Origin of the sequence: Limnohabitans sp. Jir72 (genome assembly GCF_003063575.1) — a bacterium.
Classification (GTDB): domain Bacteria; phylum Pseudomonadota; class Gammaproteobacteria; order Burkholderiales; family Burkholderiaceae_C; genus Limnohabitans_A.
This window is the reverse complement of the sequence record NZ_NESC01000003.1, coordinates 1-55913: the sequence shown is the minus strand read 5'-3', so window position 1 is coordinate 55913 and position 55913 is coordinate 1. Positions and strand designations below refer to the sequence as shown.

Here is a 55913-nt window from a genome sequence, read left to right as displayed (position 1 = left end):
TCATCAGGATCGCGATGCACGATCAGGCCTCTGCCCACCACATCGGGGGCACCATTGCCAATGGTGAGTGTGCTGGTCTCGAAGGTAAAGCGTGCTACGCCCTGAGCATCGGCGACAAGACTGGGCAGGTCGCCGATGTGGTGAGCTCCTTGGCCGTGGGCACCGTGTGCTTGCCCCGTAGGATTGAAGTGCCCACCAGTGCTCATGCCATCGCCACTGGAACAGTCACCCTTTTCGTGTATGTGAAAGCCATGCGTCTTGCCAGGCACCAGGCCGCGCACTTCGCCACTGATGCGCACACGATCTGCCAGTGACACAAACTTCACCTGACCACTGGTGTTGTTGCCTTGCGTAGGCTGCAGCATGGCTCTGGCACTTGGTCCAGCACCCAAATCCAGATGCGTGCACGCGGACAGCAGTGCAAGGCCAGCGGTGCTGCATGCGATGGTTTTGACAAAACGCTTCATGGTGTTCTCCTCCCGTCGTGGGTCAGTGGGTGACAGATTCGAGGAGCATACTTTATAAAATTTATTTGTATTATTTTTTGTGCTTAACGTGTCTTTTCCAGGTCGCGTAAACGGAAGCGCTGGATTTTGCCCGTGGCGGTCTTGGGCAACTCGGCCACAAACTCGATGAAGCGTGGGTACTTGTAGGGCGCCAGGCGCTCTTTCACAAAGGCTTTGACTTCCTCTTGCGTCAGGTTCTGACCGGCTTTGAGCACGATGAAGGCCTTGGTCTTGGTCAGGCCGTCGGTGTCTTCCTTGCCGATCACAGCCGCTTCCAAAATGGCCGGGTGCTGCACCAGTGTGGCTTCGACTTCAAACGGCGAGACATAAATGCCGCTGACCTTGAGCATGTCGTCATTGCGGCCCGCGTAGGTGTAGTAACCGTCGGGGTCGCGGGTGTACTTGTCGCCGCTCTTGGTCCACACGCCTTGGAAGGTGTCGCGGGTCTTTTCGCGGTTGTTCCAATACATCAAGGCGCTGCTGGGGCCCTGGATGTACAGGTCGCCGATCTCGTTGTGCCCGGTGACCACGCTGCCGTCTTCGTTGCGCAACTGGACTTCGTAGCCGGGCACGGCTTTGCCGGTCGTGCCGTAACGCACGTCGCCGGGGCGGTTGGACAAAAAGACGTGCAGCATTTCTGTGGAGCCGATGCCGTCGATGATTTCGCAACCGAAGTGGGCTGTCCAGCGCTCGCCAATGTCACGCGGCAGCGCTTCACCCGCCGACGAGCACAGGCGCAGCGCGACCTGTTTTTTGGCGGGCAGATCAGGGCTGGCCAGCATGCCGCCGTAGCCGGTGGGGGCACCATAAAAGACGGTGGGCTGGTGGTCGACCAGGCGCTTGAAGGTCGCTTGTGGGGTGGGGCGCTCGGCCATCAGCACCACGCTGGCGCCCACGCTCAAGGGGAAAGTCAGTGCGTTGCCCAGGCCATAAGCAAAGAACAGCTTGGCGGCCGAGAACACCACATCGCTTTCGCGCAACGCCAGCACGTTTTTGCCATACAGCTCGGCGGTCCAGTACAGGTTGCCTTGGCTGTGCACGGTGCCCTTGGGTTTGCCGGTGGAGCCCGACGAGTACAGCCAGAAAGCCGGTTCATCGGCCAGTGTTTGCGCGGGCAGCACTGGGGTGTTTTGTGCCACGACATCGGCCATGTGGAGTTGGCCTTGCGCCAAAGCACCGGTGGGGCGTGACACCACCACATGCTTCACTTCGGTCTTGCCCAAGTCCAAGGCGGCTTGCAAGGTGGGCAACAAGGCCCCCGACACCAAAGCGGCTTGGGCGCGGCTGTTGCTCAGCATGAAGGCGTAGTCTTCGGCCGTGAGCAGCGTGTTGACGGCCACGGGCACCACGCCCGCATAGAGCGAGCCCAAAAAGGCTACCACCCAGTCGCTGCTGTCTTGCATCAGCAAGAGCACGCGTTCTTCGCGCTTGAGGCCCAGCGCTTGCAGGCCGCCTGCAAAGCGGCGGATCTGCTCGGTCAGCGCGCCATAGGTCAGCGAACCCACATCGTCGATCAGGGCGGTTTTGGCACTGCGCCCTGCGTTGGTGGCGATCAGGTGCTGCGCAAAGTTGAAGTCGGTGCTTGGGGCATTCACGGGCTGCGTCATGTTTGTCTCCTTGGGGGCTCAGTGTTTTTCAAATGGTTTGATTTTGCAAATCTTCTGTAGGAGCCGCGCCCTCGCGGCGATGCGCCTGCAGAGGCGTTTTCGCCGCGATGGCGCGGCTCCTACAAGTGCGTTCAGAGGGCCAGTTTGCCGCCTTGGGCTGCCAGCACGTCCAGGGCCAGCGAGCTGCCTTGCACCGCTGTGCGGCGGTGGTAGAAGTTCAGCGCCCGCAAGCCACCCAACTCTTCGCCGCCACCGGCGCGGCCGGGGCCGCCGTGCAGGCTCATGGGCATCACGTTGCCGTGGCCGCTGTGCAGGGCCGCCACATCGGGCGAAATGGCATGTACACGACCGTGGCTGCTGGCCAGCTCGATGGAAGCCTGAGCGGTGAAGGCGGGGTCTTCGCTGTAGACCGAGCAGACCAGCGAGCCTTCGCCGCGGCGGATCATGGCGTAGGCCTCGTCGATGCTGTCGTACGGCATCAGGGTGGACACGGGGCCAAACACCTCGACCGCGTGCAGTACCTTGGCTGTCATGGGCGACTCGGTGCCCAGCAGCACCGGGGCCACGCAAGCGCTGTTGGCGTCGGCATCGATCAGTGCGGCACTGTTGCCGTCGAACAAAACGGTGGCTTCGGTTTTCAGCAGTGTCAGGCCCGCCAGCACGCTGGCTTTTTGTTCCTGACTGACCAATGCACCCATGCGCACGGTCTCGTTGCGCGGGTTGCCCACGGTGGTTTTGGCCAGGCGCGCACCAATGGCGTCTGCGGCGGCTTTGTACAAGGCGCGGGGCACAAAGATCCGGCGGATCGCGGTGCATTTCTGGCCCGATTTGACGGTCATCTCGCGGACGACTTCGGCCACCAGCAGCTTGAAGGCTTCGCTGTCTGCGGTGGCTGCAGGCGAGAGCAGGGCGCTGTTCAGGCTGTCGGCCTCGATGTTGCAGCGCACCGACAGCTCGGTTACGGCACGGTGGCTGCGGATGATCTTGCCCGTCTCGGCCGAGCCGGTGAAGCTGACCACGTCAAAAGCTTGCAGCTGGTCCATCAGTCCTGCGGAGGAGCCGCAGATGACCGACAGGGCGCCCACAGGCAGCACGCCCGCATCGACCACGTCTTTGACCATGCGCTGGGTCAGCCAAGCGGTGGCCGTGGCGGGTTTGATGATGACGGGCACGCCCGCGAGCAGGGCCGGGGCGGCTTTTTCCCACAGGCCCCAGCTGGGGAAGTTGAAGGCGTTGATGAACAGCGCCACGCCGCGTGTGGGCACCTGGATGTGTTGGGTCTGAAAAGCCGGGTCTTTGGCCATGCGGATGCGCTCGCCGTCGAGCAGCAGTGTGGCGTCGCCCAGGGCAGCGCCCTGCTTGGCGTAGTAGCCCAGGGTGAAGATCGCGCCGTCGATGTCTACGCCCGAGTCCTTGGCCACGGTGCCGCTGTTGGCCGTGGCGATCTCGTAGTAGGCGTCTCGGTTGGCTTGCAGCACTTCCACGATCTTGTTCAGCAATGCAGCGCGCTGGCCGTAGCTCAGGGCACGCAGGGCAGCGCCGCCTTGCTCGCGGGCAAAGGCAAAGCCTTCGGCCAGGTCGATGCCGCTGCTGGACACGCGGGCCAGCTCGGTGCCCAGCACCGGGTCGAACATCGGCGTGCCTGCGCCGTTGCCGGTTTGCCAGCGGCCTGCGAAGAAGTTGGGGAGCAATGCGGTGGTCATGGGGAACTTTCCAAGGGTTGTGAGGGGGCACATGCATTGGCATGCACAAAAAAACTGTTCTTGCTGTCCAGTTGGCGGTATAAACAGAGGTTGATGCACTATTGTGCTTGCCCGCTAGTATGCAATAAAGTGCATGTTTTGGGTTCGTTGAAATTTAAGGGTTTTCCCTTGCCTTTGATCCAAGGTCCAACATGACAAGTCAAGAGTCCACCTTGATGGAACCGTCCGAGTCGGAGACAAAACGCAGCCCCTTTCTGGAGGCGCTGGGCGAGCGCGTGCGCACCCTGCGTTCGCGTCAGGGCATGACGCGCCGCGCTGTGGCGGTGGCCGCCGATGTGTCTGAGCGCCATCTGGCCAATCTGGAATACGGCACGGGCAATGTGTCGGTGCTGGTGCTGCTGCAAGTGGCCAGCGCTTTGCAGTGTTCGCTGGCCGAGTTGCTGGGTGATGTGACCACCAGCTCGCCCGAGTGGCTGCTGATCCGCGAGTTGCTCTCCAAGCGCAGTGAGGCCGATTTGCGCCGCGCCCGCGTGCAGCTGAGCGACATGTTTGGCGAAGGCGGCAATGCGCAAGAGCGCAAGAACCGCATTGCCTTGATTGGCTTGCGCGGTGCGGGCAAAACCGCGCTGGGCCAGCGCCTGGCCGACGACATGGGCTTTCCCTTCATCGAGCTCAGCCGCGAGATCGAGCAGTTTGCTGGCTGCCAGATCAGCGAAATCCACAACCTGTATGGCGCCAATGCCTACCGCCGTTACGAGCGCCGAGCACTCGAAGAGGCCATTCAAATTTACCCCGAAGTGGTGATCGCCACCCCGGGCGGCTTGGTGTCGGATTCGGCCAACTTAAATGTGTTGCTCTCGCACTGCACCACCGTGTGGCTGCAGGCCGACGCGGTCGACCACATGGGCCGCGTGGCCGCGCAAGGCGACATGCGCCCCATGGCCGCCAGCCGAGAGGCGATGGAAGACCTCAAACGCATTCTGGAAGGGCGCTCGGCCTTCTATTCCAAGGCCGACATGGCCATCAACACCAGCGGCCGCACCGAAGACCAAGCCTTTGAGGCCTTGCGTACTTCGGTTCGCCAGCATCTGGCCATGCCCGCGTGAGGCCGGGCGAAGATGTTCAATTCCTAGGGTAAATACTTAGTAAATGCATTAAAGTGCATATTGATGGCGGGCAAGGTCTGCACTAAACTTCCAATCAACATGCAGCGAAATGCATTTTTTGACCGAAGTCAAACCCATTCCTTCCATCGGAGACACCCATGACAACATCGCCACAGGTTGACTACCAAACCAACCCTTCCCAATACAAGCACATCAACTTGGCCTTCGATGGCGAGATCGCGACCTTGTCGATCAACATCAACGAAGACGCTGGCATCCGTCCTGGCTACAAACTGAAGCTCAACAGCTATGACTTGGGTGTGGACATCGAATTGCATGACGCGCTGCAACGCATCCGCTTCGAGCATCCCGAAGTGCGCTCGGTGGTGGTGACCAGCTTGAAAGACCGCGTGTTCTGCTCCGGTGCCAACATCTTCATGCTGGGTGTGTCCACCCACGGCTGGAAAGTGAACTTTTGCAAGTTCACCAACGAAACCCGCAACGGCATCGAAGACTCCAGCAAGCACGACGGTCTGAAATTCGTCGCGGCCCTGAACGGCGCTTGCGCTGGCGGCGGCTATGAGCTGGCCTTGGCATGCGATGAAATCGTGCTGGTGGACGACCGTTCTTCTTCGGTGTCTTTGCCTGAAGTGCCTTTGCTGGGCGTGTTGCCTGGCACCGGCGGCCTGACCCGCGTGACCGACAAGCGCCATGTGCGCCACGACCTGGCCGACATCTTCTGCACCAGCGTGGAAGGTGTGCGCGGTCAAAAAGCCGTGGACTGGCGCCTGGTCGACGCGATCGCCAAGCCCGCCGTGTTCAAGGACGTGGTCAAGGCACGCGCCACCCAATTGGCCGCTGGCAGCATCCGCCCTGCAGGCGTCAAGGGCGTGGAACTGACCCCTTTGAACCGCACCATCGCTGCCGATGCGCTGACTTACACCAACGTCACGGTGGAGATCGACCGCGCCAAGCGCATCGCCACCTTCACCGTCAAGGCCCCAGCTACCGCACAGCCTACCGACATCGCGGGCATCGAAGCCGCAGGCATGAACTGGTGGCCGCTGCAAATGGTGCGCGAACTGGATGACGCTATCTTGCACATGCGCACCAACGAACTCGACATCGGCACCTGGGTGCTCAAGACAGCTGGCGACGCCGCCGCCGTGTTGGCCTCGGACGCCACCATGCTGGCCCACAAAGACCACTGGTTTGTGCGTGAAACCATCGGCCACCTGCGCCGCACCCTGGCCCGCATGGACGTGACCTCGCGCAGCCTGTTCGCCCTGATCGAAGAGGGGACATGTTTTGTCGGCACACTTGCCGAATTGGCTTTCTGCGCCGACCGCGCCTACATGCTGGCGCTGCCGGACGACGAGGCCAAGGCCCCCAAGATCCAGCTGAACGAAATGAACTTCGGTTTCTTCCCCATGGTCAACGACCAAACCCGCCTGCAGCGCCGCTTCTACGAAGAAGTGCCGGCCATGGAAGCCGCTCGCGGCGCCATCGGCAAAGCGCTGGACGCTGACGCGGCTTTGGCCCTGGGCTTGGTGACTGCAGCCCCTGACGACATCGACTGGGCGGACGAAATCCGCCTGGCCCTGGAAGAGCGTTCGTCCATGTCGCCTGACGCGCTGACCGGTCTGGAAGCCAATTTGCGTTTCGCCAGCCAAGAAAACATGCTCACCCGCATTTTTGGTCGCCTGACCGCCTGGCAAAACTGGATCTTCCAGCGCCCCAACGCCGTCGGCGAAAAAGGTGCCCTGAAGGTCTATGGCAAAGGCGAAAAAGTTCAATTCGATTTGAACCGCGTTTAAAAATTTTTCACCAGGAGAACATCATGTCCGGTATCAACTACAGCGAAAAAATCCCCAACAACGTCAACCTGAGCGAAGACCGCACGCTGCAACGCGCCTTGGAGCAGTGGCAGCCCAACTTCATCAACTGGTGGGACGACATGGGCCCCGAAGGCTCCACCGACATGGACGTGTACCTGCGCACCGCCGTGAGCGTGGACCCGCAAGGCTGGGCCCAGTTCGGCCACGTCAAGATGCGTGACTACCGCTGGGGCGTTTTCATGAACCCCGGTGAGCAAGACCGCAAGATCCATTTTGGTGACCACATCGGCGAAAAAGCCTGGCAAGACGTGCCTGGCGAACACCGCGCCAACCTGCGCCGCATCATCGTGACGCAAGGCGACACCGAGCCCGCATCCGTCGAGCAACAACGTCACCTGGGCCTGACTGCGCCCAGCATGTACGACCTGCGTAACCTGTTCCAGATCAACGTCGAAGAAGGCCGCCACCTGTGGGCCATGGTGTACCTGTTGCACAAATACTTCGGCAAAGACGGCCGTGAAGAAGCCGACGCCCTGTTGCAGCGCAACAGCGGCAACGAAGACAATCCACGCATCTTGCAGGCCTTCAACGAGAAGACCCCTGACTGGTTGTCCTTCTTCATGTTCACCTACTTCACCGACCGTGATGGCAAGTTCCAGTTGTGTGCCTTGGCCGAGTCGGCTTTCGACCCCCTGGCCCGCACCACCAAGTTCATGTTGACCGAAGAAGCACATCACATGTTTGTGGGCGAGTCTGGCGTGAGCCGCACCATCCAGCGCACCGTGGATGTGATGAACCAGCTGAAAACCGACGACGTGGCCAAGCTGCGCGCTGCCGGTGTGATCGATCTGCCGACCATCCAGCGCTACATCAACTTCCACTTCTCGGTGACCATCGACTTGTTCGGTGCCGACGAGTCGTCCAACGCGGCCACTTTCTACAGCTCCGGCTTGAAGGGCCGTTACGAAGAAGGCAAGCGTGGTGATGACCACGTCTTGAAGGGCAACAGCTACAAGATCCTGTCGGTCGAAGACGGCAAGCTGATCGAAAAAGAAGTGCCGATGCTCAACGCCTTGAACGAAGTGCTGCGCGACGACTACATCACCGACTCCAAAGGCGGCATCGAGCGTTGGAACCGTGTGATCAGCAAAGCGGGCATTCCTTTCACATTGAAGGCACCGCACAAAGCCTTCCACCGCAACATCGGTTCTTTGTCCGGCTCCAAAATCACGCCCGATGGCCAAGTGGTGACCGACGAGCAGTGGATGGCGCAAGTGGCCGAGTGGTTGCCCACCAACGAAGACCGCGCTTATGTGGCCAGCCTGATGGGCCGTGTGGTCGAGCCAGGCAAGTTTGCCAACTGGATCGCGCCACCCGTCATGGGCATCAACCGTCAGCCTGTGGACTTTGATTACGTTCGCTTCAACTGATGCGTTGATTCACTGATCGACTGCTGCCTCTGCTTTGTTGCGGGGGCGGCAGTTGACAGAGGAAGGGGCGGGTTCCTCATAACGGGGTACCGAAAAATCGTCACCCGCCCCTTCCTCTGTCAACTGCATGGGGTTTGTCATCCACAAACGCCTGTAGACTGCCAAAGCTTGAATCGGCCTTCAGCTGTGGGATGGCTTGGGGCGGGGCGCCGATTTCTGGTACCCCAGTATGAGGGCCCCCGCCCCAAGTTATCGCGCAGCGGTCTTTGCAGACCCAGACCCCAGCCGCAGCAGTTCCGATAGACACAAAACACAACACCGAAAGCCTGAGGAGGCATTCCATGAGCACAGACATCCTGATCAAACAGCACGTCATCGACCCCGAGATCTGCATCCGCTGCAACACCTGCGAAGCGATCTGCCCGGTGGGCGCGATCACGCACGACTCGCTCAACTACGTGGTCAAGGCCGACATCTGCAACGGTTGCATGGACTGCATCTCACCATGCCCGACAGGCTCGATTGACAACTGGCGCATGATGCCCAAGGCCAAGGCCTACAGCATCGAAGAACAACTCAAGTGGGATGAACTGCCTGCTGAACTGAGCGCCGAAGAACTGGCTGCGGCTGGTGGTGGCGATGCGGGCGCTGCTCAGGAAGAAGCGCAAGCCGCTGTGCAAGCGGCCGCCGCCTCGTCGGCATCGGCGGTCACAACCGCCGTTGCCTCGGGCTTCAACTCCGCCCAGTTCGGCGCGACCATTCCCCCTTGGTCGGCTGCGCATGCCTACACCAACCTGTATGGCCCCAAGGCTGCCGAGAAAACCATCACCGCCACCGTCACCGGCAACCTGCGCGTGACCGAAGTCGGCAAACAGGATGGCCAACACGATTACGACACCCACCACATCGTGCTCGACTTCGGCAACTTGCCTTTCCCCGTGCTCGAAGGCCAGTCGATCGGCATCTTGCCCCCAGGCGAAGACGCCAAAGGCAAGCCGCACCACGCCCGCCAGTACTCCATTGCCAGCCCCCGCAATGGCGAACGTCCCGGCCACAACAACCTGTCGCTGACCATCAAGCGCGTGCTCGAAGACCACGACGGTCAACCGGTGCGCGGCGTGGGCTCCAACTACATGTGCGACCTGAATGTGGGTGACAAAGTGCAGGTGATCGGCCCGTTCGGTGCCAGCTTCTTGATGCCCAACCACCCCAAGAGCAACATCGTCATGATCTGCACCGGCACGGGCTCTGCACCCATGCGCGCCATGACCGAATGGCGCCGCCGCCTGCGCGCCAGCGGCAAGTTCGAAGGCGGCAAGTTGATGCTGTTCTTTGGTGCACGCACGCCTGCCGAGTTGCCGTACTTTGGACCGCTCAACAACTTGCCCAAAGATTTCATCGACATCGAATTCGCTTTCTCTCGTGAAGCAGGCAAAACCAAGCGCTATGTGCAAGACGCCCTGCGCGACCGTGCTGCCGATGTGGCGGCGCTGCTCAAAGACGGCAACACCTGTTTCTATGTGTGTGGCCTCAAGAGCATGGAAGAGGGCGTGGTCATGGCGCTGCGCGACATCGCACAAAACGCCGGTCTGGACTGGGAAGCCATCGGTGGCGTGCTCAAGAAAGAAGGCCGCCTGCATTTGGAGACTTATTGACTTATTGATTCATTTGAATTTTTTTAATCATTCCAATGAAAACTTTGAGCGGGTAGCAGGCCATGGTTATCCCTCGGTTTGATCTGGATTGTTGGTTTATGTAAGTTTTTGTTCAGTATTGACGTTGATCCTGCAAGTTCTCTTGATCCAAGTTATGCCGACGACGCGGCTTGATCAACATCAATGAACTTCTGGAGTACTTGGATGACGACTCAATCACCTGGTTGGTTGGACAAAGAACGGATCATTGCCGGCCCCGGCTTTAACCGTTGGTTGGTCCCTCCTGCAGCTTTGGCCATTCACCTGTGCATTGGCATGGCGTATGGTTTTTCGGTGTTTTGGTTGCCGCTGTCCAAAGCGATCGGCATCAAGGATGCCGTCAAATGTGGCCCTGATGTGGGGTTCTGGGCGCAACTGTTCACCACCAGTTGCGACTGGCAAATTTCAACCTTGGGTTGGATGTACACCCTGTTCTTTGTGTTGTTGGGCACCAGTGCGGCCACATGGGGCGGCTGGCTCGAGCGCGCAGGTCCCCGCAAGGCGGGTGTGGTGTCGGCCCTGTGTTGGTGCGGCGGCATGTTGCTGTCGGCCTTGGGCATTTACCTGCACCAGTTCTGGCTCATGATTGTGGGCTCCGGCATCATCGGCGGCATTGGGCTGGGCTTGGGTTACATATCGCCCGTTTCGACCCTGATCAAGTGGTTCCCCGATCGCCGCGGCATGGCCACAGGCATGGCCATCATGGGCTTTGGCGGCGGCGCGATGATTGGCTCGCCTTTGGCCGCTGACCTGATGAAGTATTTCGCCACCCCCACCGACGTGGGTGTGATGCAAACTTTCATCGTCATGGCCTTGGTGTACTTCGTGTTCATGATGGCCGGTGCTCTGGGTTACCGCGTGCCTGAAACGGGTTGGAAGCCAGCGGGCTGGACCCCACCCCCTGCACAGGCCAACAACGCCATGATCACGCAGCGCCATGTGCATGTGAGCAAAGTCTGGGGCATTCCCCAGTTCTGGCTGATCTGGATGGTGCTGTGCATGAACGTGAGCGCAGGCATCGGTGTGATTGGCATGGCTTCGCCCATGCTGCAAGAAGTCTTTGGTGGCACCTTGATCGGTGTTCCTGCCAAGTTTGGTGACCTGGACAAGGACCAACTCAAAGCCATTGCCACGGTGGCTGCGGGTTTCACTGCGCTCTTGAGCTTGTTCAACATTGGTGGCCGCTTTTTCTGGGCCAGCCTGTCTGACAAGCTGGGTCGCAAGCTGACCTACATCGTGTTTTTTGTGCTGGGCGGCGTGCTGTATTTCAGTGTGCCAGGCAGCGCCGCTGCGGGCAGCATTGTGTTGTTTGTCGCCGCTTTCTGCATCATCTTGAGCATGTACGGTGGTGGCTTTGCAACTGTGCCGGCTTACTTGGCCGACATTTTTGGCACACAAATGGTGGGTGCCATCCATGGCCGCTTGCTCACGGCATGGGCCACGGCGGGCGTGCTTGGCCCGGTGGTGGTGAACTACATGCGCGAATACCAACTGGGCTTGGGCATCCCGCGTGAACAGGTTTACAACCAAACCATGTACATCCTGGTGGGCATGCTGGTGGTGGGCTTGATTTGCAATTTGCTGGTCAAACCACTGAACGACAAATGGTTCATGACGGCAGACGAGCTGGCCCACGAAAAACGCTTGGCCCACGAAAAGGCGGTCGCCTCTGAAGTGGTGCGCGGTGGTGAAGCCTCAGGGTCGGATGCTGTGAACCCCATGTTCGTGGCCTTGGCTTGGGTGGCTGTTGGCATTCCCTTGGCTTGGGGCATCTACCGCACCTTGCTCAGCGTCGCGAAGTTTTTCGCCTGATGCACGCCTAGTCACGTCGGGCCAAGCGCCTGATCAAGCCCCGCTGCCGCAGTCATTGCGTTGGCGGGGCTTTTTGGTTTGTGCAAAACCGCGTGTGCACGCTTATGTTTCAATCGATCCTCCATGAAAATTTCACAAAATTCAGTCTCCGATTCGTCGCCTGCCGTGACCTTGGCCACGGTCGATGACATGCGTCAACGCATCCGTTCCAAAAGCAAACTCAAAGGCCGTCAAACAGACGATGCTTCTTTGGCCGCTGTGCGCGAATTGTTGGGTGCGGCACCGCATCGGCGTGATCTGTTGATCGAACACTTGCATGTGCTCAATGACCATTTCGGCGGGCTGCACGATCACCATCTGGTGGCGCTGGCCAAAGAGATGAACATCCCAATGGCCGAGGTGTACGAGGTCGCGACCTTCTATCACCACTTTGAAGTGATCAAGGGTGACGAGGCCGCGCCTGGCCTGACCGTGCGGGTCTGTGATGGCTTGAGCTGTGAGCTGGCTGGGGCGCAAGATTTATTGGCCCGGTTGCCCCAAATTTTGGGTTCAGGCGATGTGCGTGTGATCGCAGCGCCTTGCATTGGCCGCTGTGAGCAAGCGCCTGCGGTGGTGGTGCACCAGCACCCCGTGCCCTTTGCCACCACCGAGGCGGTGGCCAAGGCCGTCACTGCCAACTTGCACGGCCACCCCAAGGCTGCAGACCAAGCGCAGTTCGATGCGGCAGCGTTGGCAGAACAAGCGGTCTCGCCTGTGTCCGATGTGAGCACCGCGCCCGCCTATGTGGGCATGGACGCGTATTTGGCGCAAGGCGGTTACGCCTTGCTCAGGGACGTCGCGTCGGGGCGTCTCGACGCAGAGTCGTGCATCCAGGCCATGGAAGACTCGGGCCTGCGCGGCTTGGGTGGCGCGGGCTTTCCGGCCGGGCGCAAGTGGCGCATCGTGCGCGACCAAACCGCCCCCAAACTGATGGCTGTGAACATCGACGAAGGTGAACCTGGCACCTTCAAAGACCGCACGTACTTGGAGCGCGACCCGCACCGTTTTTTGGAAGGCATGCTGGTGGCCGCGCAGGTGGTGGGCATTGACGCTTGCTACATTTATTTGCGTGACGAATACCACGGCTGCCGCGCACTTCTGGAGGCCGAGTTGGCCAAGTTGCAGGCGAACCCGCCTTGCAAGTTGCCCTTGATCGAGCTGCGCCGCGGTGCCGGGGCCTACATCTGTGGCGAAGAGTCCGCCATGATCGAAAGCATTGAAGGCAAACGGGGTGAGCCGCGCATGCGCCCGCCTTACATCGCGCAGGTGGGCCTGTTTGGCCGCCCGACGCTGGAGCACAACTTCGAAACCCTGTTTTGGGTGCGCGACATCGTGCAGCGGGGGCCGCAATGGTTCAGCAGCTTTGGCCGCAATGGGCGCAAAGGCTTGCGCAGTTTCAGCGTCAGCGGACGCGTCAAACACCCCGGGGTGAAACTCGCGCCAGCGGGCATCACGGTCAAAGAGTTGATCAACGAATACTGCGGCGGCATGGCCCCAGGCCATGAGCTGTATGCCTATTTGCCAGGTGGCGCTTCGGGTGGCATCTTGCCCGCCAGCATGGGGGACATTCCCCTCGACTTTGACACCCTGCAGCCGTATGGCTGCTTCATCGGTTCAGCGGCCGTGATTGTGTTGGGACACCAAGACAAAGCCCGCGATGCTGCTGTGAACATGATGAACTTCTTTGCCCACGAAAGCTGCGGGCAGTGCACGCCATGCCGTGTGGGCACGGCCAAAGCGGCCGCTTTGATGGACGCCCCGGTCTGGGACAACGCCACACTGGAAGACCTCAACGTGGTGATGACCGACGCCTCCATTTGCGGTCTCGGTCAAGCGGCACCCAACCCGGTGCGCTGCATTCAAAAATATTTTCCTCAGGAAATTGGAGCATCGCTGTGAACGCACCGACCTCTTTGTCCGAAGTGACCCCCAAAACCGTCGAATTCAAGCTCGACGCCCAAACCATCCATGCCTATGAGGGCGAAACCATCCTCAAGGCCGCCAAGCGCCATGGCATCGATATCCCCCACCTTTGCTACAAGGACGGGTACCGCGCCGACGGCAATTGCCGCGCTTGCGTGGTCGAGATTGCAGGCGAGAGAACACTGGCCCCCAGTTGCTGCCGCAGCGCCACCGAGGGCATGCAAGTGCAGGCCCAGAGTGAGCGCGCCGTCAAAAGCCAGAAGATGGTGCTGGAGATGCTGCTGTCTGACATGCCCGACGTGGGACACAAATGGAACGACGCTGACGTGACCGGTCAGGGTGCAGCTACCGACACGGGGCAGCACGGTGAACTGAGCGACTGGGCCAGCCGCATGGCCGTGACGGTGCGCCCTGAGCTGAAAGCTTTGCGCCGCGAACAGCCGCAGACCGATGTCTCCCATCCCGCCATGGCCGTGAACCTGGACGCCTGCATCCAATGCAACCGCTGCGTTCGGGCTTGCCGTGAAGAGCAGGTCAATGGCGTCATTGGTTACGCCTCGCGCGGCGCGCACAGCGAGATCGTGTTTGACCTGGGCGATGCCATGGGCGACAGCACCTGCGTGGCTTGTGGGGAATGTGTGCAGGCCTGCCCCACAGGCGCCTTGATGCCCAAAACCCAAGTGGGCACGCAAGTGGTCGACAAAAAGGTCGATTCGGTGTGCCCATTTTGCGGCGTGGGCTGTTTGTTGACCTACAACGTCAAGGACAACGTCATCGTGAGCGTGGACGGGCGCGACGGGCCTGCCAACCACAGCCGCCTGTGCGTCAAAGGGCGATTTGGCTTTGACTACGCCGCCAGTCCCCAACGCCTCACAGTGCCCTTGATCCGCAAGGACGGGGTTTCCAAAGATCCAGAGTTGCTGAACCGTTTGAACCGCAGCATGTCCGAGCACGGTGCCGATTGGTCTGAGGTGTTCCGCGAAGCCACTTGGGAAGAAGCGCTGGCTTTGGGCGCTGGCCGCTTGAAAGACCTGCGCGACCAATTCGGCCCCAAGTCCTTGGCCGGTTTCGGTTCAGCCAAAGGCAGCAACGAAGAAGCCTACTTGTTCCAAAAACTGGTGCGCACCGGATTTGGCTCCAACAACGTCGACCACTGCACACGCTTGTGCCATGCCTCCAGCGTGGCCGCTTTGCTGGAAGGCGTGGGCTCAGGCGCAGTGAGCAATCAGGTGAATGACGTCGAACACTCAGACTTGATTTTTGTCATTGGCTCCAACCCGACGGCCAATCACCCTGTGGCCGCGACCTGGATGAAAAATGCCGCCAAGCGCGGCGCCAAAATCGTGCTGGCCGATCCACGGGTCACCGACATTGGCAAGCACGCCTGGCGCACCTTGCAGTTCAAGCCCGACACCGATGTGGCCATGCTCAATGCGCTCATCCATGTGGTGATCGAAGAAGGCTTGGCCGATCAGGACTTCATTGCCCAGCGGGCCAACAATTACGAAGCCCTGAAAGAAAACGTCAAAGGCTACAGCCCCGAGGCGATGGCACCCATTTGCGGCGTGCCAGCAGAAACCTTGCGCGAAGTGGCACGCGAGTTTGCCAAAGCCAAAGGCGCCATGATCTTGTGGGGCATGGGCGTGAGCCAGCACGTCCACGGCACCGACAATGCCCGCTGCTTGATCGCCTTGGTCACCGTGACTGGCCAGATTGGCAAACCCGGCTCGGGTCTGCACCCTTTGCGTGGCCAGAACAACGTGCAAGGGGCTTCAGACGCGGGCTTGATCCCGATGATGTTCCCCAACTACCAACGCGTCACCAACGGGGCGGCGCACGCCTGGTTTGAGGACTTCTGGAGCACCCCGCTGGATGCCCAACCGGGCTACACGGTGGTGGAAATCATGCACAAGATCTTGGCACCCGAGGCCGATGCGCACAAGGTGCGCGGCATGTACATCATGGGCGAGAACCCCGCCATGAGCGACCCGGACTTGAACCATGCCCGCCATGCCTTGGCCTCGCTCGAGCATTTGGTGGTGCAGGACATCTTCATGACCGAAACCGCCTGGCTGGCCGATGTGGTGTTGCCCGCGACCGCTTGGCCCGAGAAAAACGGCACCGTCAGCAACACCGACCGCATGGTGCAATTGGGCAAGCAAGCGATCGACCCACCCGGCCAGGCCAAACCCGATTTGTGGATCATCCAGCAGATGGCCGAGCGCATAGGCGCTTATGCTTCCCACACCCAGTTGACCCCCACAGGGGATTGGGGCCGTGGCCGTCCACTGGCCTGTGGTTATGAAGGCGAGTTCGATGGCGTGGCCGAGGTGTATGACGAAATGCGCCGTGCCATGCACTCCGCCATCTCGGGCATCACTTGGGACCGTTTGCAGCGCGAGTCCAGCGTCACTTACCCTTGCTTGACCGCGGATGACCCGGGGGCACCCACGGTTTTTATTGACCATTTCGCGACCGAAGACGGCCGCGTGAATCTGGTGCCCGCTGACATCATTCCTGCTAACGAGCGGCCCGATGCCCAATACCCCTTTGTGCTGATCACCGGGCGTCAGCTCGAGCATTGGCACACGGGCAGCATGACCCGCCGCGCCACCGTGCTCGACGCCATCGAGCCCATGGCCACGGCATCGATGTGTGGCGGCGACATGGCCCCATTGGGCTTGAGCACAGGCGATGCGCTCACGATCCAATCGCGCCGGGGCCAAGTCACCCTGCATGTCAGGCGCGACGATGGCACTCCCCCAGGTGCGGTGTTTGTGCCCTTTGCGTATTACGAAGCGGCGGCCAACCTGATGACCAATGCGGCGCTGGACCCGTTTGGGAAAATCCCAGAGTTCAAGTACTGCGCGGTGGCCATCCGGGCGGGGGGCGTGCCTTCTGCTGTGGCCGGCTACGGGACCCACGCTTTGATGCCTTGATCATGCGCCTTGGAGCCCTCTCAGCTTCGTCCTGCTCGGGTGCAGCCGGGTCCCAGCATGCGCATGCTTTTCGATGACCAGATCCGGGCCTTGACCGCATAATCACTGCCTATCATCGACCGTGTGTCTGGGCCTTATTGGGCTCATCACGGGATTGACCAACCCGATTGGCCAAGGAGGCTTTTTTTGAATCTGGATGTGCAAATCCTCTTTTGGGTAGATGCTTTTTTGTACCTGATGCTGCACGCAGCTTTGTGGTACGGGCTGGCGCGATTTCGCAGCCCTGTGGCGGTGCTGTGGAGCGCCTCGGGTATTTTGAGCGCGCTCAGCCTGTGCGTGTTGGGCAGCAAGGGCCTGATCCACATTGACCATGTGGTCGTGTTCGGCCAGTTGTTGATGGCTTTGGGCAATTGGGGACGTCAAATCGCTTTGCGCTCGCTGGATGGGCCACCCGATGCCCGCTGGATGTGGGGCATGGGCCTGTTCAACGTGCTGACCTTGGGCTTGAGCTTTGGCCTGCATTTTTCGGGCGCACCCGAAAGCACCATCATGGTGGTGTTCTATTCGTTCTACGCCCTCAATTGCATGGAGTATTACTTGTCGGGACGCCGCATGGCTGAAAGCCATGACAGCCTCGGCGCGACTTCCGTGAAGTGGGCTGGCCTGGTGCTGTCGGGCAGTTTGGGCATCAAGGCCTTGGCCATGATGACCGGTGTGGGCTCGGTGGATGTGTACGAGGCTTCATGGGACCACGCGGTGGTGTTCGCCGGGCAATTTGGTGGCATCGTCCTTCTGAGTGTCGGCTTCATGCAGATCTTCATCGACCAGGCGCATCGCTCGAAAATGGCAGTGCAGGAGCAGCTCGCACGGCAGCAAGAACATGCGCTGCTGGCAGAGCAACATTCTCAAGCCTTGTCGGACTTGCTGGCAGAACGCGAAGAGATCATCCGACAGTTGACCTTGTCCAACAAGAGTGCGGGCATGGGCGCTTTGGTGGCCAGTTTCGCGCATGAACTCAACCAGCCTCTGGCAGCCACCTTGCTGCACGCTGAGCTGATTCAGAGTTTGATGAAGTCAGCCATTGAAGGAGGACGCCCAGCTGACCCTCAGTTGCTCGATACCGTGGCCAGTCACATCGTCAGTGATACCCAGCGCGCTGCTGACATCATTCGCAAATTGCGTAACTTGTTTCGCACAGGCAAGGGCGAATTTTCCAAACTCGATTTCAAACAACTGGTGCTGGACGTTCTGGACATCGTGCAAGTCAAGGCCGTACAAAATAAGGTGCAAGTTGTCACTCAATTTGATGACAGCTTCTATTTGTATGGCGACGCGACACAGCTGCACCAAGTGGTGTTGAATTTGGTGACCAATGCCATCGATGCCATGGGCGATATTGAGCACCGTCAGCGTGTATTGCAGGTCCGTGGATGGGTGTCTTCCGCTTACCTTGAGCTGGAGATTGAAGACAATGGAACGGGAATTTCGTTGGAAAAGCAGGCGCAAGTGTTCAGCCTGTTCAAAAGCACCAAATCAGAAGGTATGGGCGTGGGCCTGTGGCTCAGTCAATCGATTGTGGCATCGCACGGTGGGACCTTGAATTTTTCCAGTCAACCGGGGCAGGGCACAATATTCTTACTCCGTTTGCCTTCCACAGATGACATGTTGCCCAGTTGATCGAGAATGCCTGCATGAACACCCAAGCCCAAATTGATGTCGCTGTGCTGATGCGCCGCGAGCCGGTACAGGGCCCCATGGCCCGTTGGCAAAGTCACCGATGGGTGCTGGACGATGTGGTTTTGCAAGAGGCCAGTTTTGGCCAGACCGTGCGGTGCTTGCGTGAAACCCCCGATGCGTCGCAATGGCTTTACCCTCTTTGGCCGGTCCGTTTGTATCCCGATGATGCCGAAGGCTATTGGCTCAATGCCACATCGCCCACGCCGTGCTGGTTTGTCATGTGGCGCATGATCGATACCGAAGGCCAGGAAGCCCGTGCCGAACCGCAGGCCGTGAGCTTGAGTTACCACGATGCGGGCCGTTGGCTTGATGCCCAGGAAACGGTCGAGACCATTGCCGCACCCACAGACGTGGTGCAGTGGATCCGAGAATTTGCCGAGCACCATTACGTCCCTGAGGTCAAAAAACGCCAGCGCCCACAAAGCTTTCAGGGCTTGACCGATCGCTTTGGCCAACCTGCATCGGTCAGCACCACCGAAAAGCGCAAAGGCCCCGGAGGGCGTGGCGCATGAGTGACCATTTTTTGAGCCGCTGGTCGCGCCGCAAGCAAGAGGCGGCCAAAGGACTGCCTCTGCAAGAGCCCGAACCACTTGAAGCCCGGACCACCGCGGTAGCCGTGCAAGAGGTGACGGTGGCCACCCCGGTGGCCTGTGCAGTGCCAGAGCCCACGGCCCCAGCTGTGCCACTGCCCACGCTGGAGGACGCACAGGCCCTGACGCCAAGGTCTGAGTTCGGTGCCTACATGCAGCAAGGCGTGCCCGCAGAAGTGCGCAACCTCGCAGTGAAGAAATTGTTTGCCGATCCGCACTTCAATGTGATGGATGGTCTGGACATTTACATTGGCGACTACAACACCCCCGATCCTTTGCCTGCGGGCATGCTGCAAAAGATGGTCAGTGCCCAGTTCATGAATTTGGTGCCGCCAGAATCCTCAGAGCCCCACATGGCTGAGGGTGCATTGCCGCATGAAAACCCTGATTTGTGCAAGCAAGGCGAAGAAACAGCGCAGCTTGTGGCAAAGTCTGCGCCACCGCACGCCACAACGGCAGTGCCAGACTTGCCCTTGAGCGAACATGACGACCCTGATTTGCAACTGCAACCAAACCATTCCCTTACAAGCCCAGACCCTGGGCCAAGCGCTGGGTGAAGACTTAAAACAACACACCTCGCTGTGCCGCCGTGAGGCGGGTGATTTTCAACGTGCCGTGCAAAGCGGCCAGCCCGTGGTGGTGGCCTGCACGCAAGAAAAACGTTTGTTTTCCGAGCTGGCCGAGCAAACCGAAGGCGCCACCTCGCCGATCCGTTTTGTCAACATCCGTGAGACGGGTGGCTGGAGCCGTGAAGCCGCGCACGCCACCCCCAAAATGGCCGCTTTGCTGGCCGCAGCCCGTTTGCCAGAGCCTGAGCCGGTGGCCACCGTGACCTACAAAAGCGAAGGCCGCTTGCTGATTTTGGGCCCGATGGACCAAGCCGAGCGCGCAGCCGCCTTGCTGGCCGATGCGATGCAGGTCACCATTTGGTCCGAAGGTGCAGGCAACGCGGGCGGTGCCCAAGAGCGCCGCTACCCGGTCATGGCCGGGCGCTTGCAAAGCCTGACCGGCTGGCTCGGTGCCTTTGATGTGCGCTGGGACGCCAGCAACCCGATCGATCTGGACCTGTGCACCCGCTGTAACGCTTGCGTGGCCGCCTGCCCTGAGCAGGCCATTGGCTTGGACTACCAAATTGATATGTCGCGCTGCAGCTCGCACCGCGATTGCGTCAAGGCCTGCGATGCCGTTGGCGCCATCAATTTCATGCGCGAGCCGCAGTCGCAAAGTGCACGCTTTGATGTGGTGCTCGATCTGCGTGGCGCCAAGGCTTCCCCCACCTTCACTTCGCATGCCTTGCCCCAAGGCTATTTCCGCTGGGATGGGCAGGACCTGCAGACCTTGCTCAAGCTGCGCGAGCTGGTGGGCGAGTTTGAAAAGCCCCGCTTCTTTGCCTACAAACAAAAGCTGTGCGCGCACAGCCGCAACGAACAAGTGGGCTGCAATGCCTGCGTGGACATCTGTTCGGCCGAAGCGATCAGCTCGGACAAGGCGCGCCAGCAAATCAAGGTCAACCCCAACCTGTGTGTGGGCTGCGGTGCCTGCACCACGGCTTGCCCGACCGGGGCCTTGACTTACACTTACCCCCGCCCTGCCGAGCAGGGCGAGAAGATCCGCATGCTCTTGAGCACCTACCAGGCCGCAGGCGGCCGAGATGCTGCTTTGCTGTTGCACAGCCAAGACCAAGGCCAGGCCCTGATCGATGAGCTGGGCCGCGGTGCACAGCTCAAGGTCATGCAGGGCGTGCCCGCCCGCGTCATGCCCGTGGCCCTCTGGCACACCGCCAGCGTGGGGCTTGAGCTGTGGCTGTCGGCCGTGGCCTATGGTGCACGGCAAGTGTTGGTCATGCTGACCAACGAAGAAGCCCCCCAATACAAAACCGCGCTGATGGAACAAATGGCCGTGGCCCAAAGCCTGTTGAACGGTCTGGGCTACGACGGCGTGCACTTTGAACTGCTGCAAGTGGGCAACGCCGCCTCGCTCGACGCCGATCTCCAGCGCCTGTCTGGCCGAGCTGTCAAAGCCCCTGCAGGTCCGGCCCTGGCGGCGCGGCATGCGGTGCAGGCCGAAAAGCGCAGCAACCTCGAGCTGACCTTGGACCACCTGATGGCGCAAGCCCCGGTCATGGCGGCGCCGTCCCGCCCGGCGGCTTTGACCTTGCCAGCGGCGGGCTCACCGCTGGGCACCATCGTGGTCGACGCCAGCAAATGCACCCTGTGCATGAGTTGCGTGGGGGCCTGCCCTTCGGCTGCCTTGCAAGACAACCCGCAGCAGCCCGAGATCAAATTCATCGAGAAAAACTGCGTGCAGTGTGGCCTGTGTGCCACCACTTGCCCCGAGCAAGCCATCACCTTGCAGCCGCGCTTGTCCCTCTTGCCCGAACGCACGCAAGCGCGGGTGCTGCACAACAGCCCACCTTACGGTTGCATCCGCTGTGGCAAGCCCTTTGGCACCATCAAGGCCATCGAGACCATGCTCGGCCGCTTGGCCGGTCACAGCATGTTCCAGGGCCCGGCGCTGGAGCGCCTGAAGATGTGTGGCGATTGCCGTGTGGTGGACATGTTCACCGATGAAAACCAAGTCCGCATGGCGGGCGACAAACCCCTGAATTGATTTCCCATGAGCTCTGAATTGCACTTGTCCCATGCCAGCCACGCGCTGGACGAAGAAACCGCTCGGGCCGAAATTTACGGCTTGCTGTCTGTGCTGTTTTACCAGGCACCCTCGGCCGAGTTGTTGGCCCAATTGCAAGTGGCCGTGACAGAAGCGCCCGATGCTGGTGCCTTTCTTGAAGAGCCATGGCGCGAACTGGTGGCCAGCGCCCGGGCATTGACGGCCTCGCAGATCGAAGCCGAATACAACAGCTTGTTTGGCGGAGTGGGAAAGCCCGATGTGTACCTCTTTGGTTCGCACTACATGAGCGGCTTCTTGAACGAGAAGCCCTTGGCCCGTTTGCGTCAGGCGCTGGCTGAACTGGGCCTGGGCCGCAGCGAGACCATGCCCGAAACAGAAGACCATGTGGCCTACGTGTTCGAGGTCATGCGCTACTTGATCGCCGGTGAGGACGTGGCCGTGGCCAACCTCAGCCGCCAGCAAGACTTTTTTACACAGCATGTTTTGCCATGGGTGTTGCCCATGTGCCAGGCGATTGCAGCCCACCCACGGGCTGGGTTTTATGCGCATGTGGCGGCGTTGACGCAAGCGTTCATCGGGGTCGAGACGCAGGCGTTTGACCTTTTGGAGGGTTCCGCCTGAAATAAATTTCATCGTCGGTACCGGTTTTCCCTCATGGTTTTGCCCATTTCTGACACTAATATCAGAGATATGCAAAAGTTTGCCTAAGGGTGAACTGTTTTGTTTGGCCTAGGAGAAAACCATGCGTGATCAATCTTCCACTGTTTCCCGTCGCAGTCTGTTTGCAGGTGCCGCCACCGTTGGTGCTGTGGCCGCTGCTGCCAGCGTGTTGCCGACTGTGCTCAAGAACAATTTGCCTGCGGCCGTGCCTGAACTGCCCAAGCCCGAGCGCGGCGGCGGCTACTCGCTGAGCGAACACGTTCAGCAGTACTACAAAACCACCCGCATCTGACCTGGCTTCTCGCCGGTCTTTTATCTTTCCCCCCAGCTGGAGTCTTCCATGTTGTTGACCAAAAAGCAAAGCACCACCTCGGGTGCTGTCTCTTCTCCATTCATTCACAGCCTGCGCCGCGGTTTGTCGCAGGCCTTGCCTACATTGGACCGCCGCAGCTTTTTACGCCGCTCGGGTCTGGGCGTGGGCGTGGGCCTGGCCGCCTCGCAGCTGAGCCTGGTGCAAAAAGCCCATGCCGCAGCGGGCGTGGACAACATCGGCAAAGGCAAGGTCGAAGTCAAGCGCACCGTGTGCACCCACTGCTCGGTGGGCTGCGCAGTCGATGCCGTGGTTGAAAACGGCGTCTGGGTCCGCCAAGAAGCCGTCTTCGATTCGCCCATCAACTTGGGCGCACATTGCGCCAAGGGCGCCGCCCTGCGCGAGCACGGCCACGGCGAATACCGCCTGCGCTACCCCATGAAGCTGGTCAACGGCAAATACGAGCGCATCAGCTGGGACACGGCCCTGACCGAGATCAGCGCCAAGATGCTGGAGCTGAAAAAAGCCAGCGGTCCGGACAGCGTGTATTTCATCGGCTCGTCCAAGCACAACAACGAACAAGCCTATCTGCTGCGCAAGTTCGTGAGCTTCTGGGGCTCCAACAACTGTGACCATCAGGCCCGCATTTGCCACTCCACCACGGTGGCCGGTGTGGCCAACACCTGGGGTTATGGCGCCATGACCAACTCGTACAACGACATGCAAAACAGCAAGGTCGCTTTGTACATTGGCTCGAACGCCGCCGAAGCCCATCCCGTGTCGATGCTGCACATGCTGCACGCCAAGGAAAACGGCTGCAAGATGATCGTGGTCGATCCACGCTTCACCCGCACTGCCGCCAAAGCCGACGAGTACGTGCGCATCCGCTCAGGTACCGATATTCCTTTCCTGTTTGGTGTGCTGTACCACATCTTCAAAAACGGCTGGGAAGACAAAAAATACATCAACGACCGCGTTTACGGCATGGACGCGGTCAAGGCCGATGTCATGGCCAAGTGGACACCCGACAAGGTGGAAGAGGCCTGCGGCGTCAAAGAAGAGCAAGTCTTCAAGATCGCCAAGATGCTGCACGAGAACAACCCCGGCACCATCGTCTGGTGCATGGGCCAGACCCAGCACACGATTGGCAATGCCATCGTGCGCGCTTCCTGCATCTTGCAATTGGCTTTGGGCAACGTTGGCAAGTCCGGCGGCGGCACCAACATCTTCCGTGGTCACGACAACGTGCAAGGCGCGACCGACGTCGGCCCCAACCCCGACTCCTTGCCTGGCTACTACGGCTTGGCCGAAGGTTCTTGGAAACACTTTGCCAACGCCTGGGGTGTGGATTTCGAGTGGATCAAAAAGCAATTTGCCAGCCCCGCCATGATGGGCAAGAACGGCATCACCGTATCGCGTTGGATCGACGGTGTGCTCGAGAAAAACGAACTGATTGACCAAGACAGCAACCTGCGCGGCGTCTTCTATTGGGGCCATGCGCCCAACTCGCAGACCCGTGGTCTGGAGATGAAGCGCGCCATGGACAAGTTGGACTTGCTGGTGGTGGTGGACCCTTACCCATCGGCCACTGCCGCCATGGCCGCCATGCCCGGCAAGGCCGAAGACCTGAACCCCAACCGTGCCGTGTACCTCTTGCCTGCCGCCACACAGTTCGAGACCAGCGGATCGTGCACCGCGTCCAACCGCTCGTTGCAGTGGCGCGAGAAGGTCATTGATCCCCTGTGGGAAAGCCGCTCCGATCACATGATCATGCACCAGTTTGCAGAAAAGCTGGGCTTTGCTGCAGAGCTGTCCAAGAACTACAAGATGCAAAAAGTCAAAGGCATGGACGAGCCCATGCCCGAGGACATCCTGCGCGAAATCAACAAGTGCGTCTGGACCATTGGCTACACCGGCCAAAGCCCGGAGCGCCTGAAGGCCCACATGAGGAACATGCATCTGTTCGATGTGAAGACCTTGAAGGCCAAAGGCGGCAAGGACAAGGAAACCGGCTATGACTTCGGTGGTGATTACTTCGGCTTGCCCTGGCCTTGCTGGGGCACACCCGAGCTCAAGCACCCCGGCTCGCCCAACCTGTACGACACCTCCAAGCACGTCATGGACGGCGGCGGCAACTTCCGCGCGAACTTCGGTGTGGAGCGCGAAGGCAAGAGCCTGCTGGCCGAAGATGGTTCGCACTCCAAGGGTGCAGACATCACCACCGGTTACCCCGAGCTTGACCACATCTTGCTGAAAAAGCTGGGCTGGTGGGACGAGCTGACCGATGCCGAAAAAGCCAAGGCCGAAGGCAAGAACTGGAAGACCGACAATTCGGGCGGCATGATGCGCGTGTTCATGCAAAATCACGGCTGCCACCCTTTCGGCAATGCCAAGGCCCGCGCCGTGGTCTGGAACTTCCCCGACCCCATCCCGCAGCACCGCGAGCCTTTGTACGGCACGCGTCCTGACATGATGGCCAAGTACCCGACGCACGACGACAAGAAAGCGTTCTGGCGTCTGCCTACCCTGTACAAAACGGTGCAGGACAAGAACATCGCCGACAAGGCGCACGAGAAGTTCCCTCTCATCCTGACTTCTGGCCGGTTGGTCGAGTACGAAGGCGGTGGCGAGGAAACCCGCTCCAACCCATGGTTGGCTGAATTGCAGCAAGAAGCTTTTGTCGAGATCAACCCCAAGACGGCGGCAGATCGCAGCATCCGCAACGGCGACCGCGTCTGGCTGCTGGGTGCCACCGGTGCCCGCTTGAATGTGCAGGCCATGGTGACAGAGCGTGTGGACAGCGGCACCGTCTGGATGCCTTTCCACTTCTCGGGTCGCTGGCAAGGCGCTGACATGTTGGCGCACTACCCCAAAGGGGCAGCGCCCATCGTGCGTGGCGAAGCGGTCAACACCGCCACCACTTACGGTTATGACAGCGTCACCATGATGCAAGAGACCAAGACCACCATCTGCAACATCGAGAAGGCTTGAGGAGAACACGATGGCACGAATGAAATTCATCTGTGATGCAGAGCGCTGCATCGAATGCAATGGCTGCGTTACCGCTTGCAAGAACGAACACGAAGTCCCATGGGGCGTGAACCGTCGCCGTGTGGTTACCTTGAATGACGGCATTCCAGGTGAGAAATCCATCTCGGTGGCTTGCATGCACTGCTCGGATGCGCCTTGCATGGCGGTCTGCCCGGTCAACTGCTTTTACAAAACCGACGAAGGCGTGGTGCTGCACGACAAGGACATCTGCATTGGCTGCGGCTACTGCTCTTATGCCTGTCCGTTTGGCGCACCACAGTTCCCAAGCCAAGGCACCTTTGGTGTGCGTGGCAAGATGGACAAGTGCACCTTCTGCGCTGGCGGCCCCGAAGAGCATGGCAGCCAAGCCGAGTTCGACAAGTACGGCCGCAACCGCTTGGCCGAGGGCAAGCTGCCCGCCTGCGCCGAGATGTGCTCGACCAAGGCACTGCTGGCCGGTGACGGTGATGTGGTGTCTGAGATCTTCCGCAGCCGCGTGGTGCAGCGCGGCAAGGGTGCCGAGGTCTGGGGCTGGGGCACGGCATATGGCAACCAAGCCAAGCAAGGAGCTTGATCATGCGAAGCACTTTGATGTTTTCAGCGGCTGTGGCCGCTGTGTTGGCACTCTCGGCTTGCAGCGAAAAGCCGCAAGACAAGATGGGCATCCGAAGCGACCAACCCGCGCAAGCGGGCACCGGTGTGTCCGCCTTCACAGCGCCCGGTTGGACAGCCGGTGACCAGGCCAGCTGGTCCAACCACCTCAAGGCCCGTGCCAACTACGGCATGAACGATCACCAGCGCGCGCCCAAGTGAGCGCATGAGGAGTTCATCATGCGTCGTTTGATCATCACTTTAGGCCTGAGCTTGCTGACTCTGGGCGCCGCTGCGCAAGCAGTGGCTCCTGCGCCAGGGGCCGATGCGGCTGCCGGCGTCAAAAGCGCCAACATCTTCCAGATCGCGCCCGGTGCGGACGCTGACCCGAAGTACAAAGACCAGACCAATGCCGAGCGCAGGCAGGTCCAACCCGGCAACAACGCGCCCATGTGGCGTCAAGTGGGGCAGGGCGTGACCGGCTACAGCAGCTTGCCGCTGAGTCAGGCTCCGGAGGCGGGCAACCTGATCCAGAAATTTGTGCAGTACCCCGGCTCGCGCCTGACCAACGCCGGTGAAGCCTGGCGCCAAGTGCGCAACCGGTATCTGATCCCGTATGGAGGCTCCTTGCTGTTGATCGTGCTGGGCGCGATGGCCTTGTTTTACTGGCGCAAAGGCCCCATCGAGCTGCACGGTCAGGAAACCGGCCGCAAGATCGAACGTTTCACACCGTTTGAGCGCTCGGCCCACTGGGCCAACGCGATCGCGTTTTGTGCCCTCGCCATCTCGGGCATCGTCATGGCCTTTGGCAAGTTTTTCATCTTGCCTTTCATCGGCAGTGCCTTGTTCGGATGGCTGACGTATGCGCTGAAAAACATCCACAACTTTGCAGGTCCTCTGTTCGCAGTGTCTTTGGTGATCGTCATCGTCACGTTTGTGCGCGACAACATCCCCACCAAGGAGGATTTGACCTGGGTCCTCAAGGGGGGTGGTTTGATTTCGGGCACCGAAGTGCCTTCCCACCGCTTCAACGCGGGAGAGAAAATCCTCTTCTGGTCGGGTGTGTTCTTCCTGGGCTTCGTGGTGGTGGGCTCCGGCTTTGTGCTCGACAAAATCATCCCCGGCCTCGTCTACGAGCGCGGCACCATGCAAATCAGCCACATGGTGCATGCCGTGGCCACGTTCTTGATGATGACCATGTTCATGGGCCACATCTACATGGGCACCATTGGCATGCGCGGCGCTTACAGCGCCATGCGTGACGGCTATGTGGACGAAACCTGGGCCAAGGAACACCACGAACTGTGGTACGACGACATCCAGGCTGGCAAGATCCCGGCCAACCGTTCGACCCCCATCACGGCAGCATCGGCTGCCACCTCCAAGGCCGTATCGGCGTGAACAGGACCACCTCCATGAAAAAGACCCTGCTTGTTTTGTCTGCTTTGGCCCTGAGTTTGGGCGCTGCTGCCAAACTCCCCGCTCCCAGCGACGAAGCCAAAGCCAAAGCCGCTGAAGCGGCTGCCAAGACAGCCCACGGCAACAAAGTGGCTGACTTCCAGTTGTGCAAGTCCCGCGAGAAAGTCGCGGCACACTATTACAAAACGGCCAAGTCCACCGGTGCCAAAACCAATGCACCCACGGCCACGCCACCATGCGCAGACCCAGGTGCTTACAAGCCCGCTGAACAAGCGGCCGCTCCTGCAGCCGCTCCGGTTGCGCCAGCAGCTGCACCAGCCAAAAAAGGCTGATCTTTTTTCACAGCCTTACCAGCAATCCCCCGTCCTCACCGGCGGGGGATTTTTACGTTAGGCTCACACCATGTCTGCCGTTTTGACCGATATCACCGACACCCCTTTGCGCCTCAAACCCGCCTTGACGCACGCCCGCGCCTCGCTCACACGCACAGTGCAGGTTTGCAACGAGTTTGGTGAACATGCCGAAACGCAGATCCCGGCAGAGCGGGCCCTCACGATTTACCTCGACAAAAAAGAACTCGTCACCCTGATGACCCTGGGTGCCGAGCCCGAATGGTTGGTGCTGGGCTTCTTGCGCAACCAGCGCCTGATCGATTCGGTCGAGCAGATCGAGTCCATCACAGTGGACTGGACGATTGGCGAAGGTGAAACCGGCGAGCCGGGTGTAGCCGCCGTCAAGACACGTCCCGGCACCCACATCACCACCCAACGCAGCGCCGAGCGCGTGGTCACCACCGGCTGCGGTCAAGGCAGCGTTTTTGGCGACCTGATGGCCCACATCGACGACATCGCGCTGCCCGAAGCCCGCATCACGCAGGGCCAGCTGTACGCCTTGGTGAACGCCATCCGAGTGCAAGAGTCCACCTACAAGTCATCCGGCTCGGTGCACGGCTGCGCGCTCTTCCAGAACGACCAGATGCTCATGTTCGTCGAAGACGTGGGCCGCCACAACGCGGTGGACACCATCGCCGGCTGGATGTGGATGAACGACATCAGCGGCCAAGACAAAGTGTTCTACACCACAGGCCGCTTGACCAGCGAGATGGTCATCAAGTCCGCGCAAATGGGCGTGCCGATCGTGGTCTCGCGCAGCGGCATCACCCAAATGGGTCTGGACGTGGCCAAGCGCCTGGGCCTGTGCGCCATCGGCCGCGCCACCAACAAACGCTTCCTGTGCTTCAGCGCCCCCGAGCGCATGGTCTGGCAAACGGCACTGGCCAGCACCTGATTGTGGATTGCCACGTCGCTGCGCTCCTCGCAATGACGTTTTCTGTGTCACCGCGAGCGAAGCGTGGCGATCCAGCCCGCGCAATCCCGTTTCCGACCGGCGTGATTGCGATCTGCGGTAAGGTCAAGCCATGAACAAGCAAGGATGGATGCACGGATTGACCCTCGGCGCGCGCCAGTTGTGGCGCGACTTGCGAGCGGGTGAGTTGCGATTGTTGATGTTGTCGGTCGCTCTGGCCGTGGCCGCGCTCACGGCGGTGGGCTTTCTGGCCGACCGCCTGCAAAACGGCTTGTGGCGCGATGCGCGGCAGCTGCTCGGTGGCGATGCCGTGGTGGTCAGCGACCAGCCAACGCCCCCTGCTTTTGCACAGCAAGCCGCACGAAGGGGCCTCAAGACCAACACCAATGTGAGCTTTCCAACCATGGCCCGCGCCCTGCCTGAGCAAGGCGGTGCCAGCCGCTTGGTGGCCCTGAAGGCGGTCGAACCCGGTTACCCGCTGCGTGGCCGCCTCGAAGTGTCCTCAAGCCAGGCCGCCATCCCGCCTGCAGGCGAAGTCTGGGTGGACCCGGCCCTGCTCGACGCCCTGAACTTGCAAACCGGCCAGATATTGGGCCTGGGGGATCGCCAACTGCGCATCACCGCCACCATCGTGCGCGAGCCCGACAGGGGTGCGGGCTTCATGAGTTTTGCGCCCCGCGTCATGCTCAACGCCACTGACTTGCCGTCCACCGGCCTGGTGCAACCGGCCAGCCGCGTGACCTGGCGCATGGCCGTGGCCGGGCAGACCGCCGAGGCCGACCGCTTTGTGCAATGGGCCAAGACCGAGATCGACACCCGTGCTGTGCGCGGTGTGCAGATCGAGTCACTCGACACCGGCCGTCCCGAAATGCGCCAGACCCTGGACCGGGCATCCCAGTTCCTGAACTTGGTGGCCCTGCTGGCCGCCTTGTTGTGCGCGGTGGCGGTGGCCCTGGCCTCGCGCAGTTTTGCCGAACGGCAGCTCGACGCCTGTGCTTTGCTGCGGGTGCTGGGGCAAAGCCAGCGCACACTCACATTGAGCTACGGGCTGGAATTTCTGGGCGCAGGCCTGATCGCCAGTGCTTTGGGCGTGCTGATCGGCTACGGCGTGCACCTGGGCTTTGTCCTGTTGCTCGCGGGTTTGGTCGACACCCAACTGCCTGCAGCCACGGCATGGCCAGCGCTCATGGGCATGGGCATGGGGCTCACACTGCTGATCGCCTTTGGCTTGCCGCCCGTGCTGCAACTGGCCAAGGTGCCGCCGCTGCGCGTCATCCGGCGTGACCTTGGCGGACTGCAAACCCATTCTTGGCTGGTGCTGGCCATGGGCCTGACCGGTTTTGCCTTGACGCTGATCATGGTCAGCCGCAGCCTGACCTTGGGGCTCATCACCGTGAGCGGCTTTGCGGTGGCCTTGCTGGTGTTCGCGGGTTTGGCAGCCATGGCCTTGTGGCTCTTGCGCCGCACCGTGCCTGGTGAGCAGGCACCGCGCTGGCTGCGCTTGGCCACGCGGCAGGTGGCGGCGCGTCCAGTGTTTGCGGTGGTGCAGGTCAGCGCTTTGTCGGTCGGTTTGCTGGCGCTGGCCTTGCTGGTGCTCTTGCGCACCGACCTGGTCGCCAGCTGGCGGCAGGCCACACCGGCCAACGCGCCAGACCGCTTCGTCATCAATGTGCAGCCCGAACAAGCGAATGACTTTTTGGACAGCCTCCAGCGCGCAGGCGTGCAGTCGCCCGACTGGTTCCCCATGATCCGGGGCCGGCTGGTCGCCATCAACGGGCGCGATGTGGGGCCCAAGGACTACACGGCCGAACGTGCCAAACGCCTGATCGACCGTGAGATCAACCTTTCGCACAGCGCCAACTTGCCCGCGCACAACCCACTGACCGCGGGACGCTGGGTCAGCGGCGAAACCGATGGCCTGAGCGTCGAGCAAGGCATTGCCGACACCCTGGGCCTCAAGCTGGGCGACACCCTGCGCTTTGACATCGCCGGGCAAGCGCGTGAAGCGCGCATCACCTCGCTGCGCAAGGTGGACTGGGCCTCCATGCGGGCCAACTTCTTCATGCTGTTTCCGCTGGCGCAAATGCCCGACTTGCCCATGACTTACATGGCCGCGTTCCGCTCGCCCGAGGGCAGCGCAGGCTTTGACAACGCGCTGGTCAAGCAGTTTCCCAACATCACCAGCGTTGACATGCGCAGCACCCTGGCCCAAGTGCAGCGCGTGATGGACCAGGTCATCCGTGCGGTGGAGTATTTGTTCGGATTCACCTTGGCTGCAGGTGTGATGGTGCTGCTGGCCGCTGTGGGCGCCAGCCGCCAGGCGCGTGAACGCGAATACGCCATCATGCGGGCCTTGGGCGCCAGCCGCCATTTGCTGGCGCAAGTGCAGCGCACCGAACTGCTGGGCCTGGGCTGGCTGGCCGGCTTCATGGCCAGCGCCATGGCCTTGGCGCTCGGCTGGGCATTGGCCCGTTTCGCGTTTGAATTCGCTTGGGCACCGCCCCTGTGGGCACCGCTGGCAGGCGGTGCGCTGGGCGCCTTGCTGGCCTGGGCTGCTGGCAGCCTCAGCCTGTCGGGCGTGCTGCGCCAACCGGTGATGCAAACCTTGCGCGCCTCATAAGCGCGGCACAATACTTGTCTATGCAAATCGAAGAAAAACCACCGTTTGACACGCCCTTTGAATGGATGGGTGGCGAAGACCGCGTGCGCGCCTTGGTGGACCGCTTCTATGACCTGATGGACCTGGAGCCCGCTTACAAAGAGCTGCGCGCCGCACATGGCAGCACCTTGCAAGATGCTCGCGACAAACTGTCGTGGTTTTTGTGCGGCTGGCTCGGTGGGCCTGACCACTATGTGGAGCGCTTTGGCCACCCGCGCCTGCGCATGCGCCACATGCCGTTTTCCATCGGTATCCTTGAGCGCGACCAATGGCTGGACTGCATGGATCAGGCCATGGGCGAGACCGGGGTCGATCCGGTTCTGTGCGAACGCCTGAGCAAAAGCTTTTTCCAAACCGCCGACTGGATGCGCAACCGTGGCGCCTGAGCGCCCGATGCGCTGACCCACCCCATCAGGACCGCCGGTGAAAATCAACTCCCTGCAAGACCTCAAAAAGGTCCAGAAACAATTGGCCTTGGCGCACGAACAGGCCCAGGCCGAAGCCGCCGCACGCGCCGCCGCAGCGCGCCTGCGTGAGGCTGAAAGCAACCTCTTTGCGCGTGCCGTGGGCGTGGTCCAGCGCATGCCTGATCCAGTGCGTGCACCGGCGCCCAAAACGAATGTGGCGCCCGTGGCCAAGCAACGCCAAAAAGACGAAGAAGCCGTGCTGCGCGATGCCCTCAGCGACGAGTTCGATGCCAGTACCTTGCTCGACACCGACGACATGCTCAGCTTTCGCCGCCCCGGCATCGGGCGCGACGTGACGCACAAACTGCGCAAGGGCGATTGGGCCATCCAGCGCGAAGTCGATCTGCACGGCCTGCGCAGCGAAGAAGCCCGCGTGGTCTTGGCCGAATTCATCCGCAACGCCCACCGCCAGGGCTTGCGCTGCTTGCGTGTCGTGCACGGCAAAGGCCTGGGCTCGCCCGGCAAGACGCCTGTGCTCAAGTCCAAGGTGCACAGCTGGCTGGTGCAAAAAAACCAGGTCATGGCCTTTGTGCAAGCCAAACCCGCCGAGGGCGGGGCAGGGGCCTTGGTGGTGCTGCTCAAACCCGCAGGGTGATCGCCTAAAGATTCAGCCCACTTGTTGAGCCGGTGAGCACTTGACCTGAATCAACTCATGCCCTTCATTGCCACGCAAGCGCAAAGCGCTCAGGCAACCACCCCAAACGCAGCCTGTGTCCAGCGCCAGCACATCGGGACGGCCCAACCAACCGAGCGTGGACCAATGTCCGAAGGCGACGGGCACATGGGCGGTTTGTCTGCCAGGCACATCGAACCAGGGCATGAAGCCTTTGGGGGCAGCATTGGCAGCTTCTTTGGTTTTGAATTCCATGACGCCGTCAGTCGAACAAAAACGCAGACGTGTCAGTGCATTGACGATCACTCGCAGGCGGTCGTTGCCTTGCAGGTCTTCGCGCCAGGCTTCGGGCTGGTTGCCGTACATCTGGCGTAAAAAATCGGTCAATTGCGGGCCACACAAAACAGCCTCGAATTCGGCCGCCAGGGCCAATGTTTTGTCAACAGACCATGTCGGCAATACGCCCGCATGGACCATCAAGATGCCGTGTTCAAAAATGGCCATGCGCTGATGACGCAACCAATCGAGCATGGCGTTGCGGTCCGGGGCTTGCAACAAATCGTCCAAGGTGTCCAAGCGCTTGCTTGGGCTGCACCCTGCGGCCACAGCCAGCAGGTGCAGGTCATGGTTGCCCAGAACGCACTGCACCGACGATCCTATGGCCATCAGGCGTCGCAGAACCCCGGCCGAATCAGGCCCGCGATTGACAAGGTCACCCAGCACGTACAGCTGGTCGCGGCTGGGCGAGAAGGCCACTTGCTGTAGCAAGCGCTCTAACGCGCCATCGCAGCCCTGAATGTCACCGATCAAATAAACAGACATAAAAAACCTCTGGAGGTGATTGTGCTGGATTGCCGTGAGCCATGAATGTTGGGTGTTGTCCGAACGCAGCTGGGCGATCCAGTTGGGGTTGTTGCTCATCCTTGGCACAATGGTGGCATGGATTTTTTGTTGATTGCTTTCCTGACACTGCTCAATGGCCTGTTTGCCATGTCTGAATTGGCGCTTGCGGCCAGTCGCAAAGCGCGATTGGCCGTCATGGTCGAGGCAGGCGATAAAGGTGCACAAGCGGCACTTCAACTGCTCGACGAGCCAACGCAATTTTTGTCCACCGTGCAAGTGGGCATCACCTCAATTGGCGTGCTCAATGGTATTGTGGGCGAGGCAGCATTCAGTGCACCTTTGGCACAAGTGTTGACTGGGTGGGGGTTGAGTGCATCGGTGGCCAGCGTCAGCGCCACAGCCATTGTGGTCACACTCATCACCTTCACCACCATCATTTTTGGTGAACTGGTGCCTAAGCGCATTGGTCAGCTTTATCCCGAGGCCGTAGCCCGCAGGGTGGCGCGTCCCATGGCTTGGCTGGCCAAAGTGGCCGGACCCTTTGTGAAACTTCTTTCCTTGTCCACCCAAGGCACGCTCAAGCTCATGCGCATTGACAGCAAGGGCACCCAGGAAGTGACCGAAGAGGAAATTACGGCCAGTTTGGCCGAGGGGGTCAGCGCAGGGTTGATCGAGGCACATGAACACCAGATGGTGCGCAATGTGTTTCACCTGGACGATAGACCTTTGACGTCAATGATGACCCCTCGCGGTGATATTCAATGGATCGACGTCAGCCTTACCCCGCAGCAAGCCATTGAGCGCATCAACCAGATGCGCGTTGAAGGAAACCACTCTTGGTACCCAGTCTGTCGCGAAAATCTCGGACATGTGCAAGGTGTGATCAGCCTCTCGCAACTTCTGTCTTTGCCGTCTGATGAGGCGCGCACGCTGGAGCACCATGCTCAAACTGCCCATTTTGTGCCTGAAACACTGAGTGGCATGGAGTTGCTCGAGCAAATGCGCGATCAACCCAGCCGCATGCTGTTTGTGGTCGACGAATATGGCGAAGTACAAGGCCTCCTGACTCCGCTTGATTTGCTTGAAGCCATTACTGGCGAGCTCAAATCCGATGCACAAACCGAAGCTTGGGCAACGCAAAGGGCGGATGGCAGTTGGCTTCTTGAAGGTCTGATGCCTGTGAATGAACTCAAATCACGACTGAACATCAAAGACTTGCCAGCCGAAGACAAAGGTCGTTACAACACCTTGGCAGGTCTGATTTTGTATGTGCTGGGTCAATTGCCTGTGGTGGGACAATGCCTTGATTTGGATGAGTGGACTTTTGAAATCATTGACTTGGATGGACGTCGAATCGACAAGGTATTGGCCATCAATAGACCTTGATGCAGTTTGAATCCTTAACCGCTTATTTATCAATATTCAGATTGGCACAGCATTCCTTTTGATTGGGAATCCGCCGCTCGTATGAATTGTTCAGGTCTGGCGTTGATATATTTAGCCTGATTGAAAAAATATCGTCTGGATCGGTTATATTCAGGTGTCTTTATTTTTACTCAGGATTTGTCATGACCCAAAGCTACAAAGACCTGCTTCAGCAGCGTGAAGCCCTTGAGCAAGCCATTGCCGCAGCACGGCAACGCGAAATCTCCGAAGCCGTCGCCAAAGTGCGTGAATTGGTTGCCGAATTTGGTTTGACCGCTCAAGATATTTTCCCCGGCCGTGGCCCTAAAGCGGCTGCCAAGCCTGTCAGCAAAGTAGCGGCCAAATACCGTGATCCTGCCACCGGTCAAACATGGACTGGCCGAGGCAAAGCTCCTAAATGGATTGATGGTCAGGATCGCAACCAATTTGTGATTTCCTGAATATCAGTGGATTGGTTTTATTGAGAAAAATCTCATAAATCACAAAAAACCCCGCCTTGGCGGGGTTTTTTGTTGAGATGCATGCGCCCATGCTGACAAAACGGACGCGTTAAAATCGCCACTTATTTATTGATCTGCTCAGACCATCTCGCACCATCATGACTCTTGCACATGGCGATAATCTCGCGAGTACAAATAAGCCGACAGCCAACCGTTGGTACTTGGCGTACACCAAACCAAGGCAAGAACAAATCGCCTTGACCAATCTGGAGCAACAGGCTTTTGAAGCTTATTTGCCCTTGTATAAAAAATTCAAGAAAACAGAACAAGGTCCTGTGGCTTTATTTGAGCCCATGTTTCCGCGGTACATACTCTTTCGTCCTGGAAAACCAGAGCAAAGTATTTCGGTTGTACGCCATACCAAAGGGATTGCAAGCATTGTGCGTTTCGGCTTTGAGCCTGCCATGCTCAACGATGAATTGGTGCAACGTATTCGGCTTCTTGAGCAAGACCGCAGTCACGCCACAATGCAAGAGTTGAGCAACCTCAAGATAGGGCAGGCGGTGCGCCTCAAACACACCGCTCTAGGCGGTGTCGAGGGCTTGATCCAAAGTGTCTCCAGCAAACGCGTGGCGGTGCTTCTGGAAATCCTTGGCAGACCGACTTTGGTGCAACTGGCACACCATCAAGTTGAAGTGGCCGATCACTGATGCGATTGGACCATGTGTGCACTTGCGCTTCACTGTTTTTGAACAAAGGCTGTATGCGTCATGTAAACCCACTAAAATTGAGAATTGTTCCAGTAAAAATGACGTCAATTGTCTTCGTCCACGATCAACAATCCACAGCCACAACACATTGCCATCATCATGGATGGGAATCGGCGTTGGGCTAAAAAACGCTATATGCCTGCGGCTCTGGGACATGCTGCCGGTGCCAAGCGGGTGCGTGACATTGTCAAGAACTGCGCTGAATTGGGTATCCCTCACTTGAGTCTTTTCGCGTTCAGCACCGAGAACTGGAAACGTCCTGAAGAAGAAGTTTCCAGCCTTATGAATTTGTTCATGACCTATTTGCAAAAAGAGGTCGACAGCATGAACCGCAACGGGGTGCGTCTGAAGGTCGTGGGGGACAAATCCCGATTTTCTGAACCCTTGCAAGAACTCATTGCCCGTGCCGAAGTCACGACCGCAGCCAATCAAGCGATCACGCTCACTGTGTGCGCAAACTATGGTGGCCGTTGGGACATGATTCAGGCTGCGCAGGCGTGGCAACAGGCTCACCCAGGAGAAACACTTCAAGCGCTGACCGAAGAGGGGCTTGGGCAGCACCTGAGCACTGCTTATGCCCCCGAAGTGGATTTGCTGATTCGCACTGGCGGTGAATCACGCATCAGTAACTTCATGCTGTGGCAAGCGGCCTATGCCGAGCTTTACTACACCGATGAGCTTTGGCCCGATTTCACCTCTGAGCGCTTAGCCAAAGCCATTGAATGGTTCCAGCACCGTGATCGGCGTTTTGGCTCTTCTGCGCCACTCTGAGTCATTCACAGGGTGCCTCTGCACCAGCAATTGGAAATACCTGCAGCAAGGTGTGTGAAAAGAAAAACGCCCTAAGCAAGAGCTTTTTGTCAGGTGCTTGCTAATGTACTCAAGATTACAATCATCGGCTTTGGCCTTGCTGAAATTTCTTGGCTTGGAATCGCGTTCACAGTTGCCATTGCAAGTCCATTGATCAGGCGTGGACTGCGGTAGCCCGTCTGGTTCTCTTTTTGATGTTTTGACATGACTATCCTTGTTACAGGCGGTGCCGGCTTCATTGGCGCTAACTTTGTTCTCGACTGGCTCACAGGCAGCGACGAACCCGTTGTCAACCTCGACAAACTCACCTACGCCGGCAACCCCGAAACCTTGGCCAGCCTGCAAGGTGACAAGCGCCACATCTTTGTGCAGGGTGATATTGGCGATGCTGCTTTGGTCAGCCGCTTACTGACCGAATATCAACCTCGTGCAGTGGTCAATTTCGCGGCCGAAAGCCACGTCGACCGCTCCATCCACGGCCCCGGCGAGTTCATCGAAACCAACATCATGGGCACCTTCCGCCTGCTGGAGTCGGTGCGCGGTTATTGGATGGGTTTGGCCGATGTGCCCAAAGCCGACTTCCGCTTCCTGCACGTCTCCACCGACGAGGTCTACGGCTCCCTCAGCAAAGACGACCCAGCCTTTGCCGAAACCCACCGCTACGAGCCCAACAGCCCCTACAGCGCCAGCAAAGCCGCATCCGACCACCTGGTCCGCGCCTGGCACCACACCTATGGCCTGCCCGTGCTGACCACCAACTGCAGCAACAACTACGGCCCCTACCACTTCCCTGAAAAACTCATCCCCCTGATGATCGTCAACGCCCTGGCTGGCAAAGCCCTGCCCGTGTATGGCGACGGCATGCAAGTGCGCGACTGGTTGTACGTCAAGGACCACTGCAGCGCCATCCGCACCGTGCTCAAGGGCGGCCGCTTGGGCGAGACCTACAACGTCGGTGGCTGGAACGAAAAACCCAACATCGAGATCGTGCAAACCGTCTGCAAGCTGCTGGACGACATGCGCCCCAAGGCCGACGGCAGCAGCTACGCCAGCCAGATCACCTACGTGACTGACCGCCCAGGCCACGACCGCCGCTATGCGATCGACGCCCGCAAACTCGAAAAAGAACTCGGCTGGAAACCCGCCGAAACCTTTGACACCGGCATCCGCAAAACCGTTGAGTGGTATTTGGCCAACCCCGACTGGGTGGCCCACGTGCAAAGCGGCGCTTACCGCGACTGGGTGCAAAAGCAATACGCAGGAGACGCCAAATGACCAATCGCAAAGGCATCATCCTCGCCGGCGGCTCTGGCACCCGTCTGTACCCCGTCACCCAAGCCGTGAGCAAACAGCTCATGCCGGTGTACGACAAGCCCATGGTCTATTACCCATTGACCACGCTCATGCTGGCCGGTATCAAAGACGTGCTGCTCATCAGCACCCCACAAGACACACCCCGCTTTACCGAACTGCTGGGCGACGGCAGCCAATGGGGCATGAACATCCAATACGCCGTGCAACCCAGCCCCGATGGCCTGGCGCAAGCCTTCATCATCGGCAAAGACTTTGTGGGCAACGACCCCAGCGCATTGGTCTTGGGCGACAACATCTTTTATGGCCACGACCTGGTCAAACTGCTTGACAGCGCCAACCAGCGCACCAGCGGCGCCAGCGTGTTTGCCTACCATGTGCACGACCCCGAGCGCTACGGCGTGGTCGACTTTGACGACCAGCAACGGGCCCTCAGCATCGAAGAAAAACCGAAAGCTCCCAAGAGCAACTACGCCGTCACGGGCTTGTACTTCTATGACCAGCAGGTGTGTGACATCGCTGCCGACATCAAGCCCTCACCTCGCGGCGAGCTGGAAATCACCGACGTCAACAAACGGTATCTGGAGCTCAACCAGCTCAACGTCGAAATCATGGGCCGCGGCTACGCCTGGCTCGACACCGGCACCCACGACAGCCTGCTCGAAGCCGCTGGCTTCATTGCCACCTTGCAAAAGCGCCAAGGCCTCATGGTCGCCTGCCCCGAAGAAATCGCCTTTCACCAAAAGTGGATCAACGCTGAGCATGTGCAAAAACTCGCCCAGCCGCTGGCCAAAAACGGCTATGGCCAGTACTTGTTGAACCTCCTCAAGTGATTACAATGCAATCATTGCAATCATTTTAAAGAGACTCATCATGAGCAGCATCACCATACGCAACCTCGACGACAAGCTCAAAGCCAGCTTGCGCCTGCGTGCTGCGCGTCATGGTTTGTCGATGGAGCAAGAAGTCAGGAATATTTTGCAAAACACCTTGGCAGCGGAGGCTAGCCCAGCCAGTGGACTGGAGTTTGCGATGCGCATCAATCATCGCTTCAAAGGACTGGGTGCCGATGAACTTGCCCTGCCTGAACGTCTGCCTCCACGACCCGTGCCGAACTTTGATCCAGCATGAGCGCGGGATTCCTCATCGATACCCACGTGCTTTCTGAGTTGATGCGCGAAAACCCAGCGCCACAAGTGCTGGCTTGGTTTGCAAGCCAAAACGCCAACTTGATGCAAACCAGCGCCATCACCCATGCAGAAATCTTGGCCGGCATCGCACTCTTGCCCGCAGGCAAACGGCGCGAAGCCATGGCGCAAGCAGCAGGCCAAATCTTTGACGAAGACTTTTCGGGCAGATGCATCGATTTTGGGGGCCAAGCCATAGGCCACTATGCCTTGGTCAGAGCACAACGTCAGTTAGCGGGCCGCCCCATCGACACCGCTGACGCGCAAATTGCCGCTATTGCATTGGCAGCCAAGTTGACACTGGTCACACGCAACACCAAAGACTTTGAATGCATTAACGACTTGCAAGTCATCAATCCGTGGTTACACCACTGAATCCCCTGCTGGGCGGGCCCACAGGGCCCCTCAAAAAAACTCATGCCCTACACCGTCACCCTCACCCACATCCCCGACGTCCTGATCCTCGAGCCCAAAGTGTTCGGCGACAGCCGTGGCTTCTTTTTTGAAAGCTTCAACCAGCAAGACTTCAACCAAGTCACCGGCTTGGATGTGAACTTTGTGCAAGACAACCACAGCCGCAGTGCCAAGGGTGTATTGCGTGGCCTGCACTACCAAATAAAACAACCTCAAGGCAAGCTGGTGCGTGTGGTGCGTGGTGCTGTTTTTGATGTGGCCGTGGACCTTCGTAAAAGCTCTGCTACCTTTGGACAGTGGGTGGGCGTTGAGCTGACCGAAGACAATCACAAGCAGTTGTGGGTACCCCCGGGCTTTGCGCATGGGTTTGTAGTTCTGTCGGAGACAGCTGACTTTTTGTATAAAACCACTGACTATTACGCTCCCGCGCACGAGCGATGCATCGCGTGGGATGATCCTGTCATTGGCATCAATTGGCCGCAAGGGCTGACGCCACAGCTGTCGGTCAAAGATCAAACGGGGTTGACTTTGACTGAGGCAGGGTTTTTTGCTAGATGAACGCCTGCCTGATGATCGTGCACTGCAAGATCCCGAACTGGCTTAAGCGATAAGTACGGGAGAAATTTTAAAATGTGTTCAGTGGATGCTTCACATATTTGGTGGTCGGCTCAATACCCATTCGGGTTTTGCGACTGCCAGCGCCAAGCGTCCGCACACATGCGGTCCACGCCAAGCTCAGCCTTCCATCCCAATGCCTCTTGGGCCAGGCGGGTGTCGGCGTAGCAGGCGGCCACATCACCGGGGCGGCGGGCCACAAATTGGTAGGGTACGGGCACGCCGGTTACTTGGGCAAAGGTGTGGGCCAGTTCTTTCACGCTGACGCCTCGGCCTGTGCCTAGGTTCACGGTGATGCTGGCTTGTTGGTCTTGCAGGTAGCGCAGCGCGGCCAGGTGGCCCAGAGCCAGGTCGACCACGTGGATGTAGTCGCGCACACCGGTGCCGTCTGGCGTGGGGTAGTCCTTGCCAAAGATGCTCAAGAACTCGCGCTTGCCCACCGCCACCTGCGTGATGAAGGGCATGAGGTTGTTGGGGATGCCGTTGGGGTGCTCGCCGATGGTGCCGCTGATGTGCGCGCCCACGGGGTTGAAGTAGCGCAGGATGGCCACGTGCCAGCGCGGGTCAGACACCTGCAGGTCGCGCAGGATGTCTTCGCACATGAGCTTGGTGCGGCCATAGGGGTTGGTCACTTGCAGTGGGCTGGACTCGGTGATGGGCACATGCTGCGGGTTGCCATAGACGGTGGCTGAGGAGCTGAACACGATGCGGCGCACATGGGCGCGGTCCATGGCTTGCAGCAGCGCTAGGGTGCTGCCCAGGTTGTTGTCAAAGTAACGCACGGGCTGTGCGACCGATTCGCCCACGGCTTTGAGGCCAGCGAAGTGGATGACGCCTTCAATGGGGTGCGCTTGGAAGATGGTGTCCAATACCGCGCCGTCGCGCACATCGGCCTGCACAAAGCTGAAGTTTTTACCGGCCAGTGCTTCGATGCGGTCGAGCACTTTGACGCTGCTGTTGCACAGGTTGTCCAAGATGACCACATGGTGCCCGGCGTTCATCAATTCCACGGCTGTGTGAGAGCCGATGTAGCCAGCGCCGCCGGTGATCAAAATGGTTTTTTTCATGCGGGTGATTGTAGTGTTTAGCGCTATAGGGTCATCGCGACCGTAGCGTGGCGATCCAGTCTTCGATCGCCTCAAACCGCGGCCTGTCAGGCGGTGTCTCACACAGGCACTGCTGCTTCAAATCCTGCAGCCCCGCCAGCGCGGCATGGGACCGGTCTTGCGCATCACACCGGTCCAGCAGTTCCTCCAGCAAGCAGCCGAAGGCGCGCACTTCCAGTTGCTGCAACGACAAGGCGGTAGACGGGTCTGTGCTGTCCAGCAGCCAGCCGGCGCCGAAGTCGCCCAGCAGGGCTTGGCCTTGGCCGTCGTGCAGGATGTTGTGTGCGTACAGATCACCGTGCATGACGCCTTGCTGGTGCAGGTGCCGTGCGGCCGATGCGATGCCATGGGCCAGTTGCAGTGCTGCGGCCAGCGTGAACCGGGTGGTCTCGGCATATATGTCGCGGGTGCACGAGGCCATGCTGGGTGGACCGGCCAGGTTGCGCATGACCGGGTCGATCAAGGGCATGACCAGGCCTTGAGTGCCTGCCGGGTGGCCGGTGATCTGGCCCAGCGCCGGAATCAGCTGCGGGTGCGTACCTGCGCGCAGGCTGGCGGCCATTTCTGTGTGCGGCCAACCGTCGCTGGTGACGGCACCTTTGAACAGTTTGACGGCCACGGGGCGTGGGCCTTGCGGGGTGTGCAGCTGCGCAGGCAGGGCTTGGCCTGACAGGTGGCGGATGCGGTTGGCCTTGAAGCCGACCATGCTCAAGGCGGGGCATTGGCCCAGGACTTCGGGCACTTCGGTGAAGGCGTTGTTGGACGCAAAGAAAATGCGCAGCTTGTGCAGCCGCGCAAAATCATCGGGCAAGGCAGACAAGGCGTTGCCCGACAGGTCCAGCACTTCCAGCGTGTCCGCCAGCGCGAAGATGTCACGCGGGAATTCGTTCAGGCCATCCGCGATTTTGATTTCGCGGGCGCCTGAAAGTTGGCCGTTGCGCAGTTGTTCCAGGGTGTTCATGGGGCTAAGTTCCGTAGGTCGGTGGCATTAGCCCCGACGTTTGGGAGCCGCTTGTTGAGAAGGGCAGATCTCGGAGCTGAAGCTACGACCTGCGGGATTGCCACGTCGCGGCGCTCTTCGCAATGACGGGACATGGCATCATCGCGCTACCTCTCCTCTGTCATCGCGAGCGAAGCGTGGCGATCCAGTGAATTCAGACCACGACTTGGATCTTGCCCGCCGCGTCCCGCGCACGTTGCAGCGCCTTGTCGCCTTTGGCCAGGGCCACGGCCATGCGGCGATAGGGTCGGGTGGTGGGCTTGCCAAACAGGCGCACGTCCACACCGGGTTCGCTCAGTGCCGCTTCCACGCCGGTGAACTTCGGGTCTTTGCCTTCTTTGTCGGCCAGCACCACCGCGCTGGCGCCTTCGACGCACTCGATCACGGGGATCGGCAGGCCCAAGATGGCGCGGGCGTGAAGGTCGAATTCGCTCAGGTTTTGGCTGATCAGCGTCACCATGCCGGTGTCGTGCGGACGGGGGCTCAGCTCGCTGAAGATCACTTCGTCTTTCGTGACGAAAAACTCCACCCCAAACAGGCCTGCGCCCCCTAAGTCGGTGGTGACTTTTTCGGCCATGTCTTGCGCGGCTTGGATTTGCTCGGGCTTCATGCCCTGCGGTTGCCAGCTGTATTGGTAGTCGCCGCGCTCTTGCACGTGGCCAATGGGTGGGCAAAACAGGGTGGGTCCCTTGCGCTGACGCACGGTGAGCAGGGTGATTTCAAACTCGAAGTGGATGAATTCTTCGGCAATGACTTTCTGGCGGTCACCGCGCATGCCGGCGCAGGCGTAGTCCCAGCTGGCTTGGATGTCGGCGGCGGTCTTGGCCACGCTCTGGCCTTTGCCGGATGAGCTCATCACGGGTTTGATGACGACGGGGAAGCCGATTTCGGTGGCACGGGCCATCAGCTCTTCGGCCGATTCGGCGTAGCTGAATTTGGCGGTGCGCACGCCCAGGCCCACGGCCACGTCGCGGATGCGGTCGCGGTTCATGGTCAGGTTGGCTGCACGGGCGCTGGGGATGACTTCAAAGCCTTGCTTTTCCACGTCGAGCAGCACTTCGGTGCGAATGGCTTCGATCTCGGGGACGATCAGGTCGGGTTGGTATTTGGCAATGGCGGCACGCAGGGGCGCTTCGTCCAGCATGCTGAAGACGCAAAACTCGTCGGCCACTTGCATGGCGGGGGCGCCCGCATAGCTGTCGCAGGCGATCACGTGGCAGCCCAGGCGTTTGGCGCTGATGACGAATTCTTTGCCGAGTTCACCGGAACCCAAAAGCAGTATTTTTTTCATAAGAGTTAGGGGTGTAGATAAGGGGACAGCCTCTATTGTTGCCCAGATCACTGACGTGAGGCCTGCAGGCGATGGGTTCTTGACCTGCGTCATGCGCCCTCGTGTGCAGCCCCCACACAATGGCCTCATGAATGCTGTTTGGACCTGGATTCGCCAACATGGCGGCAAATTGTTGTTGGGCTTGCTGGCCCTGCTGCTGGGCGTGGCTTTGCTGCGCTGGTGGATGGGGCCGCTGGTGCAGACCGAGGCGGTGCAACGCCGTGATTTACTGCAAACGGTGGTGGCCAGTGGTCGGGTAGAGACGCCGCATCGGGTGGACATTGGCGCGCAAATCACCGGCACCGTGGCGCGTGTGCCCGTGGCCGAAGGGCAAACCGTCAAAGCGGGGGACGTGCTGATCGAATTGGTCAGCAGCGAGCTGCAGTCTGCAAAGCGGCAGGCCGAGCTGGCCGTGACGCAGGCGCAGGGCCGGTTGCGGCAGTTGAACGACTTGCAGGGGCCGGTGGTGCAGCAGACGCTGCGCCAGGCGCAGGCCAGCTTGGACGCAGCACGGGCCAGCGGGCAGCGCAATCAGGCTTTGTTCGAGCAGGGCTTCATCGGCCAGGCGGCGCTGGACGAGTCGCGCAAGGCCTTGGCCTTGGCCGATGCCCAAGTGCTGGCCGCACAAAAACAAGTGGCCTCGACCCAGGCTGGCGGCGCTGAGCACAGCCTGGCCGTGGGTGCCGTGGCCGAGGCGCAGGCCAACGCCGAGGTGGTCAGTGCCAAGGCCCGCTATGCGGTGATCAAGGCTTCTGTGAGCGGCCAGCTGATTGGCCGCAGCGTGGAGGTGGGCGATGTGGTGCAAGCGGGCAAGGTCTTGATGACTTTGTCGCCCGAGGGGGCCACGCAGCTGGTGGTGCAGATCGATGAAAAGAATTTGCGCTTGATCGCATTGGGGCAGCAGGCACTGGCCTCGGCCGATGCCTATCCGCAGCAAAAATTCAAGGCCCAGGTGGCCTACATCAACCCTGGCATCAACGCCCAGACGGGCGCTGTGGAGGTCAAGCTCGATGTGCTGGAGCCGGTGCAAACCTTGCGGCAGGACATGACGGTGTCGGTGGACATGGCGGTCGCGCGCAAGCCGCAAGCGCTGGCGCTGCAGGTCGGGCAGGTCAACGACATCAACGGACCCGCGCCTTGGGTGTGGCTGCGCGATGCCGGCCATGCGGTGCGCCGCCCGGTGCGGCTGGGCTTGCGCGGTGGCGCGTGGGTCGAGGTGCTGGACGGCTTGCGTGAAGGCGACGCTGTGATGGCCATGCTTGGCGGGGGCGCTAATGCGCTGCGCGAAGGCCAGCGCGTGCGTGCGCAACCTTGAGCGGGCCGCAGCATGTTCAAGCCCTGGGTGCCGTTTGAATGGATTGTGGCCATCCGCTTTTTGCGTGAAGGCCGCATGCAGACGGTGTTCATTTTGGTGGGCGTGGCCATTGGGGTGGGGGTGATCGTGTTCATGTCGGCGCTGCTGGCGGGCTTGCAGGGCAACTTCATTGCACGGGTGCTGTCGGCGCAGGCGCACATCCAGCTTTTGCCGCCCAAAGAGGTCACGCGCACTTTGCACCCGGCCACCCCCAGCGAGGTGGATGCGGCCATCGTGCAGCCGCCTTTGCAAAGGCTCAAGTCGATGGACCAGTGGCAATCTTTGATCACCACGGTGCGTGACATGCCCGATGTGACGGTGGTCTCGCCCGTGGTCGGCGGCTCGGCCTTGGCGGTGCGCGGCAGTGCGAGCCGCGCCATCAGCCTGACGGGGGTGGAGCCCGAGGGGTATTTCCAGATCGTCAAGTTGCCCGACAAAATTGTGCGCGGCACCCCGCGCCTGACGGGGCAAGACATTTTGGTGGGCACCGATCTGGCCAGCGACTTGGGCGTGGATGTGGGTGACAAGCTGCGCGTGGCCAATGCGGCAGGCGTGGCCACCACCTTGACCATCAGCGGCGTGTTTGACCTGGGCAACAAAGGGGCCAACCAGCGCAGCACCTTTGTCGCGCTGCGCACGGCACAAAGCCTGCTGGGTTTGCTGGGCGGGGTGACCAGCATCGAAGTCACGGTGCGCGATGTGTACGCGGCCGAAGTCATCGCCCAGCGCATTCAGGCGGCCACCGGGGTGCAGGCCGACAGCTGGATCAAGACCGGGGCACAGTTTTTTGCGGCCGTGAGTGCGCAAAGCACCGCCAACACGGCCATCCGGTTTTTTGTGGGTCTGTCGGTGGCCTTTGGCATTGCCAGCGTGTTGGTGGTGTCGGTGGTGCAAAAGTCGCGCGAGATCGGGATCATGCGGGCCATGGGCATCTCACGCGGGCAGGTGTTGCGGGTGTTTTTGTTGCAAGGCGGTTTGTTGGGTTGGGGCGGCGCGGTGTTGGGCTGCGTGGTGGGTGCTTTGGGGCTGGTGCTGTGGCAGCACTTGGCCTTGAATGCCGATGGCACGCCGCTGTTTCCGCTGGTGCTCGACCCAAAGCTGTTTGCGCTGGCGCTGGGGTTGGCTACGGTGACGGGCTTGGCCGCGGCGTATGCCCCGGCTTTGCGGGCGGCGCGGCTGGACCCGGTGGAGGCGATCCATGGATAAGTCGGATGTGGTGGTGCAGCTGCAGGGCGTGCGCAAGGCCTTCAATGTGGGCACGGGCATCGAGACCGAGGTGCTGCACGGCATTGACCTGACGCTGCACCGGGGCGACTTTTGCGCGGTGATGGGGCCCTCGGGCTCGGGCAAGAGCACCTTGCTCAACATCATCGGCTTGCTGGACCGGCCCACATCGGGCTTGCTGCAGATGGCGGGTGAAGAAACGACCCTGTTGGCCGACCAAGCCCTGACGCGCTTGCGCGGCCACCACATTGGTTTTGTGTTCCAGTACCACCACTTGATCTCGGCCTTCACCGCTCTCGAGAACGTGATGATGCCCATGTTGGGCGCGGCGGGCTTTCCGAATCAAGCCATGCGCGAGCGGGCCGAAGCCCTGCTGGAGAGCGTGGGCCTGACACCTTGGAAGAACAACATGGCGGGCAACATGAGCGGCGGGCAGCAACAGCGCGTGTCTTTGGCACGGGCTTTGGCCATGAACCCTGCGCTGCTTTTGGCCGATGAACCCACTGGCAATCTGGACACCAAGAGCGCGGATGCTGTGTTTGCGCTACTGCGCCGCATCAACCAGGAGCAGGGCACCACGGTCCTGCTGGTCACGCACAACCCCGAGCTGGGCCAGCGTTGCGACAAGACCATCCAGGTGGTGGATGGCCTGATCCAGACGGATTGACCCGGCCCGATCAAGTCTGCTGCAACAGGCAATGCATGTATTTCGTAGGAGTCCACCCTGTGGGCGATGCCTTCTTGTCCTTTGTGCGAGCCCCGACCTCGGTGCGATGGGGGCGAGGGTTTTCGCAACGAGGGCGTCGCGCCTACATTGGGGTCAGATCAACTGGCGGCTGCAGCTTCGGCGGCAATGCCTTGCAGTTGGGCGGCCGTCAGGCGGTTGCCGTGTTGGCTGACCACGGCAGCCGCAGCGCGGTTGGCCAGTGCGGCGGCTTGGGCGGGGCTTTGGCCGTGGGTGATGCCGTACAAAAAGGCCCCGGCAAACATGTCGCCTGCGCCGTTGGTGTCCACCGCTTGGGTGGGCACGGCGGGCACTTCGATGCGCTGGGCGCCTTGCACGACGATGCAGCCCTCGGGGCCGCGTGTCAGGCAGACTGTGCTGGCCAAAGCCGACAGCTGGGCGATGATGGTGTCCAGATCGGTCGTGCCGCACCAGGTTTGGGCTTCTTCTTCGTTGGCAAACAGGTAGTCCAGACCGTTGCCGATCATGGCTTGAAGGCCTTGGCGGCAGAAGTTGATCATGCTCACATCGCTCAGGGTCAGCGCGGTTTGCACCTTGTGCTCGATGGCGATTTGGCGACCTTTCACAGCGGCTTCGAGGCCCGTGGGTGAAGCGGCCAGGTAGCCTTCCATGTAATAGATTTTTGACTTGGCGATGTCATGCGGGTGCAGGGCGCTGCTGTCCAGTTGCGAGGTTGCACCGAGGAAGGTGCACATGCTGCGCTCCGCGTCGGGCGTGACCAGCACCATGCAGCTGCCGGTCTGGCCCTCTGGCGCTGGGGTGTGGGTCAGGTTGGTGGCCACGCCGTTGGCTTGCAGGTCCTGGCTGTAGAAGGCCCCCAGTTCGTCGCCTGCCACGCGGCACGAATAAAACGCTTTGCCGCCCAATTGGGCCAGCGCCACCACGGTGTTGCCGGCCGAGCCGCCGCCGGTGCGGCGGGCGTGCAGACCGTGTACATGGCCCAGCAGTTCGGCGCGTTGTGCGGTGTCGATCAAGGTCATGTGGCGTTTGCTCACGCCCATGGTCTGCAGCAAGGCGTCAGAGACTTCGTATTCGGTATCGACCAGGGCGTTGCCGATGGCGTAGAGGTGGTAGTGGGACATGGCCGGTGTGAAGATTCAAAACCAGCGAGTTTACCGGGCGGGCTTTGCACGCCGCATTCTGGACATGTGGCACAGGCGTCACAGCAAGCCTTGTTCCGCCATGGACAGCGACTGCCCTTGCCCGACGATGATGTGGTCCAGTACCCGCACATCCACCAAGGCCAGCGAAGCTTTGAGGTTTTGCGTCAAGGCTTCGTCGGCGCGGCTGGGTTGCACCGAACCGCTGGGGTGGTTGTGCGAGAGCACCACGGCGGCGGCCTGGTGGTGCAGGGCGCGCAGGACGACTTCGCGGGGGTACACGCTGGTCTGGCTGAGGGTGCCGCGAAAGAGCTCTTCCATGGCCAACAGGCGGTTTTGGCTGTCCATGAACAGCACGGCAAAGACTTCGTGGTTTTTGTGGGCCAATTGCAACTGCAGGTACTGCTTGACCGCATCTGGCGTGTGAAAAGCTTCGCGTTCTTGCAGGCGTTGGCTCAGCGCTCTGCGGGCCATTTCAAACACGGCCAGCAGCTCGGCCTGCTTGGCAGGGCCGAGACCTTTGACCAGCTTGAGCGATCCGGCGGTGGCTTGCAAAAGCCCTGCTATGCCGCCTGGAGCGAGCAGTTCTTGTGAGAGTTCAAACACGTTCTTGCTTGCCATGCCGGTGCGCAGCAAGATGGCCAGAAGCTCCACATCGCTCAGGGCCTGCGGGCCTCGGTCGAGCAATTTTTCGCGTGGCCGCGCGTCTGGCGGCAAGTCCTTGATGCCCATGTGAAAGCCCCTCCCTGGAGCAGCCTTGGGGCCGACATGCCCCCAAAAGGGGACGGGTCAGCTTGGCTTTTTACAATAGTGACTTGTTTATGCCCGTTTGCCCGCTTTGGCGGCATTCCAGAAAACCCTTATGTCCACAGTCCAACCCGGTTCCTTTTTGACACTTCACTACCGCCTGGCGGGGCCGCAGGGGGACATCATCAACACCTTCAACGAAAAGCCCGCCACCTTGTCGCTGGGCTCTGGGGAGCTGACGCCCGGCATGGAGCAGCGCCTGATGGGACTGGCCGAAGGCACACGCACGGTGATCGAGTTGCCCGCCGGTGAGGCCTTTGGTGACCACAACCCCGACATGCAGCAGTGGGTGGCGCGCAAGCTGCTCAACGAGTTGGGCGACCCGATGGAAAAGTACGCTGCAGGCGATGTGGTGCAGTTTCCCACGCCCGATGGCTTGGGCACTTATGCCGGTACGGTCTTGCAGGTGGGTGACGACGGCGTCGTGTTGTTTGACTTCAACCACCCGCTGGCCGGCCAGCCGGTGACGTTTGAAGTCGAGTTGATCGGGGTGCTGTGATGACGTCCGAAGTGCTGTTGGCCGAGCCGCGTGGCTTTTGTGCGGGCGTGGACCGGGCGATCGACATCGTCGAGCACGCGCTGGCCAAGTTTGGCCGTCCGATTTATGTGCGTCACGAGATCGTGCACAACACCTATGTGGTCAACGACCTCAAGGACAAGGGTGCGATTTTCATCGAGGAGCTGTCTGAAGTGCCGCCCGGTGCGACCTTGATTTTCAGTGCCCACGGTGTGAGCCTGGCGGTGCAACAAGAGGCCGAGCGGCGTGGTTTTCGCATCTTTGATGCGACCTGCCCTTTGGTCTCCAAGGTGCATGTCGAGCTGGCCAAGCTGCACAAGGAAGGTTACGAGTTCATCATGATTGGTCACAAGGGCCATCCTGAGGTCGAAGGCACCATGGGTCAGCTCGACAGTGGTATCCACCTGGTGGAAGACGTGGCCGATGTGGCCAAGGCGCAGCCTGCGCAGACCGCCAAACTGGCGGTGGTGACGCAGACCACGCTCAGCGTGGACGATGCGGCCGAGATCGTGGCGGCGGTCAAAGCGCGTTTCCCGCAGGTGCGCGAGCCCAAGCAGCAAGACATTTGCTATGCCACCCAGAACCGCCAGGATGCGGTCAAGCTGCTGAGCCCTCAAGTCGATGTGGTGGTCGTGGTGGGCAGCCCCACCAGCTCCAACAGCAACCGCTTGCGCGAGCTGGCCGACCGTTTGGGTACACCCGCCTACATGGTGGACAGCGCGGCCGACCTGGACCCCGCCTGGTTTGAAAGTGCACAAAAAGTGGGCTTGACGGCCGGTGCTTCGGCTCCTGATGTGCTGGTGCAAGCGGTGATCCAGCGCCTGCGCGATCTGGGGGCTGTGTCGGTCCGTACCCTGGACGGGATCGAGGAAACCATCAAGTTCCCGTTGCCTAAGGGGCTCAAGCCGGATTGACGCACGCGGTGCCCACGTCGCTGCGCTGCTTGCCATGACTCGGTGATGTCATCGGGAGCGCAGCGCGGTGATCCATTGTCCAGAGGGAGCGAGCCCGTGGGGTTTACTACAATGCGGGCATGCTTGATATTGTTCTTCTCCGTAAAGATCTGGACGCAGCCGTCGCGCGTTTGCAGACCCGTAAAAACCCCCAGCCCTTCCTGAATGTGGACGCTTTCCGTGCTTTGGAAGGCGAACGCAAGACCCTGCAAACGCGCACCGAAGCGTTGCAGAGCCAGCGCAACAGTTTGTCCAAACAAATTGGCATGCTCAAGGGCAAAGGTCAGCATGCCGAAGCCGATGCGGCCATGGCGCAGGTGGCATCCATCAAGGACGAACTGGACGCTTCGGCGCAGCGTCTGGATGCGCTCCAAGCCGAGCTGCAGACCTTATTGCTGGCTGTGCCCAATTTGCCGCACGAGAGCGTACCTGTGGGCGCTGACGAGCATGGCAACGTGGAAGTGCGCCGCTGGGGCACGGTTCGCGCATTTGACTTTGAAGTCAAGGACCATGTGGACATTGGCGAGAAGTTGGGTCTGGACTTTGAAACCGGCACCAAACTGAGTGGTTCACGCTTTACTTTCATGCGCGGTCCGATGGCGCAATTGCACCGCGCTTTGGCGCAGTTCATGCTGGACACCCAAACCCGTGAACACGGTTACATCGAGTGCTACACGCCTTACATCGTGAACGCTGACACCTTGCGCGGTACCGGCCAGTTGCCCAAGTTCGAAGCCGATTTGTTTGCGGCCAACAAAGGTGGGCAGGACGGCAGCGAAGAGAGCCAAGCGCTGTACCTGATCCCCACTTCTGAAGTCACACTGACCAACGTGGTGCGCGATGACATCGTGGCTGAGAGCGAGTTGCCGATCAAGTTGACGGCGCACACGCCATGCTTTCGCTCTGAAGCAGGCAGTGGCGGGCGCGATGTGCGTGGCCTGATCCGTCAGCACCAGTTCGACAAGGTCGAGATGGTGCAGATCGTGCACCCCGAGAAAAGCTACGAAGCCCTCGAAGCCATGACCGGCCACGCCGAAGCGATTTTGCAAAAGCTGGGCTTGCCTTACCGCGTGATGAGCCTGTGCACAGGCGATATGGGCTTTGGCGCGAGCAAGACCTATGACCTGGAGGTTTGGGTCCCTGCGCAGCAGACTTACCGCGAGATCAGCTCGGTGTCCAATTGCGAGGCCTTTCAGGCCCGTCGTTTGCAAGCCCGCTTCAAGAATGCGCAAGGCAAGAATGAGCTGGTGCACACCTTGAACGGCTCAGGCCTTGCCGTGGGTCGTGCCTTGGTGGCTGTTCTGGAGAATTACCAGAACGCCGATGGCTCGGTCACCTTGCCTGAAGTTTTGCGCCCCTACATGGGTGGTCAAACACGTTTGTCTTCTTGAAATTTGGTGTGTTGATTCATCGAGCTCGTCAACGGGTGCAAGACAGTTGTGTGAGCAATCCTTGATCATCGGTTTCGCCAACGCCTGGTTGCCGGTGTGGTGTTTGATGTCGGGCGGAATACAGGTGCGGCCTGCGCGCACTTTCTTGAGTCTTGGCGGGATAAGATCGCATAGCGACTTTAGCCTCTGCTAGAATTGCGATCTCGACAAGATACTCAGGAGCGATGGCAGAGTGGTCGAATGCGCCGGACTCGAAATCCGGTATACGGTTATACCGTATCGAGGGTTCGAATCCCTCTTGCTCCGCCAAATTAAAACCCTAAGTGATTAATTTACTTAGGGTTTTCTTTTGAGCGATCGAAAAGTAACATCAAAAGATCATCTGCAAAAGCGCTAACGGTTAGTGTGGTTGCTTTGCAAATCATCAGACACCAATGGCTGTGCGCATCCGTCCATTCTTGACATAGCCTGCTGCTCGTGAAATAGTATTGGTTATTAACTGTTAGGAGACCGTCATGCCCACCAGCGTTGCCCTGAGCCCCCATTTCGAGACCTTCATCCGCGACCAAGTCGAAAGCGGCCGCTACAACAACGTCAGTGAAGTCGTCCGTGCTGGACTGCGATTGCTCGAGGACACCGAGCACCAGCAGGCTGTCCAACTCCAAGCATTGAGAAACGATATCGCCGCAGGCAAGGCCAGTGGCGTGGCGCTGGCAGCAGAGCCCGTGTTTGATCGACTACAAGCCAAATACGCACATCAGGCGAGTCGCCAAACGCCCTAATGCAGTTGCTGATAACGCCCTTGGCATCGTTCGATCTTGAGGAGATCGGCGATTACATTGCACAAGACAATCCGGTTCGCGCCGGAACTTTCTTGGCTGAGTTGCGCGCGCAATGCGAAAAGATTTGTCTCAACCCTAGGGGGTATCGGCGGCGGCCCGAACTGTCTGATGGCTTGCGCTCCTGCGCGCATGGCAACTATGTGATTTTTTTTGAGTCGACGACAGAGCAGGTCACCATCGTTCGCATATTGCACGGCGCACGCGATATTCCTGAAGTCTTGAACCCCACGTAAAGTCACTCAGTTTTGTAGCTGCTCAGCGGAGCTGATACTTTTCTCAGCGGCCATTTGCTCTCTTTTTTGTCGATCAGAGCATTCAGCCGCTCAACCGTGCTCATGGCGAATCCCCGACCCGACCAAAAAAAGGTCTGAAAACTCTTGGTACAAGAAGATGTCTCAAAATTTAGAATGATGAACCGGCCCCCAAGAGCTTGATCCAGTTGCCTTTGGGAAACTTAGGCGGTTTGTGATCAGGTATGTTCTGGCCCGCCAGATATAAACCCCAAGCGATTCATTCTCTTGGGGTTTTTTCTTATGCAGCCCACCAACTTTGTGACCTTTGCTCAACTGGATGTGTGTTCATTTTTTTCTCTGAACGGTATCTGATTCAATTGAGAGAAAATGATTCGTGTTTTTCTAACTCACCTTTGACCCAAAGGGCAAGTCCCATGAAAAGGAAAGTTCCAATAATCCGACCAATGGCCACAATCATTGAATCTTTCAACAAGTTATCCCATGATTCAATGCCAATGAGGCTCAGGCCCACACGCTGAACGAGGGCTTCAATGATGCCAATGAGCACAGAAATGATCACGATATCCTTGAAGTTCATGCCAGTCCAAGGATAAGTCAAACGCAAAAGCTTGCTCAGAAGTGTGAATCCGCAATAGGGTGCCAGTCCGCCGAAAGCACCAATCAATATGGCCACAATAATGGGCATTGTGTGCACTTCACTCAGGACAATGGTCGCGATGGACAAGCTCAGGGCTAATGCAGCCCGCCAGCCAAAAAGCATCAGCAAAAGCAATTTCAGTCCGGCAGGTAAGAATACCCAGTTCCGAAAAGCACCAATTTGCGAGCCCGCAAAAAGAATTTGATTGTTGAACTGGACAGCGCCTGTGTAGAGGCAAGCTAAAGCCACGATCAACACGCCTCGGGCTATCCAGGAAGATCCCAGAATATTCATGAAATCAACTCAGAATGGAACGTAATTGGTGATGAAGTAACTCGGACATCTGACGCATTTCATCTTTTGCTTTTTGCGACAAAACGATGCGTAATCTGCGATGGTGTTGATCGGACGTTGAGAAGTCCAACCATCCTTCATCTCGCAATCGATGCACGCGTTTGAGCTTTGTCGCGGCAGCACCAGGGATGGCATTGTTATTTGTGATGTCGGTCACGCAGAGTTCAACACCAGCTTGCTCGTTGGCGGCAATGAACTTCAGCACAATTTGGCTTTCCAGTTCAATGGATCCAAATGTGCAGCCACCTTCGACCGCTTTGAGAATATTAGACAGTGCTAAAAATGTGATCTTATGTTGCATTTTTTTAATTAAAAAATGTGCATTGATAGATGCATCGATTTATAATATAATTTTATCATATAATTTTTTTCAAAGTATCATGGCAAGTTATGCATCGCCTTATGCGTTGACTTATTTTCGATTTTTGAAAAAGAGTCAAAAATTCATGGATTCAGACTATGCCATCTTAAACCCTAAGCAGCGTGCGTTGCTGGACTTCATAGCATTGGCATGGTTTGAAGATTCACTCATGACGGTCAGTCAACTCATGGCGCAGAAGTCATTTGGCTCACCGTCGGCTTTGTACATGAGACTGACTTCATTGCAAGAATTGGGTTTTTTGCAAACCATATTGTTTGAAAATGATTTTCGAGCCAAATATTATGTGCCTACACAAAAGGCCATTGAAAATTTCGCAGCTCTGGGAGAGGCCCTGGGTTGCGAACTCCAAATGCATGAGCTGAACCAGCTGTGCAGTGATGCCCTCATCGATTCCTGATTTTCTCACCAATCAGCGGTGACCCTTGAACTGAAGGCGGTGTGACACTGTCCCTTGTCTTCTTGGCGTCGGTTCAACTTGTCGGCTTAGAGCCTATGGCGTCCAAGGGCGCATCTGACGCAGGTGACAATAGTCTGTCATTGACGAAATGAAGCGACTTGCTGCTCGAATCGAGCAGATTGGAGCGATGCGCGAAAATACCGCCCTTACCCATGAATGGATGTTGCCGTGAAGTTATTCAAATTGATCGTTGCTGCGGGGTTGACCGCATTTGCATTGTGCGGTTGCACGTTGCTGGCCATTGCGGATGCTGCAGGTTCTGCTGTGGTGTATGGCGTGAAGACCACAGTCAATGTGCTTGATGCCGTGACGCCGGACATTGTCAATAAAAAGAAATAAAAAAGCCCCGCAAAGTGAACTGCACCCCAAAAGTTGGACACCAATCCAACCTTTGGGGTGTTTTTCATGACGAAGTACGACGAGAAATTTAAAAAATCTGTTGTTCAAGATTACTTAGCCGGTGGGGGTGGCTACACAAAGCTTTCTGCCAAGTACGGAGTCAATGATGGACAGATACGGCATTGGGTGGGCGCCTTTCTTCAAAACGGCGATAGTGGGCTAACCAAGAAGTCCAGTCATTACAGCGCTGAATTTAAGCTGCGTGTCCTAGAGCACATGTGGCGCGAAGAGCTTTCGTTTAACCAGACCATTCACTTGTTTGATCTGCGCGGGGGCACTGGAGTTGTCTCGGATTGGGAGCGCAAGTACCATGAGGGCGGTATCACAGCATTAGCTCCCAAGCCCCGAGGGCGCCCAAAACCGATGAAACCTCCCGAACCCACTACGCCCTCTAGCGAGCAGCCCGTGCAGGACAAAACGTTGCAAGAGCTGCAACGCGAAAATGAGTACTTGCGAGCGGAGGTGGCTTATCTAAAAAAGTTGGATGCCTTAGTTCGAGCCAAGCAGCAGGCTGCGCAGACAAAGCGAAAGCCCTGATCGAACTAAGGCAGCATCACCCCTTGGCCACTTTGCTCCAGGTGGCCGAGCTGCCTCGCAGCACGTTTTACTACCAAGTCAAGGCGCTGCAAAGGGATGA

54 protein-coding genes and 1 tRNA gene (1 of these 55 running past the window's edge) are annotated in these 55913 nt (G+C 59.4%); 42 read left to right on the top strand and 13 right to left on the bottom strand.

Annotated elements, in window-relative coordinates; all coding sequences use genetic code 11:
- From B9Z52_RS05020 to B9Z52_RS05010, 3 genes are all read right to left on the bottom strand, one after another.
- Positions 1-467: the 5' portion of a superoxide dismutase family protein gene (locus B9Z52_RS05020; protein ID WP_108412757.1), read on the bottom strand. 67 nt of this gene lie to the left of the window's left edge; the window shows 467 of its 534 coding nt (coding positions 1-467); its start codon is at positions 465-467; its stop codon lies off the left edge, out of view.
- 83 nt (positions 468-550) lie between these two features.
- Positions 551-2113 carry a benzoate-CoA ligase family protein gene (locus B9Z52_RS05015; RefSeq protein WP_108412756.1) on the bottom strand — a complete coding sequence of 521 codons (1563 nt, stop codon included), beginning with the start codon at positions 2111-2113 and terminating at the stop codon, positions 551-553.
- Positions 2114-2244: 131 nt separating this feature from the next.
- Positions 2245-3816: a 3,4-dehydroadipyl-CoA semialdehyde dehydrogenase gene (locus tag B9Z52_RS05010; RefSeq protein ID WP_108412755.1), complete on the bottom strand. Its 1572-nt coding sequence runs from the start codon at positions 3814-3816 to the stop codon at positions 2245-2247.
- A gap of 191 nt (positions 3817-4007) precedes the next feature.
- Between B9Z52_RS05010 and B9Z52_RS05005 the strand changes: the two genes are divergently transcribed.
- From B9Z52_RS05005 to B9Z52_RS04900, 22 genes are all read left to right on the top strand, one after another.
- On the top strand, positions 4008-4922 hold the full coding sequence (locus B9Z52_RS05005; RefSeq protein ID WP_108412754.1) for a helix-turn-helix transcriptional regulator: 915 nt from the start codon (positions 4008-4010) through the stop codon (positions 4920-4922).
- Between the two features lie 158 nt (positions 4923-5080).
- Entirely contained in the window at positions 5081-6739 is a 1659-nt protein-coding gene (boxC, locus tag B9Z52_RS05000) for a 2,3-epoxybenzoyl-CoA dihydrolase (protein WP_108412753.1), read from the top strand.
- A 23-nt stretch (positions 6740-6762) separates the two neighbouring features.
- Complete coding sequence (gene boxB / locus B9Z52_RS04995) at positions 6763-8190, top strand: benzoyl-CoA 2,3-epoxidase subunit BoxB (RefSeq protein ID WP_108412752.1); 1428 nt, start codon at positions 6763-6765, stop codon at positions 8188-8190.
- Positions 8191-8531: 341 nt separating this feature from the next.
- Positions 8532-9845, top strand: coding sequence for a benzoyl-CoA 2,3-epoxidase subunit BoxA (gene boxA, locus B9Z52_RS04990; RefSeq protein WP_108412751.1), 1314 nt, complete (start codon positions 8532-8534; stop codon positions 9843-9845).
- Positions 9846-10049: 204 nt separating this feature from the next.
- Positions 10050-11696 carry an OFA family MFS transporter gene (locus B9Z52_RS04985; protein WP_108412750.1) on the top strand — a complete coding sequence of 549 codons (1647 nt, stop codon included), beginning with the start codon at positions 10050-10052 and terminating at the stop codon, positions 11694-11696.
- A gap of 123 nt (positions 11697-11819) precedes the next feature.
- On the top strand, positions 11820-13634 hold the full coding sequence (locus tag B9Z52_RS04980; protein ID WP_233251821.1) for an NADH-ubiquinone oxidoreductase-F iron-sulfur binding region domain-containing protein: 1815 nt from the start codon (positions 11820-11822) through the stop codon (positions 13632-13634).
- Complete coding sequence (locus B9Z52_RS04975) at positions 13631-16597, top strand: molybdopterin-dependent oxidoreductase (protein WP_108412749.1); 2967 nt, start codon at positions 13631-13633, stop codon at positions 16595-16597. Before B9Z52_RS04980 ends, B9Z52_RS04975 begins: the two co-directional genes overlap by 4 nt.
- A gap of 198 nt (positions 16598-16795) precedes the next feature.
- On the top strand, positions 16796-18274 hold the full coding sequence (locus tag B9Z52_RS04970) for a sensor histidine kinase (RefSeq protein WP_146182787.1): 1479 nt from the start codon (positions 16796-16798) through the stop codon (positions 18272-18274).
- A 14-nt stretch (positions 18275-18288) separates the two neighbouring features.
- Positions 18289-18846, top strand: coding sequence for a DUF3305 domain-containing protein (locus B9Z52_RS04965; protein ID WP_108412987.1), 558 nt, complete (start codon positions 18289-18291; stop codon positions 18844-18846).
- Positions 18843-19481, top strand: a complete 639-nt coding sequence (locus B9Z52_RS04960; protein ID WP_108412747.1) for a DUF3306 domain-containing protein — start codon at positions 18843-18845, stop codon at positions 19479-19481. The genes B9Z52_RS04965 and B9Z52_RS04960 overlap by 4 nt, the downstream gene beginning before the upstream one ends.
- Positions 19408-21534 carry a 4Fe-4S binding protein gene (locus B9Z52_RS04955; RefSeq protein ID WP_199222040.1) on the top strand — a complete coding sequence of 709 codons (2127 nt, stop codon included), beginning with the start codon at positions 19408-19410 and terminating at the stop codon, positions 21532-21534. The genes B9Z52_RS04960 and B9Z52_RS04955 overlap by 74 nt, the downstream gene beginning before the upstream one ends.
- Before the next feature lie 6 nt (positions 21535-21540).
- On the top strand, positions 21541-22176 hold the full coding sequence (locus B9Z52_RS04950; protein ID WP_108412746.1) for a molecular chaperone: 636 nt from the start codon (positions 21541-21543) through the stop codon (positions 22174-22176).
- 121 nt (positions 22177-22297) lie between these two features.
- Positions 22298-22507, top strand: coding sequence for a formate dehydrogenase (locus tag B9Z52_RS04945; RefSeq protein WP_108412745.1), 210 nt, complete (start codon positions 22298-22300; stop codon positions 22505-22507).
- Between the two features lie 48 nt (positions 22508-22555).
- Complete coding sequence (locus B9Z52_RS04940; protein ID WP_108412744.1) at positions 22556-25516, top strand: formate dehydrogenase subunit alpha; 2961 nt, start codon at positions 22556-22558, stop codon at positions 25514-25516.
- Positions 25517-25526: 10 nt separating this feature from the next.
- Entirely contained in the window at positions 25527-26129 is a 603-nt protein-coding gene (gene fdh3B, locus B9Z52_RS04935; protein ID WP_108412743.1) for a formate dehydrogenase FDH3 subunit beta, read from the top strand.
- A gap of 2 nt (positions 26130-26131) precedes the next feature.
- Complete coding sequence (locus tag B9Z52_RS04930) at positions 26132-26368, top strand: hypothetical protein (RefSeq protein WP_108412742.1); 237 nt, start codon at positions 26132-26134, stop codon at positions 26366-26368.
- An 18-nt stretch (positions 26369-26386) separates the two neighbouring features.
- Positions 26387-27547: a formate dehydrogenase subunit gamma gene (locus tag B9Z52_RS04925; protein ID WP_108412741.1), complete on the top strand. Its 1161-nt coding sequence runs from the start codon at positions 26387-26389 to the stop codon at positions 27545-27547.
- A gap of 14 nt (positions 27548-27561) precedes the next feature.
- Entirely contained in the window at positions 27562-27897 is a 336-nt protein-coding gene (locus B9Z52_RS04920) for a hypothetical protein (protein ID WP_108412740.1), read from the top strand.
- Positions 27898-27967: 70 nt separating this feature from the next.
- The gene (locus tag B9Z52_RS04915) at positions 27968-28852 is read left to right on the top strand and encodes a formate dehydrogenase accessory sulfurtransferase FdhD (RefSeq protein WP_108412739.1); all 885 of its coding nucleotides are present in this window, start codon (positions 27968-27970) and stop codon (positions 28850-28852) included.
- Between the two features lie 130 nt (positions 28853-28982).
- The gene (locus tag B9Z52_RS04910) at positions 28983-31490 is read left to right on the top strand and encodes an ABC transporter permease (RefSeq protein WP_233251820.1); all 2508 of its coding nucleotides are present in this window, start codon (positions 28983-28985) and stop codon (positions 31488-31490) included.
- Between the two features lie 20 nt (positions 31491-31510).
- Positions 31511-31915, top strand: coding sequence for a group II truncated hemoglobin (locus tag B9Z52_RS04905; protein ID WP_108412738.1), 405 nt, complete (start codon positions 31511-31513; stop codon positions 31913-31915).
- A gap of 37 nt (positions 31916-31952) precedes the next feature.
- The gene (locus B9Z52_RS04900; protein WP_108412737.1) at positions 31953-32591 is read left to right on the top strand and encodes a Smr/MutS family protein; all 639 of its coding nucleotides are present in this window, start codon (positions 31953-31955) and stop codon (positions 32589-32591) included.
- A gap of 12 nt (positions 32592-32603) precedes the next feature.
- Here the strand turns inward: B9Z52_RS04900 and B9Z52_RS04895 are convergent, their stop codons facing one another.
- On the bottom strand, positions 32604-33431 hold the full coding sequence (locus tag B9Z52_RS04895; RefSeq protein WP_108412984.1) for a symmetrical bis(5'-nucleosyl)-tetraphosphatase: 828 nt from the start codon (positions 33429-33431) through the stop codon (positions 32604-32606).
- A gap of 117 nt (positions 33432-33548) precedes the next feature.
- Between B9Z52_RS04895 and B9Z52_RS04890 the strand changes: the two genes are divergently transcribed.
- The 4 genes from B9Z52_RS04890 (at position 33549) to uppS (ending at position 36858) form a co-directional block, all read left to right on the top strand.
- Positions 33549-34838 (top strand): hemolysin family protein, encoded by a 1290-nt coding sequence (locus B9Z52_RS04890; protein WP_108412736.1) that lies wholly within the window; start codon positions 33549-33551, stop codon positions 34836-34838.
- Positions 34839-35020: 182 nt separating this feature from the next.
- Complete coding sequence (locus tag B9Z52_RS04885) at positions 35021-35317, top strand: H-NS family nucleoid-associated regulatory protein (RefSeq protein WP_108412735.1); 297 nt, start codon at positions 35021-35023, stop codon at positions 35315-35317.
- A 158-nt stretch (positions 35318-35475) separates the two neighbouring features.
- Entirely contained in the window at positions 35476-36027 is a 552-nt protein-coding gene (locus B9Z52_RS04880) for a transcription termination/antitermination protein NusG (RefSeq protein WP_108412734.1), read from the top strand.
- Between the two features lie 108 nt (positions 36028-36135).
- A complete protein-coding gene (gene uppS, locus B9Z52_RS04875; protein ID WP_255417789.1) occupies positions 36136-36858 on the top strand; it encodes a polyprenyl diphosphate synthase in 723 nt (240 codons plus the stop codon).
- Positions 36859-36947: 89 nt separating this feature from the next.
- Here uppS and B9Z52_RS18070 read toward each other — a convergent pair whose 3' ends face one another.
- Positions 36948-37103 carry a hypothetical protein gene (locus tag B9Z52_RS18070; protein WP_233251819.1) on the bottom strand — a complete coding sequence of 52 codons (156 nt, stop codon included), beginning with the start codon at positions 37101-37103 and terminating at the stop codon, positions 36948-36950.
- Here B9Z52_RS18070 and rfbB point away from each other — a divergent pair.
- Genes rfbB through rfbC form a run of 5 tightly spaced genes read left to right on the top strand, consistent with a single transcriptional unit; the run spans position 37102 to position 40367 of the window.
- Positions 37102-38172 carry a dTDP-glucose 4,6-dehydratase gene (gene rfbB, locus B9Z52_RS04870; protein WP_108412733.1) on the top strand — a complete coding sequence of 357 codons (1071 nt, stop codon included), beginning with the start codon at positions 37102-37104 and terminating at the stop codon, positions 38170-38172. The genes B9Z52_RS18070 and rfbB overlap by 2 nt on opposite strands.
- Positions 38169-39041 (top strand): glucose-1-phosphate thymidylyltransferase RfbA, encoded by an 873-nt coding sequence (rfbA, locus tag B9Z52_RS04865; protein ID WP_108412732.1) that lies wholly within the window; start codon positions 38169-38171, stop codon positions 39039-39041. Before rfbB ends, rfbA begins: the two co-directional genes overlap by 4 nt.
- Positions 39042-39081: 40 nt before the next feature.
- Positions 39082-39339 carry a pantothenate metabolism flavoprotein gene (locus tag B9Z52_RS04860; RefSeq protein WP_108412731.1) on the top strand — a complete coding sequence of 86 codons (258 nt, stop codon included), beginning with the start codon at positions 39082-39084 and terminating at the stop codon, positions 39337-39339.
- Positions 39336-39770: a type II toxin-antitoxin system VapC family toxin gene (locus tag B9Z52_RS04855; RefSeq protein ID WP_108412730.1), complete on the top strand. Its 435-nt coding sequence runs from the start codon at positions 39336-39338 to the stop codon at positions 39768-39770. The genes B9Z52_RS04860 and B9Z52_RS04855 overlap by 4 nt, the downstream gene beginning before the upstream one ends.
- Positions 39771-39812: 42 nt before the next feature.
- Positions 39813-40367 (top strand): dTDP-4-dehydrorhamnose 3,5-epimerase, encoded by a 555-nt coding sequence (gene rfbC, locus B9Z52_RS04850; RefSeq protein ID WP_108412729.1) that lies wholly within the window; start codon positions 39813-39815, stop codon positions 40365-40367.
- Between the two features lie 110 nt (positions 40368-40477).
- Here rfbC and galE read toward each other — a convergent pair whose 3' ends face one another.
- The 3 genes from galE to purT all read right to left on the bottom strand — a co-directional run bounded on the left by galE (position 40478) and on the right by purT (position 43821).
- Positions 40478-41491: a UDP-glucose 4-epimerase GalE gene (gene galE / locus B9Z52_RS04845; RefSeq protein WP_108412728.1), complete on the bottom strand. Its 1014-nt coding sequence runs from the start codon at positions 41489-41491 to the stop codon at positions 40478-40480.
- Positions 41492-41522: 31 nt separating this feature from the next.
- Entirely contained in the window at positions 41523-42491 is a 969-nt protein-coding gene (locus tag B9Z52_RS04840) for a leucine-rich repeat-containing protein kinase family protein (protein WP_108412727.1), read from the bottom strand.
- Between the two features lie 193 nt (positions 42492-42684).
- The gene (gene purT / locus B9Z52_RS04835; protein WP_108412726.1) at positions 42685-43821 is read right to left on the bottom strand and encodes a formate-dependent phosphoribosylglycinamide formyltransferase; all 1137 of its coding nucleotides are present in this window, start codon (positions 43819-43821) and stop codon (positions 42685-42687) included.
- A 127-nt stretch (positions 43822-43948) separates the two neighbouring features.
- On the opposite strand from purT, the gene B9Z52_RS04830 reads away from it, so the two are divergent.
- Genes B9Z52_RS04830 through B9Z52_RS04820 form a run of 3 tightly spaced genes read left to right on the top strand, consistent with a single transcriptional unit; the run spans position 43949 to position 47105 of the window.
- Entirely contained in the window at positions 43949-45175 is a 1227-nt protein-coding gene (locus tag B9Z52_RS04830) for an efflux RND transporter periplasmic adaptor subunit (protein WP_108412982.1), read from the top strand.
- Between the two features lie 12 nt (positions 45176-45187).
- Positions 45188-46420 (top strand): FtsX-like permease family protein, encoded by a 1233-nt coding sequence (locus B9Z52_RS04825; protein WP_108412725.1) that lies wholly within the window; start codon positions 45188-45190, stop codon positions 46418-46420.
- Entirely contained in the window at positions 46413-47105 is a 693-nt protein-coding gene (locus tag B9Z52_RS04820; RefSeq protein ID WP_108412724.1) for an ABC transporter ATP-binding protein, read from the top strand. Before B9Z52_RS04825 ends, B9Z52_RS04820 begins: the two co-directional genes overlap by 8 nt.
- Positions 47106-47263: 158 nt before the next feature.
- Here B9Z52_RS04820 and B9Z52_RS04815 read toward each other — a convergent pair whose 3' ends face one another.
- Together B9Z52_RS04815 and radC are read right to left on the bottom strand one after the other, a co-directional pair.
- Positions 47264-48265: an adenosine kinase gene (locus B9Z52_RS04815; RefSeq protein ID WP_108412723.1), complete on the bottom strand. Its 1002-nt coding sequence runs from the start codon at positions 48263-48265 to the stop codon at positions 47264-47266.
- 78 nt (positions 48266-48343) lie between these two features.
- Positions 48344-49015, bottom strand: coding sequence for a DNA repair protein RadC (gene radC / locus B9Z52_RS04810; protein ID WP_108412722.1), 672 nt, complete (start codon positions 49013-49015; stop codon positions 48344-48346).
- A 130-nt stretch (positions 49016-49145) separates the two neighbouring features.
- On the opposite strand from radC, the gene B9Z52_RS04805 reads away from it, so the two are divergent.
- The 6 genes from B9Z52_RS04805 (at position 49146) to B9Z52_RS04780 (ending at position 53026) form a co-directional block, all read left to right on the top strand.
- A complete protein-coding gene (locus B9Z52_RS04805) occupies positions 49146-49589 on the top strand; it encodes a peptidylprolyl isomerase (RefSeq protein WP_108412721.1) in 444 nt (147 codons plus the stop codon).
- A complete protein-coding gene (gene ispH, locus B9Z52_RS04800) occupies positions 49589-50521 on the top strand; it encodes a 4-hydroxy-3-methylbut-2-enyl diphosphate reductase (RefSeq protein WP_108412720.1) in 933 nt (310 codons plus the stop codon). The genes B9Z52_RS04805 and ispH overlap by 1 nt, the downstream gene beginning before the upstream one ends.
- A gap of 119 nt (positions 50522-50640) precedes the next feature.
- The gene (serS, locus tag B9Z52_RS04795) at positions 50641-51951 is read left to right on the top strand and encodes a serine--tRNA ligase (protein WP_108412719.1); all 1311 of its coding nucleotides are present in this window, start codon (positions 50641-50643) and stop codon (positions 51949-51951) included.
- 218 nt (positions 51952-52169) lie between these two features.
- Positions 52170-52260, top strand: a tRNA-Ser gene (locus B9Z52_RS04790).
- 206 nt (positions 52261-52466) lie between these two features.
- Positions 52467-52733: a type II toxin-antitoxin system ParD family antitoxin gene (locus B9Z52_RS04785; RefSeq protein ID WP_108412718.1), complete on the top strand. Its 267-nt coding sequence runs from the start codon at positions 52467-52469 to the stop codon at positions 52731-52733.
- A 20-nt stretch (positions 52734-52753) separates the two neighbouring features.
- The gene (locus tag B9Z52_RS04780; RefSeq protein ID WP_233251818.1) at positions 52754-53026 is read left to right on the top strand and encodes a type II toxin-antitoxin system RelE/ParE family toxin; all 273 of its coding nucleotides are present in this window, start codon (positions 52754-52756) and stop codon (positions 53024-53026) included.
- Between the two features lie 373 nt (positions 53027-53399).
- Here B9Z52_RS04780 and B9Z52_RS04775 read toward each other — a convergent pair whose 3' ends face one another.
- Positions 53400-53978 carry a hypothetical protein gene (locus tag B9Z52_RS04775; RefSeq protein WP_108412716.1) on the bottom strand — a complete coding sequence of 193 codons (579 nt, stop codon included), beginning with the start codon at positions 53976-53978 and terminating at the stop codon, positions 53400-53402.
- Between the two features lie 4 nt (positions 53979-53982).
- Positions 53983-54339 carry a hypothetical protein gene (locus B9Z52_RS04770; RefSeq protein WP_108412715.1) on the bottom strand — a complete coding sequence of 119 codons (357 nt, stop codon included), beginning with the start codon at positions 54337-54339 and terminating at the stop codon, positions 53983-53985.
- 79 nt (positions 54340-54418) lie between these two features.
- Here B9Z52_RS04770 and B9Z52_RS04765 point away from each other — a divergent pair, with 79 nt between their 5' ends.
- On the top strand, positions 54419-54817 hold the full coding sequence (locus B9Z52_RS04765) for a hypothetical protein (RefSeq protein WP_108412714.1): 399 nt from the start codon (positions 54419-54421) through the stop codon (positions 54815-54817).
- A 206-nt stretch (positions 54818-55023) separates the two neighbouring features.
- Here B9Z52_RS04765 and B9Z52_RS17825 read toward each other — a convergent pair whose 3' ends face one another.
- A complete protein-coding gene (locus tag B9Z52_RS17825; RefSeq protein WP_158270510.1) occupies positions 55024-55284 on the bottom strand; it encodes a hypothetical protein in 261 nt (86 codons plus the stop codon).
- Here B9Z52_RS17825 and B9Z52_RS04755 point away from each other — a divergent pair.
- Entirely contained in the window at positions 55283-55813 is a 531-nt protein-coding gene (locus B9Z52_RS04755; RefSeq protein ID WP_108411841.1) for a helix-turn-helix domain-containing protein, read from the top strand. The two genes, B9Z52_RS17825 and B9Z52_RS04755, sit on opposite strands and share 2 nt — an antisense overlap.
- Positions 55814-55913: the final 100 nt, after the last annotated feature.

Bases quoted from the DNA above. Each gene is read 5' to 3' on its own strand.
- B9Z52_RS05005 (WP_108412754.1), top strand. From the start codon at position 4,008: ATGACAAGTCAAGAGTCCACCTTGATGGAACCGTCCGAGTCGGAGACA.
- radC (WP_108412722.1), bottom strand. From the start codon at position 49,015: ATGGGCATCAAGGACTTGCCGCCAGACGCGCGGCCACGCGAAAAATTG.
- boxB (WP_108412752.1), top strand. From the start codon at position 6,763: ATGTCCGGTATCAACTACAGCGAAAAAATCCCCAACAACGTCAACCTG.
- B9Z52_RS04985 (WP_108412750.1), top strand. From the start codon at position 10,050: ATGACGACTCAATCACCTGGTTGGTTGGACAAAGAACGGATCATTGCC.
- B9Z52_RS05015 (WP_108412756.1), bottom strand. From the start codon at position 2,113: ATGACGCAGCCCGTGAATGCCCCAAGCACCGACTTCAACTTTGCGCAG.
- B9Z52_RS04785 (WP_108412718.1), top strand. From the start codon at position 52,467: ATGCCCACCAGCGTTGCCCTGAGCCCCCATTTCGAGACCTTCATCCGC.
- B9Z52_RS04950 (WP_108412746.1), top strand. From the start codon at position 21,541: ATGAGCTCTGAATTGCACTTGTCCCATGCCAGCCACGCGCTGGACGAA.
- B9Z52_RS04855 (WP_108412730.1), top strand. From the start codon at position 39,336: ATGAGCGCGGGATTCCTCATCGATACCCACGTGCTTTCTGAGTTGATG.
- B9Z52_RS04945 (WP_108412745.1), top strand. From the start codon at position 22,298: ATGCGTGATCAATCTTCCACTGTTTCCCGTCGCAGTCTGTTTGCAGGT.
- B9Z52_RS04885 (WP_108412735.1), top strand. From the start codon at position 35,021: ATGACCCAAAGCTACAAAGACCTGCTTCAGCAGCGTGAAGCCCTTGAG.
- galE (WP_108412728.1), bottom strand. From the start codon at position 41,491: ATGAAAAAAACCATTTTGATCACCGGCGGCGCTGGCTACATCGGCTCT.
- B9Z52_RS04980 (WP_233251821.1), top strand. From the start codon at position 11,820: ATGAAAATTTCACAAAATTCAGTCTCCGATTCGTCGCCTGCCGTGACC.
- B9Z52_RS04895 (WP_108412984.1), bottom strand. From the start codon at position 33,431: ATGTCTGTTTATTTGATCGGTGACATTCAGGGCTGCGATGGCGCGTTA.
- boxA (WP_108412751.1), top strand. From the start codon at position 8,532: ATGAGCACAGACATCCTGATCAAACAGCACGTCATCGACCCCGAGATC.
- rfbA (WP_108412732.1), top strand. From the start codon at position 38,169: ATGACCAATCGCAAAGGCATCATCCTCGCCGGCGGCTCTGGCACCCGT.
- serS (WP_108412719.1), top strand. From the start codon at position 50,641: ATGCTTGATATTGTTCTTCTCCGTAAAGATCTGGACGCAGCCGTCGCG.
- B9Z52_RS04890 (WP_108412736.1), top strand. From the start codon at position 33,549: ATGGATTTTTTGTTGATTGCTTTCCTGACACTGCTCAATGGCCTGTTT.
- B9Z52_RS04825 (WP_108412725.1), top strand. From the start codon at position 45,188: ATGTTCAAGCCCTGGGTGCCGTTTGAATGGATTGTGGCCATCCGCTTT.
- rfbC (WP_108412729.1), top strand. From the start codon at position 39,813: ATGCCCTACACCGTCACCCTCACCCACATCCCCGACGTCCTGATCCTC.
- ispH (WP_108412720.1), top strand. From the start codon at position 49,589: ATGACGTCCGAAGTGCTGTTGGCCGAGCCGCGTGGCTTTTGTGCGGGC.
- B9Z52_RS04880 (WP_108412734.1), top strand. From the start codon at position 35,476: ATGACTCTTGCACATGGCGATAATCTCGCGAGTACAAATAAGCCGACA.
- B9Z52_RS04815 (WP_108412723.1), bottom strand. From the start codon at position 48,265: ATGTCCCACTACCACCTCTACGCCATCGGCAACGCCCTGGTCGATACC.
- B9Z52_RS04960 (WP_108412747.1), top strand. From the start codon at position 18,843: ATGAGTGACCATTTTTTGAGCCGCTGGTCGCGCCGCAAGCAAGAGGCG.
- fdh3B (WP_108412743.1), top strand. From the start codon at position 25,527: ATGGCACGAATGAAATTCATCTGTGATGCAGAGCGCTGCATCGAATGC.
- B9Z52_RS04915 (WP_108412739.1), top strand. From the start codon at position 27,968: ATGTCTGCCGTTTTGACCGATATCACCGACACCCCTTTGCGCCTCAAA.
- B9Z52_RS04955 (WP_199222040.1), top strand. From the start codon at position 19,408: ATGACGACCCTGATTTGCAACTGCAACCAAACCATTCCCTTACAAGCC.
- B9Z52_RS04840 (WP_108412727.1), bottom strand. From the start codon at position 42,491: ATGAACACCCTGGAACAACTGCGCAACGGCCAACTTTCAGGCGCCCGC.
- B9Z52_RS04830 (WP_108412982.1), top strand. From the start codon at position 43,949: ATGAATGCTGTTTGGACCTGGATTCGCCAACATGGCGGCAAATTGTTG.
- B9Z52_RS04820 (WP_108412724.1), top strand. From the start codon at position 46,413: ATGGATAAGTCGGATGTGGTGGTGCAGCTGCAGGGCGTGCGCAAGGCC.
- purT (WP_108412726.1), bottom strand. From the start codon at position 43,821: ATGAAAAAAATACTGCTTTTGGGTTCCGGTGAACTCGGCAAAGAATTC.
- boxC (WP_108412753.1), top strand. From the start codon at position 5,081: ATGACAACATCGCCACAGGTTGACTACCAAACCAACCCTTCCCAATAC.
- B9Z52_RS04940 (WP_108412744.1), top strand. From the start codon at position 22,556: ATGTTGTTGACCAAAAAGCAAAGCACCACCTCGGGTGCTGTCTCTTCT.
- rfbB (WP_108412733.1), top strand. From the start codon at position 37,102: ATGACTATCCTTGTTACAGGCGGTGCCGGCTTCATTGGCGCTAACTTT.
- B9Z52_RS04775 (WP_108412716.1), bottom strand. From the start codon at position 53,978: ATGAATATTCTGGGATCTTCCTGGATAGCCCGAGGCGTGTTGATCGTG.
- B9Z52_RS04765 (WP_108412714.1), top strand. From the start codon at position 54,419: ATGGCAAGTTATGCATCGCCTTATGCGTTGACTTATTTTCGATTTTTG.
- B9Z52_RS05010 (WP_108412755.1), bottom strand. From the start codon at position 3,816: ATGACCACCGCATTGCTCCCCAACTTCTTCGCAGGCCGCTGGCAAACC.
- B9Z52_RS04910 (WP_233251820.1), top strand. From the start codon at position 28,983: ATGAACAAGCAAGGATGGATGCACGGATTGACCCTCGGCGCGCGCCAG.
- B9Z52_RS04930 (WP_108412742.1), top strand. From the start codon at position 26,132: ATGCGAAGCACTTTGATGTTTTCAGCGGCTGTGGCCGCTGTGTTGGCA.
- B9Z52_RS04920 (WP_108412740.1), top strand. From the start codon at position 27,562: ATGAAAAAGACCCTGCTTGTTTTGTCTGCTTTGGCCCTGAGTTTGGGC.
- B9Z52_RS04905 (WP_108412738.1), top strand. From the start codon at position 31,511: ATGCAAATCGAAGAAAAACCACCGTTTGACACGCCCTTTGAATGGATG.
- B9Z52_RS04755 (WP_108411841.1), top strand. From the start codon at position 55,283: ATGACGAAGTACGACGAGAAATTTAAAAAATCTGTTGTTCAAGATTAC.
- B9Z52_RS04965 (WP_108412987.1), top strand. From the start codon at position 18,289: ATGAACACCCAAGCCCAAATTGATGTCGCTGTGCTGATGCGCCGCGAG.
- B9Z52_RS04860 (WP_108412731.1), top strand. From the start codon at position 39,082: ATGAGCAGCATCACCATACGCAACCTCGACGACAAGCTCAAAGCCAGC.
- B9Z52_RS17825 (WP_158270510.1), bottom strand. From the start codon at position 55,284: ATGAAAAACACCCCAAAGGTTGGATTGGTGTCCAACTTTTGGGGTGCA.
- B9Z52_RS04805 (WP_108412721.1), top strand. From the start codon at position 49,146: ATGTCCACAGTCCAACCCGGTTCCTTTTTGACACTTCACTACCGCCTG.
- B9Z52_RS04925 (WP_108412741.1), top strand. From the start codon at position 26,387: ATGCGTCGTTTGATCATCACTTTAGGCCTGAGCTTGCTGACTCTGGGC.
- B9Z52_RS18070 (WP_233251819.1), bottom strand. From the start codon at position 37,103: ATGTCAAAACATCAAAAAGAGAACCAGACGGGCTACCGCAGTCCACGC.
- B9Z52_RS04770 (WP_108412715.1), bottom strand. From the start codon at position 54,339: ATGCAACATAAGATCACATTTTTAGCACTGTCTAATATTCTCAAAGCG.